The sequence below is a fragment of the Spartinivicinus poritis genome, assembly GCF_028858535.1.
Classification (GTDB): domain Bacteria; phylum Pseudomonadota; class Gammaproteobacteria; order Pseudomonadales; family Zooshikellaceae; genus Spartinivicinus; species Spartinivicinus poritis.
In genome coordinates, this window is the sequence record NZ_JAPMOU010000005.1 from 173,015 (window position 1) to 223,579 (window position 50,565).

General features: G+C 41.2%; 56 protein-coding genes and 1 tRNA gene (1 of these 57 running past the window's edge). 40 read left to right on the forward strand and 17 right to left on the reverse strand.

All coding sequences use genetic code 11. The features are described from left to right. From ORQ98_RS06330 to cysG, 6 genes are all read left to right on the forward strand, one after another. Nucleotides 1-286 carry the 3' end of a DNA translocase FtsK gene (locus ORQ98_RS06330; protein ID WP_425347670.1) on the forward strand. Its footprint begins 2,090 nt before the window's first position, so the window shows 286 of its 2,376 coding nt (coding positions 2,091-2,376); its start codon lies beyond the left edge, outside the window; it ends in the stop codon at nt 284-286. A 26-nt stretch (nt 287-312) separates the two neighbouring features. Continuing rightward, on the forward strand, nt 313-945 hold the full coding sequence (lolA, locus tag ORQ98_RS06335) for an outer membrane lipoprotein periplasmic chaperone LolA (RefSeq protein WP_274687943.1): 633 nt from the start codon (nt 313-315) through the stop codon (nt 943-945). A 3-nt stretch (nt 946-948) separates the two neighbouring features. Further along, the gene (locus ORQ98_RS06340) at nt 949-2,271 is read left to right on the forward strand and encodes a replication-associated recombination protein A (RefSeq protein ID WP_274687944.1); all 1,323 of its coding nucleotides are present in this window, start codon (nt 949-951) and stop codon (nt 2,269-2,271) included. Nucleotides 2,272-2,297: 26 nt separating this feature from the next. Further along, entirely contained in the window at nt 2,298-2,681 is a 384-nt protein-coding gene (gene crcB / locus ORQ98_RS06345) for a fluoride efflux transporter CrcB (RefSeq protein WP_180567446.1), read from the forward strand. 93 nt (nt 2,682-2,774) lie between these two features. Next, the gene (serS, locus tag ORQ98_RS06350; protein ID WP_274687945.1) at nt 2,775-4,061 is read left to right on the forward strand and encodes a serine--tRNA ligase; all 1,287 of its coding nucleotides are present in this window, start codon (nt 2,775-2,777) and stop codon (nt 4,059-4,061) included. A 109-nt stretch (nt 4,062-4,170) separates the two neighbouring features. After that, complete coding sequence (cysG, locus tag ORQ98_RS06355; RefSeq protein WP_274687946.1) at nt 4,171-5,565, forward strand: siroheme synthase CysG; 1,395 nt, start codon at nt 4,171-4,173, stop codon at nt 5,563-5,565. A gap of 164 nt (nt 5,566-5,729) precedes the next feature. Here cysG and ORQ98_RS06360 read toward each other — a convergent pair whose 3' ends face one another. The 5 genes from ORQ98_RS06360 to ORQ98_RS06380 form a co-directional block, all read right to left on the reverse strand. After that, a complete protein-coding gene (locus ORQ98_RS06360) occupies nt 5,730-6,065 on the reverse strand; it encodes a TusE/DsrC/DsvC family sulfur relay protein (protein ID WP_274687947.1) in 336 nt (111 codons plus the stop codon). A 1-nt stretch (nt 6,066) separates the two neighbouring features. Then, on the reverse strand, nt 6,067-6,360 hold the full coding sequence (tusB, locus tag ORQ98_RS06365; RefSeq protein WP_274687948.1) for a sulfurtransferase complex subunit TusB: 294 nt from the start codon (nt 6,358-6,360) through the stop codon (nt 6,067-6,069). 4 nt (nt 6,361-6,364) lie between these two features. Beyond that, entirely contained in the window at nt 6,365-6,721 is a 357-nt protein-coding gene (tusC, locus tag ORQ98_RS06370; RefSeq protein WP_274687949.1) for a sulfurtransferase complex subunit TusC, read from the reverse strand. A 19-nt stretch (nt 6,722-6,740) separates the two neighbouring features. Beyond that, a complete protein-coding gene (tusD, locus tag ORQ98_RS06375) occupies nt 6,741-7,133 on the reverse strand; it encodes a sulfurtransferase complex subunit TusD (RefSeq protein ID WP_274687950.1) in 393 nt (130 codons plus the stop codon). A gap of 86 nt (nt 7,134-7,219) precedes the next feature. Beyond that, a complete protein-coding gene (locus ORQ98_RS06380) occupies nt 7,220-7,891 on the reverse strand; it encodes a Bax inhibitor-1/YccA family protein (RefSeq protein ID WP_274687951.1) in 672 nt (223 codons plus the stop codon). A gap of 151 nt (nt 7,892-8,042) precedes the next feature. Here ORQ98_RS06380 and ORQ98_RS06385 point away from each other — a divergent pair. The 18 genes from ORQ98_RS06385 to ORQ98_RS06470 all read left to right on the forward strand — a co-directional run bounded on the left by ORQ98_RS06385 (nt 8,043) and on the right by ORQ98_RS06470 (nt 21,983). Continuing rightward, a tRNA-Ser gene (locus ORQ98_RS06385) sits at nt 8,043-8,133 on the forward strand. Between the two features lie 322 nt (nt 8,134-8,455). Then, nucleotides 8,456-9,844 (forward strand): L-serine ammonia-lyase, encoded by a 1,389-nt coding sequence (locus ORQ98_RS06390; RefSeq protein ID WP_274687952.1) that lies wholly within the window; start codon nt 8,456-8,458, stop codon nt 9,842-9,844. Nucleotides 9,845-9,955: 111 nt separating this feature from the next. Beyond that, the gene (locus tag ORQ98_RS06395) at nt 9,956-10,672 is read left to right on the forward strand and encodes a VWA domain-containing protein (protein WP_274687953.1); all 717 of its coding nucleotides are present in this window, start codon (nt 9,956-9,958) and stop codon (nt 10,670-10,672) included. A gap of 90 nt (nt 10,673-10,762) precedes the next feature. Then, nucleotides 10,763-11,539, forward strand: a complete 777-nt coding sequence (locus ORQ98_RS06400) for a DnaJ domain-containing protein (protein ID WP_274687954.1) — start codon at nt 10,763-10,765, stop codon at nt 11,537-11,539. 15 nt (nt 11,540-11,554) lie between these two features. Beyond that, nucleotides 11,555-11,908 (forward strand): hypothetical protein, encoded by a 354-nt coding sequence (locus ORQ98_RS06405; protein WP_274687955.1) that lies wholly within the window; start codon nt 11,555-11,557, stop codon nt 11,906-11,908. Nucleotides 11,909-11,932: 24 nt separating this feature from the next. Then, a complete protein-coding gene (locus ORQ98_RS06410; protein ID WP_274687956.1) occupies nt 11,933-12,427 on the forward strand; it encodes a CreA family protein in 495 nt (164 codons plus the stop codon). A gap of 353 nt (nt 12,428-12,780) precedes the next feature. After that, nucleotides 12,781-13,389, forward strand: a complete 609-nt coding sequence (locus ORQ98_RS06415) for a TerD family protein (RefSeq protein ID WP_274687957.1) — start codon at nt 12,781-12,783, stop codon at nt 13,387-13,389. A 48-nt stretch (nt 13,390-13,437) separates the two neighbouring features. Beyond that, on the forward strand, nt 13,438-14,520 hold the full coding sequence (locus tag ORQ98_RS06420; protein WP_274687958.1) for a TerD family protein: 1,083 nt from the start codon (nt 13,438-13,440) through the stop codon (nt 14,518-14,520). 15 nt (nt 14,521-14,535) lie between these two features. Next, nucleotides 14,536-14,994, forward strand: coding sequence for a tellurite resistance TerB family protein (locus ORQ98_RS06425; RefSeq protein ID WP_274687959.1), 459 nt, complete (start codon nt 14,536-14,538; stop codon nt 14,992-14,994). A gap of 25 nt (nt 14,995-15,019) precedes the next feature. Beyond that, entirely contained in the window at nt 15,020-16,051 is a 1,032-nt protein-coding gene (locus ORQ98_RS06430) for a TerC/Alx family metal homeostasis membrane protein (RefSeq protein WP_274687960.1), read from the forward strand. Between the two features lie 59 nt (nt 16,052-16,110). Then, nucleotides 16,111-16,683 carry a TerD family protein gene (locus tag ORQ98_RS06435; protein WP_274687961.1) on the forward strand — a complete coding sequence of 191 codons (573 nt, stop codon included), beginning with the start codon at nt 16,111-16,113 and terminating at the stop codon, nt 16,681-16,683. 49 nt (nt 16,684-16,732) lie between these two features. Then, nucleotides 16,733-17,311 (forward strand): TerD family protein, encoded by a 579-nt coding sequence (locus tag ORQ98_RS06440; protein ID WP_274687962.1) that lies wholly within the window; start codon nt 16,733-16,735, stop codon nt 17,309-17,311. A 94-nt stretch (nt 17,312-17,405) separates the two neighbouring features. Then, entirely contained in the window at nt 17,406-18,539 is a 1,134-nt protein-coding gene (locus ORQ98_RS06445) for a phosphoribosyltransferase domain-containing protein (protein WP_274687963.1), read from the forward strand. Between the two features lie 2 nt (nt 18,540-18,541). After that, entirely contained in the window at nt 18,542-19,288 is a 747-nt protein-coding gene (locus ORQ98_RS06450) for an HAD family hydrolase (RefSeq protein ID WP_274687964.1), read from the forward strand. 18 nt (nt 19,289-19,306) lie between these two features. After that, nucleotides 19,307-20,419, forward strand: a complete 1,113-nt coding sequence (locus ORQ98_RS06455; RefSeq protein WP_274687965.1) for a cysteine protease StiP family protein — start codon at nt 19,307-19,309, stop codon at nt 20,417-20,419. Continuing rightward, entirely contained in the window at nt 20,416-21,294 is an 879-nt protein-coding gene (locus ORQ98_RS06460) for an aldolase/citrate lyase family protein (RefSeq protein ID WP_274687966.1), read from the forward strand. Before ORQ98_RS06455 ends, ORQ98_RS06460 begins: the two co-directional genes overlap by 4 nt. A 6-nt stretch (nt 21,295-21,300) precedes the next feature. Further along, nucleotides 21,301-21,579, forward strand: a complete 279-nt coding sequence (locus ORQ98_RS06465; RefSeq protein WP_274687967.1) for a DUF6471 domain-containing protein — start codon at nt 21,301-21,303, stop codon at nt 21,577-21,579. A gap of 47 nt (nt 21,580-21,626) precedes the next feature. Beyond that, nucleotides 21,627-21,983 (forward strand): hypothetical protein, encoded by a 357-nt coding sequence (locus tag ORQ98_RS06470; RefSeq protein ID WP_274687968.1) that lies wholly within the window; start codon nt 21,627-21,629, stop codon nt 21,981-21,983. Nucleotides 21,984-22,002: 19 nt separating this feature from the next. Here ORQ98_RS06470 and ORQ98_RS06475 read toward each other — a convergent pair whose 3' ends face one another. Beyond that, on the reverse strand, nt 22,003-22,551 hold the full coding sequence (locus tag ORQ98_RS06475; protein WP_274687969.1) for a hypothetical protein: 549 nt from the start codon (nt 22,549-22,551) through the stop codon (nt 22,003-22,005). Between the two features lie 404 nt (nt 22,552-22,955). Between ORQ98_RS06475 and ORQ98_RS06480 the strand changes: the two genes are divergently transcribed. Continuing rightward, nucleotides 22,956-23,285 (forward strand): DMT family transporter, encoded by a 330-nt coding sequence (locus ORQ98_RS06480; RefSeq protein ID WP_274687970.1) that lies wholly within the window; start codon nt 22,956-22,958, stop codon nt 23,283-23,285. 108 nt (nt 23,286-23,393) lie between these two features. On the opposite strand, the gene ORQ98_RS06485 is transcribed toward ORQ98_RS06480, so the two are convergent. The 3 genes from ORQ98_RS06485 to phnX all read right to left on the reverse strand — a co-directional run bounded on the left by ORQ98_RS06485 (nt 23,394) and on the right by phnX (nt 29,139). Next, entirely contained in the window at nt 23,394-24,128 is a 735-nt protein-coding gene (locus tag ORQ98_RS06485) for an MIP/aquaporin family protein (protein WP_274687971.1), read from the reverse strand. 168 nt (nt 24,129-24,296) lie between these two features. Then, nucleotides 24,297-27,371, reverse strand: a complete 3,075-nt coding sequence (locus tag ORQ98_RS06490) for an ExeM/NucH family extracellular endonuclease (RefSeq protein ID WP_274687972.1) — start codon at nt 27,369-27,371, stop codon at nt 24,297-24,299. Between the two features lie 922 nt (nt 27,372-28,293). Beyond that, entirely contained in the window at nt 28,294-29,139 is an 846-nt protein-coding gene (phnX, locus tag ORQ98_RS06495) for a phosphonoacetaldehyde hydrolase (protein ID WP_274687973.1), read from the reverse strand. 447 nt (nt 29,140-29,586) lie between these two features. On the opposite strand from phnX, the gene ORQ98_RS06500 reads away from it, so the two are divergent. Both ORQ98_RS06500 and ORQ98_RS06505 read left to right on the forward strand, forming a co-directional pair. Beyond that, nucleotides 29,587-31,206: an alkaline phosphatase gene (locus ORQ98_RS06500; RefSeq protein ID WP_274687974.1), complete on the forward strand. Its 1,620-nt coding sequence runs from the start codon at nt 29,587-29,589 to the stop codon at nt 31,204-31,206. Between the two features lie 297 nt (nt 31,207-31,503). Next, entirely contained in the window at nt 31,504-32,193 is a 690-nt protein-coding gene (locus ORQ98_RS06505) for an MlaA family lipoprotein (protein WP_274687975.1), read from the forward strand. Between the two features lie 193 nt (nt 32,194-32,386). Here the strand turns inward: ORQ98_RS06505 and ORQ98_RS06510 are convergent, their stop codons facing one another. After that, nucleotides 32,387-32,707 carry a PilZ domain-containing protein gene (locus tag ORQ98_RS06510; RefSeq protein ID WP_274687976.1) on the reverse strand — a complete coding sequence of 107 codons (321 nt, stop codon included), beginning with the start codon at nt 32,705-32,707 and terminating at the stop codon, nt 32,387-32,389. A gap of 295 nt (nt 32,708-33,002) precedes the next feature. Here ORQ98_RS06510 and ORQ98_RS06515 point away from each other — a divergent pair, with 295 nt between their 5' ends. Continuing rightward, nucleotides 33,003-34,187 carry a SpoIIE family protein phosphatase gene (locus tag ORQ98_RS06515; RefSeq protein ID WP_274687977.1) on the forward strand — a complete coding sequence of 395 codons (1,185 nt, stop codon included), beginning with the start codon at nt 33,003-33,005 and terminating at the stop codon, nt 34,185-34,187. Further along, nucleotides 34,184-34,669 carry an STAS domain-containing protein gene (locus ORQ98_RS06520; RefSeq protein WP_274687978.1) on the forward strand — a complete coding sequence of 162 codons (486 nt, stop codon included), beginning with the start codon at nt 34,184-34,186 and terminating at the stop codon, nt 34,667-34,669. Before ORQ98_RS06515 ends, ORQ98_RS06520 begins: the two co-directional genes overlap by 4 nt. Before the next feature lie 54 nt (nt 34,670-34,723). On the opposite strand, the gene tal is transcribed toward ORQ98_RS06520, so the two are convergent. Both tal and dusA read right to left on the reverse strand, forming a co-directional pair. Next, complete coding sequence (gene tal / locus ORQ98_RS06525; protein ID WP_274687979.1) at nt 34,724-35,680, reverse strand: transaldolase; 957 nt, start codon at nt 35,678-35,680, stop codon at nt 34,724-34,726. Between the two features lie 81 nt (nt 35,681-35,761). Beyond that, nucleotides 35,762-36,760: a tRNA dihydrouridine(20/20a) synthase DusA gene (gene dusA, locus ORQ98_RS06530; protein WP_274687980.1), complete on the reverse strand. Its 999-nt coding sequence runs from the start codon at nt 36,758-36,760 to the stop codon at nt 35,762-35,764. A gap of 119 nt (nt 36,761-36,879) precedes the next feature. Here dusA and ORQ98_RS06535 point away from each other — a divergent pair, with 119 nt between their 5' ends. The 4 genes from ORQ98_RS06535 to ORQ98_RS06550 all read left to right on the forward strand — a co-directional run bounded on the left by ORQ98_RS06535 (nt 36,880) and on the right by ORQ98_RS06550 (nt 39,470). Continuing rightward, a complete protein-coding gene (locus ORQ98_RS06535) occupies nt 36,880-37,065 on the forward strand; it encodes a hypothetical protein (RefSeq protein WP_274687981.1) in 186 nt (61 codons plus the stop codon). A gap of 719 nt (nt 37,066-37,784) precedes the next feature. Beyond that, a complete protein-coding gene (locus ORQ98_RS06540; protein ID WP_274687982.1) occupies nt 37,785-38,111 on the forward strand; it encodes a PDDEXK family nuclease in 327 nt (108 codons plus the stop codon). 27 nt (nt 38,112-38,138) lie between these two features. Beyond that, nucleotides 38,139-38,537: a hypothetical protein gene (locus ORQ98_RS06545; RefSeq protein WP_274687983.1), complete on the forward strand. Its 399-nt coding sequence runs from the start codon at nt 38,139-38,141 to the stop codon at nt 38,535-38,537. 360 nt (nt 38,538-38,897) lie between these two features. After that, entirely contained in the window at nt 38,898-39,470 is a 573-nt protein-coding gene (locus ORQ98_RS06550; RefSeq protein ID WP_274687984.1) for a hypothetical protein, read from the forward strand. 30 nt (nt 39,471-39,500) lie between these two features. On the opposite strand, the gene ORQ98_RS06555 is transcribed toward ORQ98_RS06550, so the two are convergent. Further along, a complete protein-coding gene (locus ORQ98_RS06555; RefSeq protein ID WP_274687985.1) occupies nt 39,501-40,139 on the reverse strand; it encodes a thermonuclease family protein in 639 nt (212 codons plus the stop codon). 43 nt (nt 40,140-40,182) lie between these two features. Here ORQ98_RS06555 and ORQ98_RS06560 point away from each other — a divergent pair, with 43 nt between their 5' ends. Then, nucleotides 40,183-41,148 (forward strand): putative phage abortive infection protein, encoded by a 966-nt coding sequence (locus ORQ98_RS06560; protein WP_274687986.1) that lies wholly within the window; start codon nt 40,183-40,185, stop codon nt 41,146-41,148. A gap of 232 nt (nt 41,149-41,380) precedes the next feature. On the opposite strand, the gene ORQ98_RS06565 is transcribed toward ORQ98_RS06560, so the two are convergent. Further along, nucleotides 41,381-42,109 (reverse strand): transporter substrate-binding domain-containing protein, encoded by a 729-nt coding sequence (locus ORQ98_RS06565; RefSeq protein WP_274687987.1) that lies wholly within the window; start codon nt 42,107-42,109, stop codon nt 41,381-41,383. A gap of 160 nt (nt 42,110-42,269) precedes the next feature. On the opposite strand from ORQ98_RS06565, the gene ORQ98_RS06570 reads away from it, so the two are divergent. Genes ORQ98_RS06570 through ORQ98_RS06595 form a run of 6 tightly spaced genes read left to right on the forward strand, consistent with a single transcriptional unit; the run spans nt 42,270 to nt 47,663 of the window. After that, the gene (locus tag ORQ98_RS06570) at nt 42,270-42,692 is read left to right on the forward strand and encodes a M15 family metallopeptidase domain-containing protein (RefSeq protein WP_274687988.1); all 423 of its coding nucleotides are present in this window, start codon (nt 42,270-42,272) and stop codon (nt 42,690-42,692) included. Continuing rightward, nucleotides 42,682-42,867, forward strand: a complete 186-nt coding sequence (locus ORQ98_RS06575; RefSeq protein ID WP_274687989.1) for a hypothetical protein — start codon at nt 42,682-42,684, stop codon at nt 42,865-42,867. Before ORQ98_RS06570 ends, ORQ98_RS06575 begins: the two co-directional genes overlap by 11 nt. Before the next feature lie 2 nt (nt 42,868-42,869). Then, nucleotides 42,870-43,829 carry a 3TM-type holin gene (locus ORQ98_RS06580; RefSeq protein WP_274687990.1) on the forward strand — a complete coding sequence of 320 codons (960 nt, stop codon included), beginning with the start codon at nt 42,870-42,872 and terminating at the stop codon, nt 43,827-43,829. Then, the gene (terL, locus tag ORQ98_RS06585) at nt 43,826-45,340 is read left to right on the forward strand and encodes a phage terminase large subunit (protein WP_274687991.1); all 1,515 of its coding nucleotides are present in this window, start codon (nt 43,826-43,828) and stop codon (nt 45,338-45,340) included. The genes ORQ98_RS06580 and terL overlap by 4 nt, the downstream gene beginning before the upstream one ends. A gap of 2 nt (nt 45,341-45,342) precedes the next feature. Then, the gene (locus ORQ98_RS06590; RefSeq protein WP_274687992.1) at nt 45,343-46,881 is read left to right on the forward strand and encodes a DUF935 domain-containing protein; all 1,539 of its coding nucleotides are present in this window, start codon (nt 45,343-45,345) and stop codon (nt 46,879-46,881) included. Then, the gene (locus tag ORQ98_RS06595; RefSeq protein WP_274687993.1) at nt 46,881-47,663 is read left to right on the forward strand and encodes a phage head morphogenesis protein; all 783 of its coding nucleotides are present in this window, start codon (nt 46,881-46,883) and stop codon (nt 47,661-47,663) included. Before ORQ98_RS06590 ends, ORQ98_RS06595 begins: the two co-directional genes overlap by 1 nt. Here ORQ98_RS06595 and ORQ98_RS06600 read toward each other — a convergent pair. The 3 genes from ORQ98_RS06600 to ORQ98_RS06610 all read right to left on the reverse strand — a co-directional run bounded on the left by ORQ98_RS06600 (nt 47,656) and on the right by ORQ98_RS06610 (nt 50,405). After that, nucleotides 47,656-47,871, reverse strand: coding sequence for a hypothetical protein (locus ORQ98_RS06600; RefSeq protein WP_274687994.1), 216 nt, complete (start codon nt 47,869-47,871; stop codon nt 47,656-47,658). The two genes, ORQ98_RS06595 and ORQ98_RS06600, sit on opposite strands and share 8 nt — an antisense overlap. Nucleotides 47,872-48,006: 135 nt before the next feature. After that, nucleotides 48,007-48,621 (reverse strand): LuxR C-terminal-related transcriptional regulator, encoded by a 615-nt coding sequence (locus ORQ98_RS06605; protein ID WP_274687995.1) that lies wholly within the window; start codon nt 48,619-48,621, stop codon nt 48,007-48,009. 341 nt (nt 48,622-48,962) lie between these two features. Further along, the gene (locus ORQ98_RS06610) at nt 48,963-50,405 is read right to left on the reverse strand and encodes a tetratricopeptide repeat protein (protein WP_274687996.1); all 1,443 of its coding nucleotides are present in this window, start codon (nt 50,403-50,405) and stop codon (nt 48,963-48,965) included. Nucleotides 50,406-50,565: the final 160 nt, after the last annotated feature.

A 50,565-nucleotide genomic window follows, 5' to 3' on the forward strand; every position in this document is an offset into this window, starting at 1 on the left:
AGAACCTGATTATCTGGAGGAGGTCTTACAGGGGGGGGATGCTGATGTGCCAGGCATTGCTGCGGAAAATTCGGATGACAGTGAACAAGACCCACTTTATGATGAGGCTGTTGCATTTGTCACAGAATCAAGGCGTGCTTCCATTTCTTCTGTGCAACGACGCCTTAAAATCGGGTATAACCGAGCTGCCCGAATGATTGAGGCAATGGAGGCAGCGGGTGTTGTTAGCCCAATGGGTAGCAATGGTTCTCGTGAAGTCATTGCACCAGCTCCTGTTACCGATTAATAAATCAGCTGTTGAAAAGGTTTACTGTGTTGAAACAATTTATGTTAGCCGTCGTCGGCTGTTGTCTGGCTACAGCGACTGTTGCTGATCAGCAAGCCGTTGAGTCATTAAATAAACTCTTGGAAAAGTCCCATTCCATTACTGCGAAATTTCATCAAACCACATTGAATGCCGCTGGTAATCGAACTCAAAAATCCGAAGGCCAGGTGGCTGTGAGTCGGCCTAATCAGTTTCGCTGGGAAGTGACAGGGCCCTTTCCCCAGCTTGTTATTTCTGATGGTGTAAAAGTGTGGGTGTATGATCCCGACCTGGAGCAAGTCACTGTACAAAAGCTGGATAAGCAAGTGAGCAGTACTCCAGCATTATTACTGAGCGGTGATGTAAAAAAACTGGCGGATAATTTTGAAGTGGTGAAAATTGGAAAAAGCACTAAGCAAGACGCTAATTTCAAACTAACGCCTAAAGCAAAAGACAGTGTTTTCGAAGCCTTGCGGTTAAGTTTTAACGATGGGGTATTAGCCAATATGAAACTGACTGACTCACTAGGCGCCCATACCACCATTGATTTTACAGAGATCAGTACTAACCAGCCAATTAAACCGAGCCAATTTAAATTGCCAGCGGATGTGCTGAAAAGTGCTGATGTAATCGAAGAGTAATTTATGTCCGATCTGTTTGCAGACCAGTCGTTGCCCTGGCAGCCACTGGCTGCGCGAATGCGGCCGCGTATTTTAGATGAATATGTAGGCCAGGCTCACTTGTTAGGGCCTGGTGAGCCGCTTGGTGAAGCAATCCGTCAGGGCCAGCTACATTCCATGGTGTTGTGGGGGCCTCCAGGGGTGGGTAAAACCACATTAGCCAAATTGGTAGCAGAATATACTAAAGCCCACTTCCAAACCCTTTCAGCGGTATTGGCAGGCGTTAAAGATATTCGAGAGGCTGTCCAGCAGGCAAAAATGCGTCAGCAGCCGACTATCTTATTTGTTGATGAAGTCCATCGCTTTAATAAAGCCCAGCAAGATGCTTTTTTACCTTATGTGGAAGATGGCACTATTGTTTTTGTTGGCGCTACCACTGAAAACCCAGCCTTTGAATTAAATAATGCTTTGTTATCCCGAGCCAGGGTCTATACCTTAAAACCTCTGGAAGATGCGCAGTTAGAGCAGCTGTTAATGCAGGCACTGACTGATCGAGAGCGGGGTATCGGTAAAAAGCAGCTCAGTATTTGCCCAGAGGCTCAAGCCTTGTTACTGATGGCAGCCAATGGGGATGCTCGGCGGCTACTTAATGTGCTGGAAGTGGTCGCTGATTTAGCGGAAGACAACTCAACAATAACTGCTGAACAAATTAAGCCGGTTATTGCTGATTTACCTAAGCGCTTTGATAAAGGCGGCGATGTTTTTTACGATCAAATATCGGCCCTGCATAAAGCGGTCAGAGGTTCATCACCGGATGCCGCTTTGTATTGGTATGCCAGAATGTTAGATGGTGGGTGTGACCCGTTGTACATTGCTCGACGGGTAGTGCGAATGGCCAGTGAAGATATTGGTAATGCTGATCCAAGAGCCCTGTCTGTTTGTTTATCTGCTTGGGATGTGCAAGAACGCTTAGGCAGTCCTGAAGGCGAACTGGCCGTTGCGCAAGCGATTACCTATTGTGCTTGTGCACCAAAAAGTAATGCCGCTTATGTTGCCTATAAAAAAGCTTGTGCAGCAGTTAAAGAATTACCTGATTACGAAGTGCCAATCCACTTACGTAATGCACCCACGAAACTACAGAAGTCGTTAGGCCATGGTGCTGAGTATCGTTATGCCCATGATGAACCCAATGCCTATGCGGCAGGTGAGCAGTATTTTCCCCCAGAAATGGTCGGTACGCAGTTTTATCAACCCGTTGATCGTGGTCTAGAACAAAAGATTAAACAAAAGCTGATGCAGCTGGCTGAATGGGATCAGCTTAGTGAGCAGCAACGTTATTCTGATTAGCAACTCCAATTAATAGTTTAATTACCATGCTACAACAGATGATCTCAGTTGCCTGTGGTGGTGCCTTAGGGGCCATTGCACGGTTTTTGGTTTATTGGGGCTATCAACAGTTAGGGGGAAAGTTTTTTCCGCTTCCTACTCTGGTAGTAAACGTGCTGGGCTCTTTTTTTATTGGTATCGCTTATTTTATTTTGGTAGAACGTTTACAATTGCAGCCAGCTTGGCGCAATGGCTTAATTGTTGGCTTTTTAGGCGCTTTTACGACATTTTCTACCTTTTCACTGGATGCTTTTCGAGTGATCCAAAATGGTGAGCCTTGGATTGCATTAAGCTATATGGTAGGAAGTGTCGTATTGTGTTTATTAGCCACTTGGTTAGGGCTGGTTGCTGCACAAAGTTTGCTTGATTAGCTGCTGTAGATAACTTTGTTGTTTTAACAGCCGGGCAGATCATTACTGAATTATCAACAAAACCTGAATTTATAAATAAGGTAATTAACGCTCATGTTAGATCCAAAACTTGTTCGCACCCGTCCAGCAGAAGTGGCGGAGCAACTTAAACGCCGTGGCTTTCAACTCGACGTTAGTTTGGTTGAGTCGTTAGAGAGTCGCCGTAAAGAAATTCAAGTACGGACTCAACAATTACAAAATGAGCGTAAAGTTGGATCGAAAAAGTTTGGCCAACTAAAAGCGAAAGGTGAAGATATCTCAGAGTTAAAAGCTGAGATGGATCGCTTAGCTGAAGAAGTCAAAAAAGCAGAAGCAGAACTCCATGAAGTGCAAGCTCAATGGCAGGACTTGATGCTGGGTGTTCCCAACATTCCCCACGAGTCTGTGCCTGAAGGGGAAACCGAAGATGATAATGAAGAAATTCGTCGTTGGGGTGAGCCCAAGCAATTTAATTTTGAACCGAAGGATCACGAAGCTCTTGCAGAAAAACAGGGTTGGATGGACTTTAATTCCGCAGCAAAATTAACTGGCTCTCGCTTTATTGTTTTGCGTGGACCTATTGCCAAACTACACCGCGCGTTGACCCAGTTTATGATGAATACTCATGCTAATGAGCATGGCTATGAAGAAATATATGTGCCGTATATTGTTAATGATGACACGCTAAAAGGCACTGGGCAGTTACCAAAGTTTGGTGAAGATTTATTTAAAATTGAGCATGATCCTGACAGCGGTAAAGATTATTACTTAATTCCCACGGCAGAGGTGCCTGTCACTAACATGGTGCGGGACGAAATTGTGGATGCAGACCAGCTGCCGATGCGGTTTGTTTGTCATTCACCTTGTTTTCGTAGCGAGGCGGGTAGTGCCGGTCGTGACACCCGAGGCATGATTCGTCAGCATCAGTTTGATAAGGTTGAACTGCTCCATATTGTTAAGCCAGATGCGTCTTTTGCTGCCCTGGAAGAGTTGATTGGTAATGCGGAAAAAATTCTCCAATTATTGGAGCTACCTTACCGGGTTGTCAGCCTGTGTGGTGGCGACTTAGGTTTTGGTGCCACGAAAACTTATGATATTGAGGTATGGCTGCCAGGCCAACATAAATATCGGGAAATTTCTTCTTGCAGTAATACCCTGGATTTCCAAGCCCGCCGGATGCAAGCTCGTTGGCGAAACCCTGAAACGGGTAAGCCTGAACTGTTGCATACCTTAAATGGCTCTGGCCTGGCAGTAGGACGTACCTTAATTGCCGTATTGGAAAACTACCAGGACGAAACGGGCCGGGTCCATATACCAAAAGTGTTGCAACCTTATATGGGCGGACTTGAGGTGATTGAATAAAAAAATAAACGAATTAAAAGCAAGGTAATTAGCTTAGATCAAAAGCTCATTTGCTGAAGCAGTTAGGCTTCGACACAATAGAAGCCTAATTGAGTGAGTGGGTATTTCAATGGATCAACTGCCTTTATTTCATAATTTAACCGATCGTCCTTGCTTGCTAGTCGGTGGGGGAGATGTAGCCAGTCGTAAGGCGCATCTTCTGTTGCAAGCTGGGGCGGAGTTAATTGTGGTTGCCCCCCAAATTAATGATCATTTACAAAGTCAGGTTTTAAGGCAAGGCAGTCAATGTCATCTCAGGTGCTTTAACCCACAGGATATACAGCATCTGCCTTATGCATTAGTGGTGGCGGCCACCAATGACCAGCAAGTCAATCAGCAAGTTTCCCAGTTAGCCCAACAAGCCAATATCCCTGTTAATGTTGTTGACCAACCAGCCTTATCGACAGTCACTTTTCCAGCGATTATCGATCGAGCCCCTTTAACCATTGCCATCAGCAGTGGCGGAGCTGCGCCTGTCTTAGCCCGCTTATTGCGTGGCAAGATTGAAACGCTTATTCCTCATCGTTATGGCCAGTTGGCAGCATTAGCGGGTAAATTCCGAGAAAAAGTGAAGCAGCAATTCAGTACCATTAACGATCGGCGTTATTTTTGGGAAAAAGTGCTTACTGGCCCCATTGCTGAGCGAGTTTTTGCTGGTCAATTTGAGGAAGCAGAGCGGCAACTAGAAGAGACGCTTGCAGAAGCTAAACCCAATAAGCTTGGTGAGGTTTATCTAGTTGGCGGGGGACCGGGTGATCCTGACTTGCTGACATTTCGTGCTTTACGGCTAATGCAACAAGCAGATGTGGTGTTATATGACCGTCTTGTTTCTCCAGAAGTGCTGGAACTGGTACGACGTGATGCTGATCGGCTCTATGTTGGAAAAGCGCGTTCTAATCATGCACTCCCTCAAGAAGAAATTAATCAACGGCTGATTGATTTGGCACTACAGGGTAAACGAGTGTTACGGCTAAAAGGTGGCGACCCTTTTATCTTTGGTCGAGGAGGAGAGGAAATTGATCAGCTGGCTGAAGCAGGTATTCCTTTTCAGGTGGTACCAGGCATTACCGCTGCTTCTGGGTGTGCCAGTTATGCGGGAATTCCGTTGACCCATCGAGACTATGCACAGTCAGTACGATTTATTACCGGCCATATGAAAGAAGGTCAACTTGAACTTCCTTGGCAGCAGTTTAGTAACCCTGCTGAAACCTTGGTGTTTTATATGGGCTTGATGGGGCTGGGCACCATTTGTCAGCAATTACAAAATCATGGTCGCAGCTCAAATACGCCTATAGCTTTAGTTCAACAAGGCACTACCCAAAAACAGCGGGTTTATACGGGTACGTTAGCAACAATTGAAGCTGTTATTAAAGATCAGGAAGTTAAGCCGCCTACGTTGATAATAGTGGGAGAGGTTGTGTCCTTACGGAGTAAGCTAGCTTGGTTTTCTGCGGAGACAAAATAATAGCTAGCTAGAGGGCTAGATAAATGATTACTGAACCTTATGAGGCAGGGATGCTGATTAGAGCAGTGACCATCAGGGATGATGGGAATGCAGCTTATGCAGGAGCAATAAGCTGTCTGCGTGTTCAGTAATCGTTTATGTAGCCCTAACACTGAACCATTAAATTAAAAGCAATTAGTCGGCCTTGGTAGGCCAGCGATTTTAGCAGCTAGTTTGGCAGGGCTGCCTGGAAACAGTTGCATCAGGTAAATAGAGTTGCCTTTGTCTTTGCCCAGGCTATTAGCAATATGCTTAACAAAAGGCCGCATGGCAGGTGATTGCTCAAATTGCTGGTAAAAATCCCGCAAGGCATGAATGATTTCCCAATGGCGGTCACTCAACTCCAGCCCTTCTTGTTCAGCCAGAGCCTCTGCTACCGTCTGATCCCAGTCTGAAAGCTGTTTTAAATAACCTTCCTTATCTAATGGAATCGTTTTATCTAACACGGTTAGACACTGCATATTAATACCAGCTAATCACTTGCTTATGTTCGGTGCATAGTTTGACAAAGCCAGGGTAGTCAATCAAATCAAATCCAGGAAATAATAGGGGGCTGATCCCCCTGGCTTCGCAGTCGGGTATCAGTGCATACAAGTTGATGTCTGTGCGCATTGCCATTGGTGATGTAGAAAAGCTTTCCTCAATGCCTAGGTAAACAGCATTTTCAATCAATAACAGACTATCACCAGAGGCAATCGTATTTAAGCAGCTACGGACCAATAATTCAGAGTGTTGGTTAAGTGTGTGTAAAATCATGGGCTTATAAAGAAATTACCATATCCTGCTGACGAATTAATTCACTGATTTGTTCGCCTGGGAGCGCCTGTACATTGTCCATCAGCTGCTCTGGTTTAAGGCCTCGCTGGTTAAGGTCTTGTGTAGATACATAGAGTGTTTTGATATCGTACATTGGCAGTACAGCTAGCTGCTTACCCAGGTTCTTTTGTTGAATTTGCTCACCAGCTTGCGCTTCAATGGCTTGAAAAACGCCATCACCTAGTAATACCAAAGTGGTGGGAATATCAAACGTGGCGGCAACTAGCGCAGCATCCAGCGCTTCTTTGGCTCGTGGAGAAGTATAAGGCGACTGCTGAGAGATAATACAAAGACTTTTCATTGGGGTAATATCCTTACACTTAAGCACCAAAGGTAATCACCTGGTCAGAGTGCTGGGTGGCCTCAATCAGCTGCCCTAAGCCAGAAAGTGGCCAATTTTTATGTAGATTGGCAGCAGGTAACTCGTAACGGTTTTGCTCTTGCTCATCAATAACCCCTCGGCGTAACGCAGCCCCAATACAAACGACACAATCAAGCTTATTTTGTTGAATAAACTGGCTCCATTCTTTGGGTAAATTAAGCTCGTCTTGTGGAGGGGTGACCAGACTATTACCACAGTGAACCCCATCCTGATAGAAAAATAGTCGATAAATACTGTGGCCCCCTTTTAGTGCCGCTTTAGCAAAGTGAAGGGCTGTATAAGGTGCTTCGCTGTTATAAGGTGCGCCTGTGATAAGTAAAGTAAATTTCATTTGGAATTAACTCTATCACTCCATCTTAATTCATTAGGCCAAAAAAAACCCTGCAGTTGCAGGGTTTTAGCATATCTTCTTAAGGTTTAGTCGTCACCTGACAAAGCTGAGAAAATATGCAGCAAAGCAATAAACAAGTTATAGATAGAAGCGAACAGCGTAATGGTCGCTAAAATGTAGTTGGTTTCACCACCGTGGATGATTTCACCTGTTTGGTAGAGAATCAGAGCGCTGGCAAATACCATGAAGGCACAGGAAATGGCTAGCTGAAAGCCGCTGATGTCAAAGATCAATGACATCACTACCGCTGCTAGCAATACAATAGCACCGGCGAAGATAAAGCCGCGTAAGAATGAAAAGTCACGACGGCTAACCAGTGCATAACCTGATAGTGCCAGGAAGATCACAGCCGTACCACCTAACGCATTCATCACAATAGCCGTACCTTGGCCGCTACTCATAAACATATTGAGAATCGGGCCGAGTGCGAAGCCGACAAAGCCGGTGAAAGCAAAAACAGCGGCAATTCCCCACACGCTTCGACACAGTGCTTGGGCTAGGAAAGACAACCCAATGAAGCCACCCAAAAACAGCCAAGGGTTGATCATGGGCGCATTACGGAAAATAAAAGCACAGACCGCGGCAAAGCCCAGAGATAGGCTGAGTAAAATATAAGTGTTTTTCAACACCTTGTTGGTTTGAATAATCGATGCCTCTTTAGAGGCAGCTGCAGTTGCATATTGATTATTTTCTAACACGATAAACTCCTGTTTTGTTTATAAAACAAGCAAAAAATGCCTTTGTAGAAAATCATACCTCTGTCACAGGTAAAATCAAGCAATTAGCCGTTGACTCTGAAAAAAAATCCGGTATTATCTGCCACCAAGTTCGGGGGCACCCAAACAGTTTGGAGAGGTGGCTGAGCGGTTGAAAGCACCGGTCTTGAAAACCGGCGTGGGTTAATAGCCCACCCAGGGTTCGAATCCCTGCCTCTCCGCCAAACAATGCAAAAGGGTCTATTTCGATAGACCCTTTTTTTTTAGCTAAGTGCAATCGGCATATCACTTCATTACATTCTTTTCTTTTATTACTTCCTTTGTTTTTTACAACTGCTTTTTACAACAACTGAATTAAAACAACAGTGCGCTGCTTTTGCGACGCTTGATTATTTCATCGTAAATACACATTGCTTGTAATCAAGCATGGCGTGCACATGAGTATAGAAAGTCGCAGTGGGCTAGGCCGATTGTTGAAAAAAGTCCTAAGCTAAAGGTCTAAATTAAAATGATAAGTGCTTCATCTAAAGGGCATTGGTTAGCTGTATGAGTGAGAACAGTATATTAAGTATTTTTGATCTTTTTAAAATTGGTATTGGCCCATCCAGCTCCCATACAGTGGGACCGATGTGGGCAGTGTATCGATTTTTAGCAGATAGCAAAGATTGTCTGGATCAAGTCTCTAAGGTGAAAGTTGCCTTGTATGGCTCTTTGGCACTTACTGGCAAAGGCCATGGTACTGATACGGCAGTATTGCTTGGGTTGTTAGGGGAACGCCCTGATCAGGTTGACCCTCAACAGGTTGCAGCCAAGCTGGATGAAATCAGTGCTACTCATCGCTTGATGCTGGCAGGCAAGCACGAGATTACTTTCAACCCTGACCAGGCCATTGAGTTTCATAATGAGACTTTTTTGCCTGAGCATCCTAATGGTATTGCGCTAAGCCTTTACGATGCCAATGGGCTGGTCCTCCATCACGATCAATTTTTCTCCGTAGGTGGTGGTTTTGTTGTTAGCAAAGATGAACTCTCTGCCACAGCACCTGTTACAACAGACATAGAGGTTCCATTTCCTTTTCATACCGGAGAAGAGTTACTGAAGCTGTGCAAACAGCATAACTTATCTATTGCACAACTGGTGTTTGCCAATGAAGAAGTACTGCAAGGCTCTATGGCAGCTGTTGAGCAACAGCTGGAAACAACCTGGCAGGTCTTTCATGATTGTATAGAGCGTGGTTGTAGAACAGAAGGTGTGCTGCCTGGTGGCTTAAATGTACAGCGACGAGCACCTAAGTTACATAAAGAGCTCTGCAGTCGCCCTGAGGACTCATTGAAAGACCCATTAACGGTAATGGACTGGATTAGCTTATTTGCTTTAGCCGTCAATGAAGAAAATGCTGCCGGTGGCCGAGTAGTGACAGCACCCACCAACGGTGCCGCAGGAGTGATTCCAGCCGTATTAAGTTATTACATGCGATTTGTGCCTGGCTCCAATCAGCAAGGGCTTTATGACTTTTTGGCTACGGCAGCGGCTATTGGCATGTTGTATAAAAAGAATGCTTCTATTTCTGCCGCAGAAGTAGGTTGCCAAGGAGAGATTGGCGTGGCTTGCTCAATGGCTGCCGGCGCATTGGCTGCGGTATTAGGGGGAAGTGCTGAACAGGTGGAAAATGCTGCTGAAATTGGTATGGAACATAGTTTGGGCATGACCTGTGATCCTATTGGGGGGTTAGTGCAAATCCCTTGTATTGAACGGAATACTATGGGAGCCGTTAAAGCAGTGAATGCAGCCCGGTTAGCATTACGGGGGGATGGTACTCACCGGGTAGCCTTAGATAGCGTGATTGAAACCATGCGGCAAACGGGAATGGATATGCAATCGAAGTACAAAGAAACCGCATTAGGTGGATTAGCGGTTAACGTGGTGCTTTGTTAATTAGCTTTTCCAACAATAAAAAAATAAACATCTATTTCACTACCCTTGATTTTGTCTTTATTGGTGGCCATATCTTACTCTTATAGAGAGGTAACGCTGTAAGAGGCTTTCATGGCTGACCATAAAGATGATCATTTACCAGTAACCCCTTCAAGCAGTAAGGCAATAGCTGACTTTATTCAGCAAGCAGAACAGCTGCCAGCGACCCGAGCTACCGAGAAAGGTCGCTTGATTTTTGCCTTAGATGCTACTGCCAGCCGTGAAGCGACTTGGGATCGTGCTTGTCATCTGCAAGGCAAGATGTTTGCGGAAACCCAAGCGCTTGGCCAGTTAGCCGTACAGCTTTGCTACTACCGTGGTTTTAGCCAGTTCCATGCTAGCCCCTGGCTACACTCAACAGAAGCCTTGCTTGCAGAAATGAATCAGGTGTCGTGCATCGGTGGCTATACCCAAATTAGTCGACTGTTGCAGCATGGTTTAACAGAAGCTAAACAACAACCATTACAGGCAATTGTCTTTGTGGGAGATAGCCTGGAAGAGTCAATTGATGAGCTATGCAATTGGGCTGGGCGGCTTAAGTTACATGGTGTGCCGGTATTTTTATTCCAAGAAAGCTACGATCAGGCAGCCACCCAAGGCTATCAACAAATAGCGAAAGTATCTGGAGGAGCTCACTGTCAGTTTAATGAGGGCAGTGCCGCTGAATTACAGGCACTTTTGTCTGCCGTAGCAGTCTATTCAGTGGGAGGGTTGAAGGCGCTACAGCACTTTGCTAAAGGGCAGCCGGATGTGGTTTTGCAGCTTGAGCATCAATTATCGGGTGGTTAATAGCAATATCCGTCAATAGCATGTCGTCAGTAATTGGTAGGTATTGAGAGTTATAGGTATTGAAAGTTAAAGAATAAAGGATATTTAGCTTTGTCTCGACTGTTTATTCTTATTGCATTAATTGGCGGCTCGATAGCCTGGTATAAATATCGGAAGCTGCCGCCAGAAGACCGAAAAAAGTGGTTAAAGAAGTCGTTAATTATTACAGGCCTGTTATTTTTTGCCTATTTGGTAATTACCGGTCGTCTCTCTATCGTTTTTGCATTATTGGCAGCATTAATTCCATTTATTAGAAAAGGCCTTTCCCTCGCAAGTTACTGGCCGTTTATACAAAAACTATGGCAGCACAAAAGCATTTTAACACCTAGTGCCGGAGCGCAGCAGCAGGCAAAGGGTAAACAGTCAACAGTACGTACCCCGCTTTTAGTTATGACGTTGAATCATGACAGTGGTGAAATCGATGGCGAAGTCTTAGTGGGGCAATACCAAGGTAAACGACTAAGTGAGCTAACCATTGAGCAGCTGACTGAACTTTATTCGCACTGTCCTACTAATGAGCAAGACACCCATCAATTGCTGGATACTTATTTGAGTAAAATGCGTTCATCTGAGTGGCAAGCTTTTCAGGAGCAGCAACAGTCACAGCAGTTCCATTCACATTCACGTAGCGCTGGTGGGAATGAGCCTATGACTGTGACAGAAGCAGCAGAAGTGCTGGGGGTGAAAGAAACTGCAACCAAACAAGAAATTATTGATGCTCATCGCCGTTTAATGGCAAAACTTCATCCTGACAAAGGGGGGAGCAGTTATTTAGCAATTCAAGTCAATGCGGCAAAAGATGTCATGTTGGCTCAGCTAAAAATCTAAGATATATACTGTTTTATGGCTATTTGGCTAATTACTATCCTGTTGGCAAGTTTGGTCATTGGCTGCATTTTGTTGCTGCTGCTTAAAGTCAGAACACCCCGTTATCGAGTCGAACGGGCTAGAGTAAAAACCTTGCTTTACGATATCGTAAATGGCGAAGCCAGTGAGGAAGACTGGCAGGTTTTTATCAGTATTCCTATTTACAATAATGCACAACTGGAAACTATCCGGTTACGCTGCTTACAACTGGATGAAACGGAGTTTATTGGTGGCACAGAAAATAGCCCTTTTTTTTTAACGGTGACTGCTATCAACGAAATACGACAAATGCTGCAAACGCTGGAAGGTGATATAGTATTCAAAGGCTAATAAAGCAATAAGGTAACCAATAAAATGTTAGTAACGCAGATAGTAAAATCATTTGGGGTGGGGCTGCTTGGCTTGGCTTTTTACAGCCAGTGTTATGGTGAAATAGTAGGAGAAGTTTCTACAACATTTAAGTTACTTGGTGCTAATGACAAAATTGTGATTGAGGCCTTTGATGACCCTGATGTCAGTGGTGTCACCTGTTATTTAAGTCGAGCGAAAAAAGGAGGGGTGTCAGGTTCATTAGGCTTTGCTGAAGATACCTCTGATGCTTCTATTGCTTGTCGACAAGTAGGGCCTATTCAGTTGTCTGATGAGCTGAAAGCAGGAAAGCTAGATGGTGAGCAGGTATTTAAAAAGCGTACTTCCGTATTATTTAAAACCATGCAGGTGGTGAGGTTTTTTGACCCCAAGCGACAAGTGATTATTTATTTGACTTATAGCGATAAACTGGTTGAAGGATCACCAAAAAATAGTGTAACAGCTGTACCTGTATTACCCTGGCCGGCAGGTGCTCAGTAAACAACGAAATGTCAAAGCAAACAGTGAAACTTTACGTTAGTTTAACTGTCTTATGGTAAAACTTTTGTCATAAGCGAATGTGGTAGGCAGGTTTAACAGGGACAATTTTAATAAGAGCTTCACTGCTTGTCACAGAAAACTCGAATTTTTTCAGCACAAGTCGTTCTTAAGTCGGCTACTGTATTATATGTATTACCCATTGGTGGTATCAGTCTACCCTGAATTTAAGTAGGTAATTATTATCATTAAGTCAGTGAGTAACCATGGTTATTCTTATTGACTAGTTATAGGGGGTATGTCAAAGTGCTGCCTTCATATTATTGTATGAAACTTGATTAGGGCAAGGAGTCTATATGGCAATTTCATTAACCAAAGGTCAGCGAATTAGCCTTGAAAAAGAAGCAGGTAAAAACCTTCAACAAATTTGTGTGGGAGTTAACTGGGGGGCTATTGAGAAAAAAGGCTTTTTTGGCACGAAAAAAGTACCTGTTGATCTGGATGCCAGCGTAGGCTTATATAATGATAATAAACAACCAATCGATGTCGTTTATTTTGGCCAATTGAGAAGTAAGTGTGGCTCCATTCATCATAGTGGTGATGACCTAACAGGCGATATGGAAGGTGATGATGGCTTAGATAATGAAGTCATTACCATTAACTTACAGCAAGTGCCGCAGGGTGTGTCTGCTGTTGCTGTAGTGCTTAATTCATTTCGAAAACAAGATTTTGCAGCAATTCCCTTTGCTTCTATTCGTTTATATGAAGGAACGCCTTCACGAGTCAATAATATTTTAGCTACCTATGATATTGCCAATAACCCTTCATTTTCTGGTTCTATCTCAATGGTACTCGGCATTTTGTATAAAAAAGATGGAGACTGGAAATTTAAAGCGGTTGGTGAAGCAACGCGAGATCAAGGATTGGAGCAAACTATCGAAACGGTTTCTCGCTCTTATATCTAGTCAGTTGAAGGTTTAGAACGTCAACCATAGAAAGCTGAATTCGCTGACATGCAGTCATTGATACCTGGGCAAAATGCAAAAGTTGATAATCCTATTGTGACCCTTCGTGTTGAAGGTAATATGGGGGTCAAGTGGTTGAGTTTAGTACTCGATGAGCAGCAGCAGGTTATTCAGGAAAAATGCACAGGTATCAATCAGACGAATGAAATGACTTGGTTGATTCAGCCATTCGAGTTGCCCGATCAAGTTAATAAAATAAAGTTCGTCGCCTATGGTGATGTTAGTTTGGCGACGTTGGTAAGTCAGCTAACCGTCATCTATACCGATACACTTATTGACCAGTCACTGTTTGAGGTGAAGACTGACCTCGCTAACAATCGTGATGAGTCGTTATTAATTGTGTCAGAGCTTTATCGCCATCAGGGAAGTTGGAAAGTTCGATCTGTTTGCCAAGGCTTTAATGATGGGATTGTTCAGCTTGAAAAGCAGTATAACATTTCCCTAACTGAGCCTGCATCAACAGCAAACACTGGTGGAGTGATAGATAAAGCAAAATCACAGGTATCTGCACAACAAAATAAACAAGTGCTTCATCCCATCTCAGCAGAAGATTTACTGGTTACACTCACTTGGGACAACCAGCTCAACCCCCATGACCCCATGAATAATGTACTTGATTTTAATCCGGTTAATGATATGCGGATTGGTGCATTTTATGAGTTGAGTAATGGACAGCGAGGTTTAGTTCAGTCTTACGGTGAAGAGCGAGGATCCTATTATGGTGTGCCATATATTCAGGCGCTGAGCAATGAAGAGCAGCGCGCTCAACAGTTACAGCTGAATACTCAATACTGGCATAAATCTTATCGTATTTTAGTTTACTGCTTTATTTTAGAAGGGTTAAGCCAATGGAATAAATTGGGTGCCAGCATTGATTTTAACAAATTAGACCAAATAAATATTAATTCCTATCGTTGTGATCAACCATTATGTGCCGTGGCAATGATAGAACGAGTGGCTCAACAATATAAGCTCACCCCGCTCGTTGAGTTTTTTGATTCATTGGTTGCAATGGATCAAGCGTATGGGTGGGGGTTGCCCTGGCGTTCACAACAACAAAACCCAGACTGACTAGAGGATTACATTATGGCAGGTGGATTTAGTGGCTTTTTAAACTCACTAAAAGAAAAAGCGAATGAACTAAAAGATGATGTAATGAAGTTTAAGAATAAAAACTTCTTAAATGCAGCAACGGGTGGGGCTGCTCTCATTGCTTTAGCTGATGGCTCGATTGATGCTGAAGAAAAGCAAAAAATGGTCAAATTTATTGAGAGTAATGAAGCATTAAAAGTATTTAAAACGACAGAAGTTGTGTCTACTTTCTCTGACCATGTTCAGAATCTGGAGTTTGATAAAGATATTGGTGAGTCAAAAGCGTTTGAAGCGCTTAATAAGCTTAAAGGTAATGAAGTCGCTTGTCGTACCGTTATGCGTTTGATTATTGCTATTGCGGCTGCTGATGGTGATTTTGATAATGATGAGAAAGCAGTTGCCAAGAAGATTGCTGTAGAGTTGGGGTTAAATCCCGCAGATTTTGAGTTGTAATTAATCCCGAACCAGGAAGTAATCGATGGAATCATTTGGTTTCCCTTTGGAAGCAGTTGTTGTTTTGTTTGTAGTAGTGACTGCTTCTGTTTGGTGTGATTTATTTAGTCACCGAAATTCAACTGAAATAAAATTTAAAGATGCTTTAGGTTGGTCTGTTTTTTGGGTTGCACTGGCCATTGCTTTTTATGCTTATCTATACCTTCGTTATGACGCCAAATGGGCTGATTTGTTTTTGACTGGTTATGTGCTGGAAAAAACACTGTCAGTAGACAATATGATGGTATTTATTGCTATTTTTGCCTCTTTTGGTATCAAAGGTGCTTTGCAACACCGAGTGCTTTACTACGGTATTATCGGAGCTTTGGTATTTAGAGCAATTTTTATCGCAGTAGGAACTTCCTTATTTGGCTTAAGTGTCTGGGTTGAGTTTATTTTTGGTTTAATTGTTGCCTGGACAGCTGTCATGATGCTGAAAGGTGGTGGAGATGATGAAGAAACGGAAGACTACTCTAATCACTGGTCAGTGCGTTGGACGAAAAAGCTGATTCCTGTGTTGCCGCGCTTGAGTGGTAATCATTTTTTTGTTAAGCATAGTGAGGTAGAAAAGCTTAAAGCGAATGACCCTAGTGTAAATGTGATCGGTAAAGCGGCTTTTTATGCAACACCACTCTTTTTATGCTTAATTTGTATTGAGATTAGTGATATTGTTTTTTCATTTGACTCAGTTCCTGCGATTATTGCAGTGACAGAAGAGCCTTTCTTGATTTATGCAGCAGTTATCTTTGCTATTCTAGGCTTGCGTAATCTTTATTTCATGTTAGCTGTTGCGGCTAAATATTTATGTCATCTGGAAAAAGCAGTAGCATTTGTTCTATTCTTCATTGCATTTAAGCTGTGTGCACAGGCAGCTGAGCATATCTGGGGATTCAGCATTGAAATTTCTCATAGCCTGAGCTTGTTCATTGTCTTAGGCACAATAACATTAGGTGTTGTAGCATCTATTGTGTTTCCTGAAAAAGAAGAATCAAACTCAAAAGAAAGTGAAGTGGTGTAATACTCAATACCTGCTGATTCTTAAGCAAAAGATATAACCACAATTAAGGAGAACATTGCATGGCAATTAGTTTATTAAAAGGTGGACGTGTCAACCTTGAAAAAGAAGCCCCTGGCTTAACTAAAATGCATGTGGGCTTAGGTTGGGATGTGCGCGCTACAGATGGTGCTGCATTTGACCTTGATGCTTCACTGCTCATGGTAAACACTGAAGGAAAAGGTATTGGTGAAGGAGGCTTTGTCTTCTATAACAATACCAAGTCAGCGTGTGGATCAATACAACACATGGGGGATAACCTGACTGGTGAAGGGGAAGGTGATGATGAAGTTCTCAAGGTTACCTTACCCAGTATTCCTGCAGAAGTTGAAAAACTAGTGGTTGTGGTGACTATTCACAATGCTGAAGAACGTAAGCAAAATTTTGGTCTGGTAGAAAATGCATTTATTCGCATCCTGAATGATGATAACCAGCAGGAAGTAGTCCGTTATGATCTGACAGAAGACTATTCTACTGAAACCTCACTTATTTTTGGCGAGATCTATAAAAAAGATGGTGAATGGCGCTTTGTGGCTAAAGGTGATGGTTTTGCAGGTGGATTATCAGCTTTTTTACAGACCTATGGGCTAGCCTAACCCCGACTGTATGAATAAATTGTAACAATAAAAGGATAGGAGAAAGAAAATGGCAGTTTCATTATCGAAAGGCGGTAATGTTAGTTTAGAAAAAGCAGCCCCTGGCATGACTAACACTATAATTGGCCTAGGCTGGGATGCTCGTGCTACTGACGGTTCAGATTTTGACCTTGATGCTTCCATTTTTATGGTCACTGACTCAGGTAAAGTACGTAGCGATGCTGACTTTATTTTCTATAACCAGCTAAAAAGCCAGTGTGGCTCTGTTGAGCATATGGGGGATAACCGTACTGGTGAAGGAGAAGGAGACGACGAGTCAGTAAAAGTTGATTTGGTTAAAATTCCAGCTGAGATCCAAAAAATTGTCATAGGCGTCACTATTCACGATGCAGAATCCAGAAACCAAAATTTTGGTCAGGTTTCTAACGCGTTTATTCGGATTGTGAATGAAGCCAATAATGAAGAGGTTGTGCGTTATGACTTAAGTGAAGATTACTCTGTTGAAACAGCGATGCTATTTGGTGAGCTGTATCGCCATGGCGGTGAATGGAAATTCAAAGCTGTGGGTCAAGGATTCAGTGGTGGCTTAAAGTCAATGGCGACTCAGTATGGTGTTAATGTAGGCTAGGTCTGTTCATCATTAAGGACTAGTACTCATTAGGTAGGCGGCATTAGCCGCCTATTTCCTTTCTTTTTCCTTTCTTTAGAAGTTGTTCCTCTCCATGGAAGAAAAAGTCGAAATTCAGTCTGGCGCTCTAGCTTTTACGATCAATCATCAGCAAAATAGTCAGCACTATAGTCTGTTTGATTTGCTAACTTTTGGTGCTAGACAAAACCCTAAGCGTGGCTATTTATTTATTTCAAAAGTATTAGGTAAACATATCCCTTGTCGGCCCTCCTTAATGAAAAAAACCTACGGTCATCTGGCTGAAACAATTCAGTTGATAGGGGATGCCTGTTTAGTAGTCGGTTTAGCTGAAACTGCTACTGGCCTAGGTGCAGGCGTAGCGGAAGCATTGGTAAAACCAGGATATAACCTGTTGTATACTCATACCACACGATATCAATTAACCGATGTGCCCGTTATATTCAGTATCGATGAAAGCCACAGTCATGCGCCTGCACATATTGTTTATCAACCAGCTCAGCAAATGAAAGTTAAGCAGGTACAAACGGCAGTTTTAGTCGATGATGAAATTACCACTGGTAATACTCTGATCCAATTGTCAGAAAAGTTAATCGATTATGTAGAAGACTTGCAAAAAATTGTATGGGTTAGTCTGGTTAGCTGGTTATCTGAGCAGCGTAAAGCAGAGATACAGCAGTTATTAGCAGGTGTTGAAGTATCCTTTGTTTGTTTGGTGGCAGGAGACTTCCATTTTACCCCAAGCACGGAGTTTTCCTGTGATTTGCCTGCCAGGGCTCAACAACACATTTCTCAGCAAGCGGTATTGGCTGAAATACGTAGAGGTATTACTTTTAATGAAGAGGTCAATTGCTTTTATAAGTTAAGTGGAATGCCTTTTACATTGGATGATCTGGCTAAGGCCGACAAATATACTGTGCTAGGTTATGGCGAATTTTTATATCAACCCTATAAGCTGGCAGAACAGATGGAAAGTCAGGGGCTTGATGTCGTGTTTCAGTCAACAACACGCTCCCCGATTCTAGAAGGAGATGGAATTAAACGAAAGGAAGTATTTGCCGTTGAAGGTGGTTATGAAAACTACGTTTATAATCGTCCTGAAGAACGTACGACAATAATTGCTTATGAAACCTATGCTCAATATCAGAGCTGTGGTCTAGCTAATCAAATAGACTGTATCCCTGTTATTCAACAGCTGGTCGAGGTGTAAAGATGTCACTTGTTGTATTTACCGATATTGATGACACGCTAATACAAACGGAGCGGAAGTGTTCAGTCAGTGACAAGCTGCACCCAGGGGCCGTTGATCGAGATGGGCAAGTTATTTCGTTTTATACAGAAAAGCAGCATAGATTAATAAACTTATTGGGTGATGGTAAATTGATTCCAGTAACAGGAAGAAATTATGCTGCGCTCTGTCGTACCCGGTTTTCATTTAATCATGAAATAGTGATTAATCATGGGGCATTAGTGCTTAATCAAGATCGAACCATTGATAATGGCTGGTTGCAAGTTATTGAGTTAACGCTGGCTCCATGGCAGGAGCTATTAGCAGAGTGGACAAGGCAGGTTCAGGTAATAATTGATCAACAACAGTTACCATTACGAACCAAAGTGATTACTGATTTTGATATAAACTGCTATGTGAGTATAAAGGTAGACAATCACGTTAATAAGATAGAGGACTTCTATTCATTATTAGAACCTATGATTAATGAGGTAAATGGCCTGGAAGGAGCGCGGGTTCATATTAACGGTCGAAATATGGCTCTATTGCCACCTTATGCTTCGAAAGCTAAAGCGGTTAATTATTTAAAGCAAAAATATCAAATGCTAGATGAACATACATTATTTGTTGGGGCAGGGGATAGTTTAAGTGATATAGAGTTTATGAAGGCCTGTGATTATCTGGTAGTGCCACAAAACAGTCAAATCACCGAACAAGCTTTTAACAAGTAAGAACAAGTGGGAAGTGGTATGGGGCAACAACAATTGTTAACAGGCAGCTATCACCCAGAAGATTGTCAGTTTCTTTTGCAAGAAGCCGAAGGTGTAGAGTTACTGACAGTAGAGGAAAAAGAACAGCGTTTACAATCGGGTATCCATTACTCGCAGATGGTATCTATCGAGCAGGCTCCTACTCAAGCTTATCTTGAGATCTTTTATAAATTAACAGCTAAATATAAAAACAGACTGGCAACAGAAATTATACAACTGGCTAAATTACTTCAGCAAACAGTTGGTCGTTCAATTACGTTGGTTTCTTTGGCGAGAGCTGGCACTCCAATTGGTATTTTACTCAAGCGTGCTTTATTAGCATTAGGCAGTGTTTCTTCAGTACAGCACTATTCTATTTCTATTATTCGTGGCAAGGGAATTGATGAAGCGGCTTTGGCGTATTTACAAGCCAGTGGTGTGAAGGCTGAGTCTATTGTATTTGTTGATGGTTGGACGGCAAAAGGCGCGATTACGCGAGAATTAAAGCAGGCAATAGCAGACTGGAATATAAACAATAAAGACTACCAACTCAGTGATAAGCTATGTGTGGTATCAGATATTGGTTTCACAGCTCATTATGTGGCTACTTATGATGATTATGTGATCCCTTCTGGTATTTTAAATAGCACTGTATCGGGCTTGGTTTCAAGAACTATTCGTAACCCAGATGTGATGGGCTTTCATCAATGTGTCACCTATCATGATTTACAAAACCATGATTTAAGTAATTGGTTTATTGAAGAAGTTGCCAGTGAAATTACCCAGTTGAATACAGCTGTATTAAAAACACCAGAAATACTCGATCCACAATTACAACAAAGACAGCATCAGGTTGTATTAGCGTATTTAACTCAAGTTATGAAATCGCATGATATTACCGATATTAATAAAGTGAAACCAGGTATTGCAGAAGCTACTCGGGTCATGTTGCGCCGGATTCCTGATTTATTGATTTTAAAAAATAGGCATCAAGAAGATGTTGAACATTTGTTAATGTTGGCAGAAGAAAAGCAAATTAGCGTTGCATTTGATCCCACCATGCCATTTAATGCATTGGCCTTGATTAAAGATTTAACAAGGAATCAGCTATGAAAAAACATGCTGAGCAACTGTATTATCGATTAGGGGCAACACTATATATGCCCGCGATCAGACCTGATCTTGCGCAGAAATTAACAACAACTCAGGCCGGATCAGTGGTGCTCTGTACAGAAGATGCTATTTCGGAGTCTCAAATTGAAGAGGCATTAAAAAATATTAATAAGCTGTTGATGAGTTTTCCTCAAATCAATACTAATGTATTTATTCGAGCTCGCTCACCACAGGTTTTAGCTAATTTGCTGGCACTGGATACGATTGATCAAATTAAGGGGTTTGTTATCCCGAAAATTGATCACAGCAATGTACATGAATATAAAGAAGCTGTTGAGGATTCTGGTAAAAATGCCTTTTATTTAATGCCAACCATTGAAACTGAAATAGCCTTTGATAATCAAGAGTTAATCCAATTACGAAAGTTTATTGATACATTTCCTGTCGGCATTCCTTGTTTTAGAATAGGGGGCAACGACTTATTAAGCCTGCTTGGTATAAAAAGACCCGACTATGTAACGATTTATGAAACGCCTGTGCGAATTGCCATTGACAACTGCATTACTGCTTTTAGGCCCTTTGGTTATCAATTATCAGCACCAGTATTTGAATATATTGATGATAAAAACTTACCTTTATTAAAAAAAGAACTGATGCTTGATCGTGCTTACGGTTTTCTTAATAAAACGGCTATTCATCCTGTTCAAGTTGACTTGATTCAGGAAATTCTTTCTGTCAAAAACGAAGAGCTTGACTTAGCTAAAAAAATTATTCTGCATCAAGATAAAGCTGTATTTAAAGCCGATGGGCAAATGTGCGAGCCGTCCACTCATATCAATTGGGCAAAGAAAGTGCTTGCCATTGATAGGAGATAGCTATAAATGGAAGATTCTCGAATCAATAAGTCATCCTGGAATAAAGTTTGTGCCACACTTGTTCAGCAGGCTAGGCAGAAAAATAATCTCACATTTCGAGATTTGGCTGAATTAATTAAACAAAAAACGAGTATTGATATAGAACCAAATAACTTAGCCAATCGAGTTAATCGGGGTAACTTTTCAGCATCACTATTACTGGCCGCCTTTTTTGCGATGGAAGAACCATTGCCAAGAAGTAATGAGTTAGAAAATATAGTCGTTAAGGTATTTGAACAACCATAACCTTGATTAGACGAGAGTACGCTATAAACTAGTTTTATTTAAAGCTTATGTCAATCTCACTTTCCATAGTTGTATTTATATTGCCGTTAATTGCTTGTTTGTTGATTTGTTGGCTGGTAGGCGAGTTGCTTAGAGAGTTTTTAGCAAGTAGTAAGCAGTTGATAGTGGCTACTATTTTAGCTGCTTTAACCATTTTTCATTTGGTTATAGCAGGCCCATTTGAGTATCGAGCACAATGGGGGCTTTATGCTTTACTACCAGGTATTGGGCTCGTGTTGTTAGTATTGCCTGAAGTAGGCAATATAGTAAACATAAGAGCAAAAAAACTACTGCCTGAAGAAGTGTGGAGCACTGCTGGTATCTTACTCCTTGTCGTGCCTTTAGTGAGGTGGGTGGTTAGATAGAAGGCAACGATATACTTATTTACTTGTTGAACTTGAGAGCTTTAATTAAGTTATTTATTTCCTGGCATGAGGGATGATCTTTATCACAAGTAGTATAGATTTCTATAATATAGGAATCTTTAAATGTCGCATAGCTTTGTTCTAGGGTTATAACTGTTGGATCATATTTAATAGTGGTACTAATTTTGTCAAATTCTATACCACTGATTGCCTGGGTGGCCGTATTATAAGGCGTGTCAGGGTCAGGTAATTTATTTTTAAGCAGGTAGTTTTTTGCAGAGGTTATGCCTTCAATGGCATCTATAGGAATAAGGCTAATAGCGATAACGCTATTTGTGTTTTTCTTATTTGCTTCAAACATGACCTCTTGATCTAGCTTCAAGTGATAAGCAACCTGACTTCCCATGGCTTGTTGATTTTGGATATTAGCATCAAGAATCTCCCAAGACTTATCCAGGGTCACTGATAGAGAAATCGACCCTGTTGCTAAGGCCAAGCTAGTTGGGATAACAGCTAGTAAGCTAATAAGAAAAAAACGGCTAGCTAATAACATAGCATTTTGACTCACTTTATACTATTCGCAAATTGCACGGTCAGTAGTAAAGTATAGCTAGCGATAGCGTTATTTTATAACTTTTCTATGAATTAATATAAACTAGTGAGCTACTACAGTGATTTTAATCCAATGGTCTTTTCTGCCGCAAAGTATTAAATAATCCTTTAATGATAAATTCCTGTTAACATAAGTAGTGGCAATATTGCTATAGTTGGTGTCAATATATCGTTAAATAACTGTCATAACTGAGGTATCATGGAAAGTGACACGTACCAGGATGGTAATAAAAATATATTATCCGTTGTTGTATGGCGATAGGAAGACTGCTTTTAAAATTTTAGTTGTTGATGAAGAGTAAATTCCAGATTTTTTAGAGGTTAGGTTAATAGCTTTATTCTTTTAATGAGGAGTTATAGATGGTATACGTTTATCTAGCTATTGCCATTGTGGCCGAAGTGGCTGCTACCAGTGCATTAAAAGCATCAGAAGAGTTTACTAAGCTGATTCCCAGTTTAATTGTTGTAATTGGTTATGGATTGGCATTTTATTTGTTAACCTTGGTGTTAAGAACCATGCCTGTTGGGATTGCATATGCAATATGGTCTGGGCTTGGCATTGTACTGGTTGCTATTGTAGGGGTGGTTGTTTATCGACAAGTACTTGATTTACCTGCAATAGTTGGGATGTTATTGATTGTTGTAGGCGTTATTATAATTAATGTATTCTCGAGAACAGTGGGTCATTGACCCTTTTGCTTGGGTTGTTTTTATTTAGGCTGTCGTATTAAAACAAAATTGTTGCTGAGGCTGGAGCAATCCAGCCAGTCAGTTTTATCCATATTATCTACAAACTTTTTAAGATAAGGCTAAGTACAGGCTGCTGGCGAGGCAAGCACCTGCTATGGGACCTAACACGGGCACCCAAGCATAATCCCATTGGCTGGTGCCTTTGTTACTAATGGGAAGCATTGCATGCATAATACGTGGGGCTAAGTCTCTGGCAGGATTAATCGCATAACCTGTGGTGCCACCTAGCGACATACCAATGACTACCACTAAAATAGCGACAGGTAATGCACCTAGCGAACCTAAACCAATGGTTGTATTAGCATCATTTAACTGCAGGGTAGGAGCAGAAAAATATAAGATGACAAATACTAACGCGAAGGTACCTACTAACTCTGAAAAGAAGTTACGTGGTAGATTGCGAATAGCTGGGCTAGTAGAAAATACGCCGAGTTTTGTATTTTTATCTTCTGTTGCATCAAAATGGTCTTTGTACACCAACCAGACAATTAAAGCACCTAAGGAGGCTCCGATCATTTGTGCTAAACAATAACTGGCAAGATTTTCCCAAGGAAATAAGCCAGCAAAAGCTAAACCTACTGATACTGCCGGGTTTAAATGAGCTCCACTCACTGGCCCTGCTACCACCACACCCGTAAAAACAGCAAAACCCCAGGCAAAAGTAATGACAATCCAGCCGCTATTATGGCCAATGGTTTTATTTAAGCTAACATTTGCTACTACTCCACTGCCTAATAGGATTAAAAAAAATGTCCCTAGCAGCTCTGCTATAAAGGGAGTCATATCCATACCTCCAAACCACATTGATTTTAAAAAAGATATGGTAATTAAAAAAGTGGCAATATATAGCAAGCTATTTTTGACTAAATAGTCGTTGTAAAATTGAAAAGCAATGTAAGGGTATTATTAAATCGAAGAGTTAAGGGGGCGTTTTGCCCCCCCCATGGTAGGTTAGTGGAAAATAAACCAATTGCTATTGCTTGTAATGGTTAATGACCATGGTTGTCGCCAGTGGAGCTGGCGCTGGCGTTCGAACCAAAATAAGACCTTGGTCAGGCTATAAGCAGTGCGATTAACCTGTTGTTGACTGCTGTTGTTGCTCTGGTAGATGGCTTTTGCCTGATTGATGTGGTTAGCCAGCTTTTGTTGTGCGCTGACTGGAAAATACCACAATGGATGTGTTTTATTGGATAAGTTAAGCTGGTAGCTTGCCATTTCAATAGTGGCTGCTAAGCCTGATTTGTAAACGACAGGACGAAATTGAGTAACTTTATCCAGCACTTGTTGTAAGTAATCAATTGCTGTATCGACCTGTTGTTGAGAGGCTTTTTTATCAGTTTGGACTTCCATTGCCTGAAGTAAATATTGGGTAAGAGACCATTTCAATGAGTAAGGGTAAAAGTTCCAGACATCATTAATCACGACTCTTTGATAAACAATCCAGGCTTGCTCTATCAGTTGGTTGAGCTCTGTCTTAATGACTTGTTTAGGCTCAAATTGAAGTTCGATAATGATGGGGTCATGATCAGAGGCGCTAAACAAATTATCAGATTTTGGCAGTTGACCAGAATACTTACGGCTATATTCAAACAGGCTGTTCTCAACAGAGTTGATATGCCAGTCGACAATATCAACGACTTTATTAGCTAATGCTGGCGAAGCCAGCGCATGATCTAAGTTACCTAACTCGCCTTCATAGCTGTAACTGAAAGTCTTATTACCATGGAGTGTTGTGTTTAAATTGATTAAACCGTAACCTGTGGTAACAGTTTGAGGTGCCTGCCAAGGTTTTCCTGCTAACACCGTTTGAACTGCTGTGTTGATTGGGCGTGCTGCTTGATTTGCTGGGAAATTGGTGAGAGTAAGCAGGGGATCCTCTTGGCCGTATGCATTTAAGTCACCCAAAACAAGAATATTATCACCAAGTGATTTCTTATGTTGTGTTAGGTATTCACCTAACCGATAAGCAGCTGATACCCTTAACTCATTACAACTGCCTTGTAAATCATCAATATAGTTAGAAGCAGTTGGTTTGCCTGTGACCCGTCCTCTGCTATCAAGCGGTATTTTTCCATCGACAGCATATTCTAGGTAATCTTCAAGGCACATAGAACCTTTGGATTTAAAGTGATTAACAACAACGGATAATGTTTCTCCTGATTGGGTTTTAAAGGTTTGAATTAAGCTGTCACGTTGTCCTTTATTAAAATTACGTTGCTTGTCTTCAGTGGAAGTGACTGTGAATTGTTGATGGGGCATAGTGACGATATGGGGGGTATCTGCTAAAGCAACTTGGCTAGGGCGGTATAAAATGCCTACCGCAATTGCATCATTACCAATATAAGTTGAAGAGCTGGGTTTAATAAATTGATAATGATCGTCAGGGTTGCTCATGGCTTGGTTAAGTGCAGTGACTAACGAATAGATAGCGCTGTTTGCAGTAAAACCATTATTTTCAATTTCCATTAGGCCAATAATGTCAGCATCCATTGCTATCAAGGCATTGACAATTTTCGTTTGTTGCAGCGTAAAGTCAGCTAAGCTAGTGGCTCCCCGATTTTGGTTATTGGCAGGGTTGGGAGCAGCTTCAGGTACAACTCGATTAAAGTAGTTCAGAACATTGAAGCTGGTAACGCGTAAGTTGCCGTGTTGTTTGATCGGTGGGGTTGCTTGTCGAGGATAATGAGTGTGATCAAAGGCATTATCAGCAATCAGTTGTGTAGGAATAACACTATATTGACCATAAGCATACTTAATGACTCCAGTTAGCTGGTCAATAGTGTCACCAATACGAATATAAAACTGGTTAGGTTCAAATGGAGGATAAAAGCTAATTACTCCATTTTGTTGTTTATGGTCAGTTTCGATAGTGATTTGATTTTGCTGGTTTGCTTTTGCCAGCTGCTTAGCTTCTTCGCTCAGTGCAGGGAATAACTGCGTTGGTTTATATAAGGGGGAACCTTGAGTAAGGACCATATCATTACGTCGGCTGTTAAAGTTGAATCCATAGTTTTTGGTGACGGTTAATGCCGCATCACCTTGCCAGCGGACTTGCATACCTTCATAAGGTTCTAGTGCTTGTAATGACGTATCTGCGGCTAACTCTACAATACGCGTACTGTCTTGGTGTTGATTGGCCTGGGCACAAACCTGGGCTTGTTTCAACACCAGTTGTGTTTCGTTATAGTGCTCTTTAACTAAACCTTGCACTCGCACTTTGTCGCCAACATTTACTGCAACTGTGGGGTTGCCAAAAATGAAGATGCCTTCTGAGGTGTTTGGGTCTGCATCTTCATCATAGATTTCTTCCTGAATAAAAAAGCCTTGATAACGGTTGGAAGTTAACTGAGTGACAATGCCTTCTACCAATACGTTATTATCACTTTGTCGCTTACCGGCTGGAATGAATGGGCTGCGCTTGCCAGGTCCTTGGATCTGGCTTATCAGGGAAACATCGCCTGTTGTGCAGCTGATAGTGTTTTGGCTGGGTGTGCCAAAGGCAACACTGCCTAGTGTTTCAGCCATTACCTCAGAGCTGCTTGCAGGAGAAAATTGCCACTGAATGGACTGATATTGCTGACTGGCTTTTCCAATAGTGCGTTGAATGACTTGGTCTTTACCAAAATTATTGCGTTTACCTGGGGTGCCAATAATGTCCAGCAGCTGTTGGTTATTGAATAATGCAATGGGGTCATCTCCATTGAAATTAATTACTGAGTCATTTGTGACCAGTTGAGCTTTGCTCTGAATAGCACTATCTGCTTTTGCATGACTGATAACGTAGGTGGTTTTAGCGGCGAGGGTACCATTGAGAGAAAGCGTAGCGGTTTTATTTGGGTCACCATTGGTGTATTTCGTCAGCTGGTAATCAGTTAGATTAATTGGCTGTGAAGTGGGGTTGTATAACTCAATTGCCTTATTATAGCTTTTGCCTTCACTGTATTCACTGATGATTAATTCAGCACTGAGTGGCAGGCTTAGGCAAGCACCAAGACCTGCAATTAATGGTTTGTAGAGTTTAGGCATAGGGTCTTCTCTTATATTACGTTATTGTTGGTTATAGTGGCGTTCTTTAGCGCTGTGAATGCTTTTTATTTCGCTTCACTTCTACAGCCAGGATTGGTTTGCTATTAGGTGATTAGCAGGGGCTGTAACGAAATGTTTTACACCATTAAGTTGATTGTTTTTGCGATAGAAAATGAACAAACGACTATTTGCTATTGGTAAATAATAGATAGTAAGTAAAGGGTTGTGTGTTGTGTTAACACTACAAGTATCTAGTGTATGCTGTATATATTTAATAAAGATTAACGGATATCATAGGCATCACGGCACTTCGTATAACATTGCAAAAAAAGTCGCATGATTTGCGTACCAATTTGATGGGCAACCTTAGCATTGTCTTTTATTTTTTGGCAACTTTTTTATTGCTTTACATTAGGGTGTAGATAAAAAACGTTAATTATATAAGAAACTATAAATATACTTTTGTGTTTACTAATTAATCTGCAAAAAAAACTGTTCAATCGGTCAGGTTTTGTTGGGGGTTATTTAGCATTCTTTTGGTTTAATTATTTTAATGCTTAATAACTGATGACTAATATTGGGCCGCTTAAATTTATATTGGTTGATTATCTGTCTATTTTATCTATGAATTAAATTATTCTTATTTTTTATAGTAAACTATTTTTTGCTGTTGTCTGTTTAGACTTAAGTCGAAGTAAATTGCGCGTACTAATTAGAGTGATTGAGTTGGAGCATTATTATTTTTAAAAATAGTAGTGTGTATTAAAAATAAAAAATCGTAATAGCTGTGACGTATGGTAAGCTTAGTTGAGTGTTTTAGCTTGAAGGTAGGCAATGTCAGGTATTGTAATCTACCAAGTATTAGCCAGTGGGTAATACTTGGTAGATTAGAGAAGGTAATCAGTGAACTCAAAGAATGGTTTTAAGGTTTCTCTCCTCGTTTCAGCCGTTGCTCTATATCTGTTAGGCAAGCGGGAAGATCTTTAATAGTGTCAATAACATAGTGCGCACCAGTGCGATACAGTTGAATAGTTACTGCGCTTCTTAACGTATCTTGCTGAGTATTATCGAGGGCTTGCCAATCTTCGAGGCTTTTACCTATTTTATTGCCGCTGACTGCCACTGCAACTGTCCACATGCCAGCATTTAAGCCTTCTTCGATGCCAGATTCTGTATCATCAACTTTAACGCAAGCATGGATATGTTCAACGTCTAGTTCAATAGCGCTTTTCAAACTCATATGAGGATAAGGGCGGCCACGGGATACTTCATTAGCACACACAGCACTGGTTGTAGTTACCCCTTTGTTGTGTAATTCTGGCAGTAAGTCTGCTACTAGACTGCGACTGTAGTCTGTATTGATACCTAGTTTAATGCCTTGTTTAAGTAATTGCTTCGCTAATTCAATGGCACCCGGTACTAAGTCGGCATGATTTAAAATAGACTGGATCTGATGAGGAATAAACTGCTGCTGTAAATTTTCTAAATCTTCATGACTGGGTAGTCGACCATATTGGTTTGACCAGGCTTCACTCACCATTCCTTCATCTAGCAACTGTTTTAACTGTTGCTGGTAATCAGAAGTATTGAGTTGACGGAGAAGTGGTTCAGGCAAGTCAATATTATGATCAGCAAATGTTGCTTGCAATGCTTCTACTGGTGCCATTGCGCCAAAGTCGATGAGAGTACCAGCGAGATCAAAGATGACGCCTTGGACTTTGCCAATGTATTTGCGCTGATTGCTGTAACTCTTTGGTTGCTCCTGCATTATTATGTTCCTTATTAGTTAGCGACTGCTACAGCGTCCGGCAGACGACAAATAACCTATTTTAGTGTTGGGCTTATCCTACCAATCAGTTTAGTCACAGTACAAGTAATACTCCTAGTAAAAAGTCATGAAGGCTTTAAGATAGTGTAGCCGGATAGTTAAAAAAACCCTAGTTTCTAACACTACAGAAGATAGTCAAAAAATATTGTCTAACAATGATGCTTGGCATTTTAAGTACACTTTCCTCAGCCTACTATAAAAAAATAACATGACAGTTATATGAAATAAACTCGGTTTATTTTTATGAATATTCTATGAAATTTACATGATGACCTCTTTACCATCAGCTCAGCAGTCAGTAAATTAAAAACAGATAATAAATTTAGTTAATTAACTGAATGCAGCATGGGTTGCATTAGAACGCTTAGCTTAAAGGGGAGTAGTGGTGTGAATAGCAACAAACGCCTGAAAAAAGTATTTAAGTGGCTGGCAAGGGGGGGTTTGGCCTCTGCTTGTGTGGTAAGTGCTTCAACAGCATTTGCTGCTGAAAGCAAAGTAAAGAATATTATCTTTTTAATTGGGGATGGAATGGGGCCACAACAGGTTGGTTTGCTGGAAGCTTATGCAAGGCAAGCGCCTCACTCAATTTATCCGCAAGGTAAAACAGCAATGGCTCAATTGGCTGATAGGGGAGTGGTTGGGCTGTCAATGCATAACCCCGCAGGCGCCATTGTAGTTGACTCAGCCAGCTCGGCTACTCAGTTAGCAACGGGGTTACCTGCAGGCTCTGAAATGATTGGTTTAGATGATCGAGGAAATGCGGTTGAAACAGTATTAGAACAGGCTAAAAAAGCAGGCAAAGCTACCGGCTTGGTTTCTGATACGCGTTTAACTCATGCAACACCTGCTTCCTTTGCTGCTCATCAGCCTCATCGATCGTTGGAAAATAAAATTGCAGAAGATATGTTGGCAACAGCACCTGATGTCATGTTATCTGGCGGATTGCGCCACTGGATTCCCAAAGATGCAGCAAAGGCGGGCAAGTTACATGATCAGGTAACCGCCATGGTGGGCGACAAGATTAGCTTAAAATCAAAACGAAAAGATAATCTAAACCTGCTGGCTGAAGCTAAGCAAGCTGGTTACCAGTTGGCTTTTAATCGTGATCAACTAACAGCAGCTTCTAATAATGGCAAAGTGTTAGGATTATTCAGTAGTTCTGGCATGCTGGATGGAATTGCTTATAACAAGGTAAAGAATGATCCTGATCGGCGTGAACCGAGCCTGAGGGAAATGACCGAAAAAGCACTGGCAGTATTATCAAATGATCCAGATGGCTTCTTTTTGATGGTAGAAGGGGGTCAAATCGATTGGGCTGGCCATAATAATGATGCTGGTACTATGTTGCATGAGATGCTTAAATTTGATGAGGCCATTGCGGCTGTACTGGAATGGGCGAAAGGCCGCAATGATACCCTGGTGGTATTAACAGCAGATCATGAAACAGGGTCATTTGGCTTTAGTTATTCTGCTGCAAATTTACCAAAAGCATCTACCTTATCTGGCAATGCATTTAAAAACGTCAAGTTTAAGCCTAATTTTAACTTTGGCAGCCCAACTATTTTAGACAAGCTGTACAGTCAACAAAAAAGTTTTAGTGCTATGTTTGCAGAATTTTGGGCGCTGCCTAAAAATCAGCAAGACGAAAAAGCATTAGTGAAGATTGTTAATGCAAACAGTGAGTTTAAAATTACCGATGCGCAGGCTGAGCGAATTTTAGCGACAGCTAAAAATCCCTATTATCAGCCTGATCACAAATACCTTAGCTTGAAGCAGTTCCCTAAAGTCACTGACTTTACTGCATTTTATGTATATGGTGATGAGGTAAAGCTTAACTTATTAGGCCGTGAGTTAGCAGAACAACAAAACGTAGTCTGGGGAACGGGCACTCATACCCATACGCCAGTTGCTGTGTTGGCCTATGGGCCTGAGTCACTGATCAAAAGTTTTGCAACCATTCAACATCATACAGATATTGGGCAAAAACTGAAGTCTGCTTTAAGGTAAGTAGTAGCTAATAATGCTGTTGCCTTTCCTTAGCCTTGGTAAAGTAGGAAAGGCATAGCTTTTTTTGAACTATAATGAAACTCCAAAAAGCAAACTTGTTTGTAGCATGTGTTTTGATGCGATGAGTGTTGTCTGTTTTTTGATCTAAAATATGGGGCTACGTTTGTGATCAGCCCAATAATTTGTTGCAAAATGTTTTTCTGACTGCTTTTAAACTGTTATATTCTCCTTTTATATAAGGTAGCCTGATTTTGTTCAGTAATGAACTAGGTTAGTATTGAATGAGGTTAAAGCTTGATGCAACTTGCAAAAAAATGGCTTGCGCTCACTTGTTGTAGTTTATTTTGTGCAGCACCTGTGCAGGCTGATGCAAATCACGATCAAGATCCTTGGGAAGGGTTTAATCGTGCTATCTTTGCATTTAATGAGACAGTTGACACCTATGCACTTAAACCTATCACGCAAGGTTATCAGTATGTTACACCTGATCCTGTGGAAGGGTTAGTCAGTAACTTTTTTGATAACCTGGGAGAAGTGCGTAATGTCGTTAATGACTTACTGCAACTTGAAGGTAAGCAAGCACTAAATGATAGTGGCCGATTTGTAGTTAACTCAACAGTGGGTATGTTAGGTTTGCTTGATGTAGCCAGTGAGTTTGGGTTAGAAAAAAATTATGAAGACTTTGGGTTAACATTGGGGCATTGGCATGTACCACAAGGTAATTATTTAGTATTGCCATTCTTTGGTCCCCAGACTGTGCGCTCTACAGTTGGTTTAATCCCTGATTCACAACTTAACCCTGTCAACCATATTGAAGATGTGCCTACTCGCAATGGTTTGATGCTAATGAACGTGATTGATACTCGCTCAGGCCTGTTAAAAGCAGAGGATTTAATTGTGGGGGATAAGTACACGTTTATTCGTAATACTTATTTACAAAATAGAGCATTCCTACTCACAGGCGAGCAACCTGAAGATGACTTTTAGTTATAGTAATATTGAGTAAAAGCTATATATTATAAAGCTATAACTGTCTATGAACTTCCAGTGTGTAGTATACCGTGAGAAGAATGAGAAGGTCGGCGTAACTGACCTTCTGCATGCTTTATTTATAGTGTAGTTTGCGAATATTAGAAGTTGCTTGCTAGAGTCTTGTCGCTGCTAACTGTGGATAGTAACGCTAAATAATCTTGTGAATTTTTAAGGCAATTTGATAAAGCGTTTCATCCTCCTCGTCTTTTGTCTCATCCGTTACATCTGCTCTTATCACTTCTGCTTCTGCTTTGAAATCAGGAAACTCTGGACGCTCTGACGGAATTGTGATTTCAACCCGATCTCCCACTGGTAGTGGCGAATGATACTCGATCATGATCCCTGAACTACTTAAGTTACGACAATGAACGGAAAATGTTTGACGAGGCTCGCCGTGAGAGAGTGAGGCTGGTGTGTCCATCACCATTCGGATAAAACCTCTTTTTTCACTGAAGAGTCTATTGCTCAAAGCCATATTGTCCCTCACTTTTATAGTAGTTGTACAATCCTTATACTCGGCATTTTTCTTTCTGTCAAAGCCTCTATTATGACGAACAGTGGATAACTAGTTTATTCTAAGGAATAACACAGTTTTAAAGCGCTTGCTGTTCGATTAAGAAAAGAGTAAGGTGTTGCCGGTTCATGTTAGGCGCTGTTGATTAGCTGGTGCTTTACCCTATTTTTGAAAGCTTGATTGCAAAAGTGATGATAAAAAGCCATTCATCAAAAAGCAGTAAACAAGTAAAGAATATAAAGGACGCCTTATGGCGGTGGAAAGCAACACACTGCTAGTAATAGATGACGAAACCACGGTGCGTGAAAGTGTTGTGGCTTATCTAGAAGATAGCGGCTTTTCTATTTTAGAAGCTGAAAATGGTGCACATGGGTTGGAAGTCTTTGATCAGCATCAGCCTGATCTGGTGATTTGTGATCTTAGAATGCCTAAGCTTGATGGGTTAGGTGTACTAAAAAAAATTAGAGAAACATCACCTGAAACACCTGTTATTGTGGTTTCTGGAGCGGGGGTGATGACTGATGTGGTCGAGGCACTTAGGCTTGGTGCCAGCGACTATCTGATAAAGCCTATTGTTGACTTAGAAGTGCTGGAGCATTCGGTAAACCGTGCTCTTGAAAATGCGCAGTTGGTTAAAGATAACCAACGCTACCGAGAAAACTTAGAAGAGGCTATCCAAACATTACGTGAAAGTTTGGAAGAGCTTCAAGCGGATCAAAAAGCTGGGCGACAAGTGCAAATGAAAATGTTGCCGGCAACTCCCTATGGTTATCTAGACTATCAATTATCTCACCATATCAGCCCCTCCCTGTATTTAAGTGGGGATTTTGTTGACTACTTTCGGCTATCAGAGCATCAGTTTGCTTTTTATTTAGCAGATGTCTCAGGCCATGGGGCATCTTCTGCATTTGTCACAGTGTTACTTAAGCATATGTCGACTCGCTTAAAGCGGGAATATGGTACGCGAAAAAGTAATAACGCAATTAAGCCTTCTGAAGTATTTAGCTATATTAACCGAGGTTTACTTAACACTGACTTAGGCAAGCACGTTACCATGTTTGGTGGTATTGTTGATACTAAGGCAAATACGTTGACATACGCATTTGGTGGACACTTTCCCTTTCCAATATTGGCAACAGATAAAGAGGTTGCCTATCTTGAAGGGTATGGACTACCAGTGGGATTGTTTGATGATGCTACCTATAATGACTTTACTATGGAACTACCGGAAAAGTTTGCGTTAATAACTTTTTCAGATGGCATCATTGAAGTGCTCCCACATGCTAAATTAAAAGACAAAGAAGAATATTTGTTGTCAGTGATTAGAGGTGGCGCCATTACCGTTGAAGCCTTGATTGAGGCGTTAGAGCTACAGCAGTTAAAAGATGCGCCTGATGATATTGCGGTACTGGTATTGGCCAGGAATATGTCATGACTGTAGGTAAAATTCAGTTTGCTGAGAGTGAAGGCACGTACATCTTAAAGTTTGTTGGTGATGTGCGGCTGACCCTTTGCTCAACGTTAGATACTTTCCTCGACAAAATGTTTGCACAGCCGGACTTTCGGTCCGTTATTGTTGACTTAACCGAGACTGAAGGCATTGATAGCACTTCATTGGGGCTGCTGGCGAAACTGTCCATTCAAGCTAAAAGACGCTTTGGGCTGATTCCGACCATCGTGTCGACCAATGAAGATATTAATCGAGTCTTATTAAGTATGGGGTTTGATCAGGTGTTTATTTTGGTGAGGGATCAGCTGCAAGAGAATCAGCAAATGAGTGAGCTACCTTGTCAGGAGTGCTCGGAGCAAGTGGCTAAAGAAAAAGTGCTTGATGCACATAAAGTGCTAATGAGCATGAATGAGAAAAATCGCAACACTTTCAAAGACTTAGTAAAAAGCTTAGAGTGCGATAGTTAATGGCTACTGCTTTCCTACCCCGATTGGTCAGGGGTAGGTTGAAAGCATCACTTACTAACCCAGCTGAGCGAGTTGCTCTTCCAGTTTGGCCTGGTCTGCTGCAAAGTTACGAATACCTTCAGCTAGCTTTTCGGTCGCCATAGCATCTTCATTCATATCCCAGCGGAATTTTTGTTCGCTAACCAGGTATTTCTCGCAGTCTACTTCAGATGCTTCTGGGCTCAGCTTTCTTTCTAGTGGGGCTTCAGTCGCCTCTAACTCAGCCAGTAACTGTGGGCTAATCGTTAACCGGTCGCAACCGGCCAACTGTTGAATTTCACCAATATTACGGAAGCTGGCTCCCATCACTACGGTATTGTACCCATACTGCTTGTAGTAGTTGTAAATTCTGGTAACGGATAAAACACCAGGATCTTCATGGGCAGGGTAGTGATCTTTTCCTGTATCTCTTTTATACCAATCTAGAATACGACCCACAAAAGGTGAAATTAAGAAAGCCCCCGCATCCGCGCAGGCTGCTGCTTGGGCAAAGCTGAACATAAGCGTTAAGTTACACTCAATACCTTCTTTTTCAAGCACCCGCGCGGCTTCAATGCCTTCCCAGGTGGAAGCAATTTTGATCAAAATACGCTCTTTGCTAATCCCCGCTGTTTGATACAGATCAATCAGATGCTTAGCTTTATTAATGGTAGCCTGGGTATCAAATGAAAGTCGTGCATCAACTTCGGTAGAAATCCGGCCAGGAATGACTTTTAAAATCTCACAGCCAATGGCAACCGCAAGTTTATCAACTGTATTTGCCAGCACTTCTTGGTTGTTACCCCCTTGTTGCTTAGCCCACTGGATTGCTTCTTGTAGCAGTGGTTGGTATTGGGGCAACGCAGCTGCTTTTAGTAATAGAGAAGGGTTAGTCGTGGCATCAACTGGCTGGTAACGTTTAATTGCTTCTATGTCACCTGTATCCGCGACAACAGTGGTCATTGCTTTTAGTTGAGCTAATTGGTTACTCATAAAATACCTAATATGATTTTAGTGACCTACGTTCATTAACTGACTTTGTTCATCATAACATGGACTAAGCACCTTGTGATGTTATGCAAGTGAAAAGTCTGGGCACTTGGTCAAGGCGGTTTTTAATATATCAATTGATGCACCAGGTTTATGGGTATTTTCACTCAAGTAGCGCCTGAACAGGCGAGCACCAGGCAACCCTTGAAATAAGCCTAGAATATGGCGGGTAAGATGGTGTAGTTGAGCCCCTTTGGCCATTTGCTGTTCTATGTAAGGTATCAGCTTATCAATCACCTGGTGTCGGGTGAGGGCAGGCGAACTGTCCTGGTATAATAGTCGATCTACACCTGCCAACAAGTAAGGAGTCTGGTAGGCTGCTCTACCTACCATGACACCATCCACATGGGTAAGGTGCTCTTGCACCTGTTCTAAGTTCGTAATTCCACCATTAATAATAATATTCAGCTGGGGGAAAAGTGACTTTAACTGGTATACCCAGTCATACTTCAGTGGCGGTATCTCTCGGTTCTCTTTTGGAGATAACCCTTCCAAAATAGCGATACGAGCATGAACAATAAAGGTATCGCAGCCTATGTCTGCAATGGTTGAAACAAATTCCGCTAGCTCCTCAAACGATTCACGGCCATTAATGCCAATGCGATGTTTGACTGTGATAGGGATGCTGCAGGCATCCTGCATAGCTTTAATACAGTCTGCTACTGTGCCAGGCTCAGCCATCAAGCAAGCACCAATCCGTCCATTTTGCACACGGTCGCTAGGGCAGCCGACATTTAAGTTAACCTCATCATATCCCCACTCCTCAGCAATCTTAGCGCATTCAGCAAGCTCAGCAGGATTGCTGCCACCTAACTGAATAGCGAGAGGATGTTCTTCAGCATTAAACGCCAAAAACCGATGACGATGGCCATGAATAATGGCACCAGTGGTTACCATTTCTGTATACAGCAGGCAATGCCTGGAAATTAAACGAAGAAAATAGCGTGCATGACGATCGGTCCAATCCATCATGGGTGCCACGGCAAAAGTTCGGTTCAAGGTTTTACTGCTTTTTGTTTGCATTTCAATAAGTTAACTATCTTAAATTATTCAAACAGTTGACTAAAAAGTCTCAGAAAATCGCTGTTTTTCGCCCTTCGGTGTAACATCTGACAAATGTTACACCGTAAGAGGGCGATCAAATGTTGACCATTGTAAAACGTCCACGAGCAAATGGAAGTGTCGCTTATCTGGCGTTGGTGAGGGTAAAGCGGAAAGGCAAGATTGTCTATTCTGAAACGCGCACTTTTGACCGTGAGAAGCTGGCGAAGTTGATGTCACATGGCTTTTTTATGTTGCTGCTTAAAAATTGGGTAACTATTCGCTGACTGAAAACGCAGCACATCCTTGTTAAATAAACTACCTCATCGATGACTTGCTACCTATTATTTATTAATAATTTCCCCTATTTTTGTATCAACAAATTCCATTTTGTTTTCTAGGTTTTCGTTATATCCACCTTCAAACAGATAAATTTCATAAAATAACAATTCATGGTCTTTGCTTTCATCACTATGGGGTACTTAGCTAGTCAATTTAAATTTTTGTGAAGTACAGGGTATTTTCTCTGCATGGAAACAAGTCTATGGTGTTAATCCAAATTAAGCGTAATTATACGCATACTACCGTATAGTTCGCAGTAAAAGGAAGTTGATAAGTTGGGGCATCTGCTAGCCATGAGTAAAATCTATCGGATGTTGGGGAGAAAATAAAAAAAGCATTGCTTCGTCAACGCTGGTTTCGGGCTTGGGGGTAGTACAACGAAGCAATGCACAACACGCAGGGAGGTAAACGTAATAGCTATGACCTCCACTTTGACAAGAAGTTCACTGCTAATGATGTATAACAATCATTATTATGATGACAAGGGAAATAAAAAAAGCATTGCCTCAAAAATACGGACGAAAAAGAAAGGAAAAGCAGCTGAGGCAATGCGTAACTAGTGAGTTTTAACAGTCTTTGTGACCAGTTAAACAATACAACAAACGTAGTTTATTTTGCTAGCAATGAACGACCATGTAAGTGATAAAAAAGACAGGGGTTTGATATGAGTCAATTGGAAGCAACGTTGGAAGTACACTTTCGACTTTATAAAGTGCCACAGCCAATACGGGAGTACCGTTTTCATCCTGTTAGACGGTGGCGTTTTGACTTTGCCTGGGTTGATCAAAAAATAGCAGTGGAGGTTGAAGGTGGTGGCTGGGTTAATGGTCGTCATAATCGAGGCAAGGGCTTTGCTGCCGATATGGAAAAATATCATGAAGCCATGTTGCTGGGCTGGAATGTTTATCGTTGTAACGATGAGCTAATCACTAGTGGACGTGCAATCAAGGCTATTAAGTTGTTACTTGCCAGAACTCAACAAGCCGCCTAATGCCGTGTTTCGATCGAGGGGGAAGCTATGAACCTGTTACATGAACTCGCTGAAATCATAGGCCCTGAGGCCGCATTGAAGCTGGGTCAAAACCTGGGAGGGGCACGGTTGTATATTCCACATCGAATGACGGATGAACATATTCTAGTGGCTCTCATCGGTCGAGAAGCGGCGGAGCAGTTGAGTGATTATTATCAGGGTGATCATATCGAGCTACCCACTAAGCAGCAGTTTAAGCAAGTACGTAATGACTTAATACGCAAGGAGTATGTCACGATAAAGTCGGGTGGTGGTTGCTCTCGGGTTGATTGGTTGGCAGCTAAGTATGGGATATGTCGACGGCAAGCGTTGAATATTTTGCGGGAGGAGGGAGTGGAGGAAGAGGTTGGGGTGGAGCCGGTGCAGTGTTGTATTGAGTTTAGCTGAAAAGTATAGTTTTTGTTTTGAAAACTTTAGCTTTTGGGAGTAATTAAGATATGCCGCTTGTATGGTTTATTTGTATTGGAGTATTTTTATCTGGATTGTTAGGGGTGCTTAGTAGAAATAATGATTCTATTCAAGAGTTTAAGAAATTTGCTTTCAAGAATAAAACTAATTTGTTTTTCTCTGGCGTTTTTGTGTGCTCGTTTGTATTTTGTTTTGTGATTTTTTTCAAAATTTGCTTGGCGGATATTTGTTTTATGGGTTGTATTTTTTGTTGTTGTTTTTGACGGTGGTTTTGTATGTATTGCACTATGATTTTTTGGAGAAAAAGAAACCCTTTGTAAAAAAGTTATTAAAAAAGTTGTGCTGCCAGTTGTTTCACTGTTTATAGGTGGTGTGTTTATATTTAGTTCAAGTATGGTTGACTCATATCTTGGGGTGATACTAAAAGTTCCTGTTAATGATGTTCAAGCAGAGCTTTTTTGGGTAAAATTAAACTATGTACTCTTGATAGGATTGTTAGCTTATTTGTATGTAAGTATAGTAATATTTGCTGCTCAGTTTTTAGTTATGATTCATTATATGAAAAAAAGAAAACTAAATAAATATAGTGTTAGTAATGACTCAGTGTCTCATGAAGTGATAATTTTTTTTAGTGTTACAGTATTATCACTTGGATTATTTATGAAACCTGGGTTGTTACATGGAGTGTATGATAATATTTGGGATAATGTAGATGATATGTTAGTAGGTACTTTGTATCATAGAGAAGAAAAGGTTTGTCAAGATGTATTAGCTAAAGACAAATATAACGACCCAAAAATTATGTTCTTACCCAGAGATCGAATTTCTATAGCTGTGAAAGTTGATGGTAATTATAAGTTTGATATTCAGAAATGTGAAATATACAATTTTATGAAAAAAGCTAACTCTTAGGCTAAAGCCAGCAGATAGCTGGCTTTTCAATTATCGGCACAAGCTTTCACAAGGCACACCATCTTTGTCCCTATCTAGCCGTGTTAAATTGCACTGATTAAGATAGAACTTTGCTTCTTCGCAAGATGTCATCTGCTTACAGTATTTTTTATTTCCACAAGCAAATGCATGTTTATAGTCATCCTTGGCTTTAGATTGAGCCATGGCTCTTTTGTTGCGGCGCCACTCCCAGGGTGGTACTTGTTCAGCTGCAGGCAAGGTCCATATACCCCGTTTAGCAGATTTAGCTTCTGACTCATACTGCTTTAGCTCTTTACTATCACTGTAGTGGTCGTATACCCAGGCAGCCCCTTGTTTTACGAGTTCAGCATTGACCCAAGTTTTACCCAGGTAGATATGAGCAATACTTCTGCCGTATCTGTCTTTTGTTTGAACTTCAGCTTTGACATTTTTTTGAAACACCATATTTGATAAGGCTTGTTTAGCTTTCTGACCGTATGGCTGAGCTTTCTCAGGGGTATCAATCTCCGCAAGCCGTATTTTGACCTGTTGTTTGCTACCTGTAAGTAATGTCAGCGTGTCACCGTCAGAGACGCTTACTACTTTACCTTCTAGTGCTAAGGTTAGTGAGGGCAGAAGAGTCAGGAGAAGTATTGTCAGTTGTCGCATACGGGATTCCTTAGTTTATGGATAGCAGAGGGATGATAGTTCAATGTTAGAGAAAATCAAAAATAAACTACTCTTATTGTGTAATAAATGTGAGAGATGTAAAAAAATTATAAATTGCTTTTTTGATGGAATTGATGGTTTTAAAAATCTTGAGACAATGGATTTGAGGTCATTGTTTTCATTAGCAGTGATTATTTTTATAGCTTGGCTTGGCTATTGGGGGCTTGTTGAGTTGTTTACTGAAAGTAATGATACAGCAGGTCAGTATGGAGATCAATTTGGCGCGATTAATGCCTTGTTTTCAGGCTTAGCATTTTCGGGTGTTATTTTTACTATCCTACTTCAAAGAACTGAGCTTAAACTTCAAAGAACTGAGCTTAAACTTCAAAGAAAGGAGTTGGAAACTACTAGGGAGGAGTTAGCTGGGCAAAAAGAACAAATGGAAAAGCAGAATAGGCTTGCTGAGATTCAAGTATTTGAAAGTAAACTGTTTGGACTTTTAAAGTTTTATAATGATGCAGTGTCAACGTTAGTTTATTATGCTGGTTCAGAAAATAATATTGTTATCACAGGACGAACCTGTTTCTATAAATTATATAAAGATTTTTTTGATAACTGGGACGTTGAATGGGAGCGTACAAAGAAGGAAGTAACTTTAAGGTATAGGGGTTTTCCTCCGATTTTAGTTATTGAACATTGTATTTCAATATTATTTGATATGATGAAATTTGTTCACAATAATCAATTCCTTGCAAATATGAAAAAATATGAATATATCGACCTTATAAGAAGCCAGCTTTCTAATTGTGAGATGTTTTTTATTTTTTATGGCGTGGTTTGTTCTGATAAAGATGAGATAAAGGAAATTATAGAGCGATACGGTTTTTTTTCTAGACTACCCAATATATGGTGTGCAGAAAATAAGAAAGAAATACTTATGTTATTAGATCCAAGTCATCAAAAATTTTATAATGAAGGTGCTTATAAAAGGCAAAAGGCCGTTAAATGATAAAGCCAGATACAGTTATTACTAAAGTTGAAATGTTTTCCCTAAACAATCAGGATATCAATCCTAAAAACTCCTCATCATCCCTAACCAGATTCTGAGGAGTTTATACCTAAATTCAGCGCTACATCATTAGACCGCTTAGCCACCTGCCACGAAGAGGATGTGGAATCGTATCTAATTAATTGGGGGAATATAGCCAGTTTTATATTCTTAATGAAGCTGTTTGCTTTACTTAAGGAGATAAACTTTTTATAGTTTGGTTGATTTTATCAATAATACTATTATCAACCATTTTGCTACACATAAAATAACGCTTACTCCCTGGAGGAAGATCTGAAAGTTTATGGATTACAAAAGAACCTTTATTTGCTAAAACTAGTTCTTCTGCTTCTTCTTCTGCGACTATGAAGTAGTTAAATCTATTAGCTTTTAGCATTTCCATCATTCCAAGGTTGTCCTGAGACATACGTAGTTTTTTTGGATTATGCTGGCTAATTTTTTTATCTATAAACCCTCCATAGGAATATCCTATTTTAATGCCGATATATAAACTTTGATCGGATAGCAAGTTGTCGATGTTTTTTTTATTGAGTACATTTAACTGGTTTTTGGTTGTAACTAATACTGCGGGCTTATCTTGGTAGATAGGCATGGTGTACTTTGCAAATAATTCCCTTTCTTTATTTTTAAACCAGCCCACTGCACATATATGTTTCTTATTGAGTTTGACTTCTTCTATTTGGCGTGCAGCAGGTATGTTTAACAAGCGATATGGAACTTTGCTTTTTTCTAGTATTTGTTGAGCTTTGCTGCCAACAATGCCTGTTAACCTATTATCTTCTATTTTGTAGTAAGGTGTTCGCTCATGATAGTAAATACGAATATAATGCTCGTCTGCATTTGATAAGCAGGTCAAATTATAGGCTATAATTAAGATAAATAAGATTAATTTTGTTTGCATTTTGAACTAGTTCAGTTAGATATAACTTGGTTTGATTATAGCTCAGTTGAAATAATATGAGATCTTCACTTCTATATGAAAGTAAAGAAAATTTCCCCTAACTAACCCCACTTAAATTCCTAAAACTCCTCACCATCCCTAACCAGATTTTGAGGAGTTTATGCCAAAATTCAGTCCCACATCATTAGACCGTTTAGCCACTTGCCACGAAGACCTACAAGTTTTATTCAGCGAGATCATTAAAGATTGTGATTGCAGTATATTAATTGGCCATCGCAGTCAGCTAGACCAAGACGCAGCTTATGCAGCAGGTAAATCAACATTGCCATTTCCCCATAGTAAACATAATCGACTCCCAGCATTTGCCGTAGATGTAGCACCTTATCCGATTAATTGGGAAGAATATAACCAGTTTTATTACTTGGGTGGGTTAGTGATGGGTAAGGCTAATGAGTTATTTAAAGAAGGGCGAATGAAGCATCGCTTGCGCTGGGGTGGGAATTGGAATCGTAACCATCAAGTGAGTGACCAGAGTTTTAATGATCTGGTTCATTTTGAGTTAGTCGAGGGAGATGATGGATAAATCAGGTGTTGTCAGTTATGTGGTGGGCTCTGCCACCGTCATAGGTGCCGCGACCGTTGAGCAGTGGAGCACTATGGATTGGTTGAGTGCGCTGGGGATTATTGTTGGTGTCATTGGCGTGTTGGTGCGGATTTATACGGATATTGCCATCCACCTGAATCGACGTAAGGAGTAAGCATGAGTTGGTGGAGTAAATTAATAGGTGGTGGTTTAGCTGAACCAATTGAAGCCATTGGTAATGTGCTGGATAAAGTCACAACCAGTGATGCTGAACGTGCCCAGGCTGAGATTTTATTATCTCGTATACGACAGCAGCCGCGATTACTACAAATTGAATTGAACAAGGTGGAGGCCCAGCATCGTAGTTTATTTGTGGCTGGCTGGCGTCCGTTTATTGGTTGGGTGTGTGGCCTGGGATTAACCTTTACCTTTCTGATTAATCCCATTTTGCAATGGGCCTCTGGCGAGCCAGGACCACAACTGCCGTTTGATGTAATGACTGAACTAGTGATGGCATTGTTGGGATTAGGTGCACTGAGAACGGCTGAGAAGCTGGGAGGGCGGTCCGGTAAGCTAACCCCGAAGCAAGCCATGTTTGTTAAAGAATATCTGGTAGATTTAAATGCTACCCAGGCAGCGATACGTGCGGGGTATAGTGCTAAGACGGCGAGTGAGCAAGGAGCCAGGTTGTTAGGAAATGTTAGGATTCAAGCGGCGTTAGGGGAATTACAACAGAAGCGGGGTAGCCGTCTTGATGTGACAGCCGATCGCATCGAAAAAGAGCTAGCCAAAATTGCTTTTAGTCATATTACTGATGTGATTGACTGGCGTGAAATCACCTTGGAATCCAATGAGGATGAGCCAAGTAATTCTGCGCTCATGACTTGCCAATTAATTCGGTTAAAAGATTCTGATACCTTACCTCCAGAAGTAACGGCCACTATTCAGGAAATATCCCAAACTGCCCACGGCATTAAAGTCAAACTCTACGACAAATTAAAAGCCCTGGAATTATTGGGCCGTCGTCATGGAATTTTTATTGATAAGGTTGAACACAGCGGCACCATTAAAAACCAAAACCTATCGGAAGCTGAACTGGATAAGCGCATAGCTGAATTAACGAAAAAACTGTCATGATGGTGGCAGATAAATTAAAACTCTTAGCCCTGCTGGAAAAGAAGTTGGCGTTGCGAGCAGCAAACTCATTAGACGCCTACTGTCGTTATATTGAAATCCCCGGCGTGCCTCTCATCGATGATGACGACTGTGAATGTTTTTATCCTGATACCGTTGAACCCGCCGAACATCACCAATTAATTAATAAAACTCTGGAGCAAGTCGAGCAGGGCAGTATTAAACGGGTGATGTTATTTATGCCGCCGGGCTCGGCTAAATCCACTTATGCCAGTGTCGTATTTCCCACCTGGTTTATGGGTCGTAATCCGAGAAAAAATATTATTTCCACCTCCTATGGTAGTGACCTGGCAAAAAAGTTCGGACGTAAATGCCGAGCAATAACCCGCAGCGAGCAGTTTAAAACGATTTTTAATGCCGAATTAAATCAAGATAACCAAGCGGTGGATAACTGGTCGTTAACTAATAGCGCGACTTACATGGCGGGTGGGATTTTATCGGGGATTACCGGTAACCGGGCCGATGGATTAATTATTGATGACCCCGTGAAAGGCTTTGAACAAGCTGAGAGTGTCACCATCCGAGATAAAACCTGGGATGCCTATTTAACGGATTTACGTACCCGACTGAAGCCGTCTGGCTGGATTATTATTATTCAAACCCGTTGGCATGAGGATGACTTATCCGGTCGTATATTACCCCCTGGCTATGAAGGCCAATCGGGCTGGGTGAATGCCCAGGATGGTGAGGAATGGTACGTCATCTGTCTTCAGGCGTTGTGTGAACGAGAGGATGATCCCCTGGGGCGTAACATCGGCGAGTATTTATGGACGGACTGGTTTAGCCCTGAGCACTGGCAGCAAGAACGAGTTAGCCAAGGTAGCCGTAACTGGGATGCACTTTATCAACAACGGCCAGCACCGGCAGAAGGTGGGCTCATTAAACGGGCTTGGATTAAACGCTATAAAGCTTTACCTGCTAACCCCATTCGAATTATTCACAGTTGGGATACGGCCTATAAACCGGATCAAATTAATGATCCATCAGTGGCGACCGTGTGGATGGAAACCAAATTCGGTTATTACCTGGTGGATGTCTGGCGGGAGCGTGTTGAATTTCCCCATTTAAAAACGGCTGTTAGGGCATTAGCCGACAAGTGGGGGGCACAGGTAATACTGATCGAAGATAAAGCCAGCGGCCAATCCTTAATTCAGGAATTACGGCTTACCACCAGCTTACCGATTATTGCCATTGAACCCGAGGGCGACAAACTCACCCGCATGAGCAGCCAGAGTGCCACCATTGAAGCGGGTAAAGTGTTTTTACCAGAATCTGGCAATTGGCTGGTGGATTATGAACGGGAAATCTTTGTATTTCCCCTATCCGAACATGACGACCAGGTGGATAGTACCAGCCAGTTCCTGAAATGGGTGAACGACCATAAACAACAGTTTGAGTATAAGCCGGTGAAAGGGTGTGGTACTGAATTTAAACGCAAGAAAGGAGCCTGGTAAACATGGCTGAGAATAAGACAAAGGCAGTGAATAAAAAAAGCCTCACTCGTGAGGTAGCAGGCCCTTCTGCAGTGCGAAACCCATTTGAAATGGAAGCGGTGGCCAGTGGCTTAACCCCGAGTAAATTAGCATCAGTTTTACAGGAAGCTGCCGAAGGGGATATGCAAGCGTATTTAACCCTGGCGGAAGAAATGGAAGAACGGGAGCCTCATTATGCCAGTGTCTTACGTACCCGAAAATTTGCGGTGTGTAGTCTGGATATTAGCGTGGAACACAGTACTGAAAATAAATTCACAGAAGAAATACAACAGTTAATTGATACCCCTGAATTTGCTGACATGATGAGTGATGCCCTGGATGCAATTGGTAAAGGGTTTAGCGTCAATGAAATTATCTGGGATCAGACCGGCAGTGTATGGAAACCGGTGGCGTATAAATGGCGTGATCCGCGTTATTTTATGTTCCTGAAAGACAACCCAGAAGAGTTACGAATTATTGATGAATCCAACTCAGAGGAAGGGCTGGAAATTCCACCGTATAAATTTATTGTCCATCGGCCACGGTTAAAATCAGGTTTAACCTTGAGAGGCGGGTTAGCCCGACTAGTGGCCTTTTCTTACCTGTGCAAAATGTATGGCCTCAAGGATTGGATGGCCTTTTTAGAAATTTATGGTGTACCACTTCGGGTGGGCCGCTATGAGGGGGAGTTAACCGAAGAACAGGAAACGGCTTTACGACGAGCTGTGTATGAAATTGGCACGGATGCCGCCGCAATATTACCTAAATCGATGGAAATTGATTTTGTTCAGGTGACTTATGCCGCGAGTGGTTCGGATGCCTTTGCTCGACTGGCGGAGTGGATCGACCGGCAGATATCCAAAGCGGTACTTGGCCAGACCATGACCGCCGATGATGGGAGCAGTCACGCACAAGCTCAAGTCCATGATGAGGTGCGCCAGGATATTATTGACGCGGATGCCAAACAATTAGCTACCACCATTAACCGAGATTTAATTAAGCCCTATATTGATTTGAATTACGGGGTACAGGAAGAATACCCACGTATCAAAATTAGCCTACCAGAGTCGTATGATACGGAAAACCTGGCGGATAATTTAGCCAAGCTGGTACCACTCGGATTAAAAATTTCACAGCAGGAAGTGCGGACAAAGTTAGGTTTATCAGAGCCTCAAGAAGGGGAGGAATTATTAACAGCCCCAAGTACACAACCCGCTGAGTCCAATAAAGAAGATAAGGCGAATAACCGGCAACAGGCGTGTACTCACTGCCAGGCATTAAACAGCCAGCAGCCTGACGAGATTGATCAGCTGGAAACCCTGATGTTGGACGGTTGGCAACAGCAGCTAGCACCGGTAATTGATCCTCTGATAGCTGCTATTCAACAAGCGCAAAGCTATGAAGAGATACAACTGTTGCTACCTGATCTATTAAATAAAATGGATCGTACTCAACTGACGGAGAGTTTAGCCAAGGCTGGATTTATTGCCTATGGTCATGGTGTAGCAGAGGGCGGCAACTGATGCATTTTGCGTTTAATCGTGAGCAGAAAGGTGATGAACCAGCTGGCACTAACAAAGCCCCAAAAGAAGCGCTGGATTATTTTCGGGATAAGGGGATTAGAATTACATGGGATTATCGCGAGGTATGGAAAACACAGCATACGGAAGCTTTCACTGTGGCTAAGGCCATGTGTCAGGATGTGCTACTGGAAATTCGATCTGCCTTGGATAAAGCCTTAGCTGAGGGGTTACCGTTTGAAACCTTTAAAAAAGAATTAATGCCCTTTTTAGAAGAGCGAGGCTGGACAGGCATTAAAATTCACCCAGACGGATCACGAGTAGAATTAGGTACCCCTAGACGCTTAAAATTAATTTACGATACCAATATGCGAGTCGCCAGAGCCGCTGGCCAATGGCAACGTATTCAACGGGCTAAGCGGGCTATGCCTTACTTGTTGTATAGCTTAGGGCCATCCAAAGAGCACCGTCCCCTCCACGAAAAATGGGCAGGTGTAGTACTACCGATAGACGATATATTTTGGAATACCCATTTCCCCCCTAATGGCTGGGGCTGCCGGTGTCGTATAAGACAAATCACTAAGCGAGAAGCCACTCGTCGGGGAATTTCACCAATGCCTGATTTTAATCCTGTCCGTTGGACAAACAAATACACTGGACGCAAGGAAATGGTACCTGAAGGCATAGACCCCGGTTGGAATTATAATCCCGGTCAATCCCGTTCACAGTGGTTAGAAAAGTACGCCCAAGAAAAAGATAAGGAATTTAACAAAGCGTTTAGTTAAATAGCTTTATTCCAATGAATATCACTCGACCAATGGCGTTTGCCTCATTATTAGTACATTTTTTTATTATCTCCTTATTATCCTCTGTTAAGTAAACTCCTAATTCCCCTTTTTTAGGCTGCTGGTGTGTATCAATTAGTACCGTTTCGCCTGCTTTAATATTTGAATAAGCATTTGAAATGGTTAAATAGTAATATCTATGAGCCATATTCATCCCTATAGCGTTGGTACACGCACATTCAATGCGAGGGATTGTGTCCCTCTTACTCACTAGAATGAGGGAATGACTATAACTGATTTATTTTTAAAAAGAACTAGGGTTCAACCCTAGTTTTGTCACTTTCTACCAATCAATTTTACAGTTAACTAAAGAAGATAGATTATGTTTTAAACATAATGTGGGTAAGTCTTTTTTATTTTCACACTTCAATTTTTGTTTAATTATTTTAGTCCGATGTTCGATTCCTTTTACTGATAAACCAAGCTTTTTAGCAATTTCTACTGCCTCTAGCCCATTGAGAATTAACGATAAAGTATCCACTTCCTTGCGGTTAAGTTGGGTATTTTGAAAAGGTGGACCTAAAGTAATTACTTGTTTTTCTTTATCTATAGTAAAGCTAGAGGATTGGGGGTCACTGATTTCATGCGCGACGCCAATAATCCATTGTTTACTTTCACAGATTGCTTTACTGGTGGTGACCTTCACTATTCGGTTGCTTAGAGGAATAGTTTCTATTTGGTTTGTGATGGGATGACCGGACCATACCAATTTATCGTCGGCTAGTAATTCTGGTGCCTGTTGCCGCCAAGGCATATCGTAGTCTGTCAGGCCAACTATTTGTTGCGGGGAATCTATGTTGGCTGCTTCTGCATAAGCTTCCGATGCGAATGTATACTTTCCATGGCGATTTTTAGCAAAAGCGAATACCCCTGGTAGATTAAGTATCTCCCTGTACATCGCTTGCTCCTAATGTATAACCATTTGCGAACCATGATCATGAAATATTTTTGCAATAAATGGAAGGGGGAAATGAAAAAAAATACAACTTTAGTACTAGAAGAGCGTTTTTATAAGTATGGAATGAATAAAAGGAATAAACTAAATGAATTATAGTAAGAATGGATAGGCTGATAATTAGTTTGATATGACTTATTGGTCGGATTAATTATTGAGAAAGTTAGATACTCATAAAGCTAAGAAACTGCTTGGAGTTTTGGCTTAGCTTGTACCCTATAAATATGAGATAATCACTCGACTACAGCAGCCCCACCTGGGACTGATTGTTTAAAGAGAGCTACTTATCTTGGCTCTATACCTGAATAAACAAACTGTTCTTCTTTAAAACCAGAACTACTCAATGCTTTTTTTCTAGCTGCTATGGCCTTGTCGCTTTCTCCCATTAGTTCAAATATTTTTGACTTTACTGCCCACCCATAGCCATCAGATGGGGAGTCTTTTAAAAAGTCATTGATGGTTTCTAGTGCTAACTCAAGTTTTTGTGTATGCATCAGGCATATGCTTTTTTGTAAGGATGGAGAGTAACTACCTTGAAGACCTCTCACTTCCCAGTCATTAATTAGATCTAATGCTTCATCACATTTTCTTGGTGTAAGAGCTAATAGTATATTGAAAAAAATATCTGCATTTGAATTGTCATATGAGTAGGCAATTCTACAGTGCTTTTCAGCTGCACTAAATGCTTGTACTCTTGCGTAAATATTACATATTTTTATCTGAGCTAAAGCATGGTGTGGATTAAGAGCTACAGCTTTCTCAAGTGCTTCAACCTCTTCCTTGTATGGCATTTTTAAGGAAGCTTTATATAACTCTGCTGCTTTAGTATTTCTTATGTTTTTTTGTATTGTTAGTGCGTATTCTTTTGCTTCAAGCATTGATCGTCTGTATCCTGTGTCAATTTTTATTAACGCAGAATAAGCAAAGGAGTACTTTTTAATTGTGCTTTTATTTAGGTTGTTAAAGTTTACTATTTGATTGGGAGATAACTTTTTCCGTTGAACAGAGATAAGTTCACAGCTTGCATTTTTTTTTGAGTTAGCGCCTCCTGTGGAAAAGTTCTTCTTGCATAGCTTTAGATTAACTTTGAGCTTATCAAACCACTCAGGGTAGTATTTTTCTTCCAGTGCTTTTTTTCTAGCATATTCAGCATCAACGGTTTCTCCAAATATCTCATGCAGTAATGATTTTATAGCCCAGTCTATATTTACTGGATATATGGTTATTGAGTTACTAATAGACTGCATTGCTAAAGTGTAGAGGCCTAAAGTAGTTTGGCATTTGCTTTGATTACGCCACGCAGGTGAGCTAAGAGGATTTACCCTTAATATTTGATTTATTATATCCATAGCATCGTTGCATCGGCCTAAATTACTAAGAGCTTGTACTTTTCCTAGTTTAGCTTCGTAGTCGTGTTTATCTATATTTAGAATTTGATTACTTAAATCTAAAGCTTTTTGGGAGGTGCCGAAACTATTATATGAATTCATCAGAAGCTCTAAGGCTTCAAGGTTTTTAGGGTTAAATGCAACAGCTTTTTCTAGATAAGGGATTGACTCTGTACTATAAAGGTGCTCCTTAGCTTTTTGTAAATACTCATTAGATTTTTCTTTTTCGACTTTTTTATGTTGAATTTTATTTTCTTTTATAGCAATACATGACCAACCATTATTATTTCTTTTTTCCTCGGTAGTACCATATAATGTCTTTAGTTGGCTTGCTGACACAAACTCCTTTGAACCTTTAGAAACTAACTTACCAGATCGGGAGCATTTTTCTGTTTCGCAGACACATTTGAACATTTTAGATGCATAAGCATTCCTAATTATCATCATGCCTAAGCTATATTTAGTAGCTTACCTGGTAGCGGAGGTGTTCTCAGCGCTA

Excerpts from the sequence above, each read along its gene's own strand:
- ORQ98_RS06465 (WP_274687967.1), top strand. The coding sequence starts at position 21,301 with ATGGAAGATTCTCGAATCAATAAGTCATCCTGGAATAAAGTTTGTGCC.
- ORQ98_RS06415 (WP_274687957.1), top strand. The coding sequence starts at position 12,781 with ATGGCAATTTCATTAACCAAAGGTCAGCGAATTAGCCTTGAAAAAGAA.
- tusD (WP_274687950.1), bottom strand. The coding sequence starts at position 7,133 with ATGAAATTTACTTTACTTATCACAGGCGCACCTTATAACAGCGAAGCA.
- tusC (WP_274687949.1), bottom strand. The coding sequence starts at position 6,721 with ATGAAAAGTCTTTGTATTATCTCTCAGCAGTCGCCTTATACTTCTCCA.
- ORQ98_RS06605 (WP_274687995.1), bottom strand. The coding sequence starts at position 48,621 with ATGTACAGGGAGATACTTAATCTACCAGGGGTATTCGCTTTTGCTAAA.
- ORQ98_RS06590 (WP_274687992.1), top strand. The coding sequence starts at position 45,343 with ATGGCTGAGAATAAGACAAAGGCAGTGAATAAAAAAAGCCTCACTCGT.
- ORQ98_RS06600 (WP_274687994.1), bottom strand. The coding sequence starts at position 47,871 with ATGGCTCATAGATATTACTATTTAACCATTTCAAATGCTTATTCAAAT.
- ORQ98_RS06360 (WP_274687947.1), bottom strand. The coding sequence starts at position 6,065 with ATGCAGTGTCTAACCGTGTTAGATAAAACGATTCCATTAGATAAGGAA.
- ORQ98_RS06485 (WP_274687971.1), bottom strand. The coding sequence starts at position 24,128 with ATGACTCCCTTTATAGCAGAGCTGCTAGGGACATTTTTTTTAATCCTA.
- phnX (WP_274687973.1), bottom strand. The coding sequence starts at position 29,139 with ATGCAGGAGCAACCAAAGAGTTACAGCAATCAGCGCAAATACATTGGC.
- ORQ98_RS06470 (WP_274687968.1), top strand. The coding sequence starts at position 21,627 with ATGTCAATCTCACTTTCCATAGTTGTATTTATATTGCCGTTAATTGCT.
- ORQ98_RS06425 (WP_274687959.1), top strand. The coding sequence starts at position 14,536 with ATGGCAGGTGGATTTAGTGGCTTTTTAAACTCACTAAAAGAAAAAGCG.
- ORQ98_RS06595 (WP_274687993.1), top strand. The coding sequence starts at position 46,881 with ATGCATTTTGCGTTTAATCGTGAGCAGAAAGGTGATGAACCAGCTGGC.
- ORQ98_RS06460 (WP_274687966.1), top strand. The coding sequence starts at position 20,416 with ATGAAAAAACATGCTGAGCAACTGTATTATCGATTAGGGGCAACACTA.
- ORQ98_RS06515 (WP_274687977.1), top strand. The coding sequence starts at position 33,003 with ATGGCGGTGGAAAGCAACACACTGCTAGTAATAGATGACGAAACCACG.
- ORQ98_RS06535 (WP_274687981.1), top strand. The coding sequence starts at position 36,880 with ATGTTGACCATTGTAAAACGTCCACGAGCAAATGGAAGTGTCGCTTAT.
- ORQ98_RS06560 (WP_274687986.1), top strand. The coding sequence starts at position 40,183 with ATGTTAGAGAAAATCAAAAATAAACTACTCTTATTGTGTAATAAATGT.
- ORQ98_RS06395 (WP_274687953.1), top strand. The coding sequence starts at position 9,956 with ATGGCTGACCATAAAGATGATCATTTACCAGTAACCCCTTCAAGCAGT.
- cysG (WP_274687946.1), top strand. The coding sequence starts at position 4,171 with ATGGATCAACTGCCTTTATTTCATAATTTAACCGATCGTCCTTGCTTG.
- ORQ98_RS06570 (WP_274687988.1), top strand. The coding sequence starts at position 42,270 with ATGCCAAAATTCAGTCCCACATCATTAGACCGTTTAGCCACTTGCCAC.
- ORQ98_RS06540 (WP_274687982.1), top strand. The coding sequence starts at position 37,785 with ATGAGTCAATTGGAAGCAACGTTGGAAGTACACTTTCGACTTTATAAA.
- crcB (WP_180567446.1), top strand. The coding sequence starts at position 2,298 with ATGCTACAACAGATGATCTCAGTTGCCTGTGGTGGTGCCTTAGGGGCC.
- ORQ98_RS06435 (WP_274687961.1), top strand. The coding sequence starts at position 16,111 with ATGGCAATTAGTTTATTAAAAGGTGGACGTGTCAACCTTGAAAAAGAA.
- ORQ98_RS06505 (WP_274687975.1), top strand. The coding sequence starts at position 31,504 with ATGCAACTTGCAAAAAAATGGCTTGCGCTCACTTGTTGTAGTTTATTT.
- ORQ98_RS06440 (WP_274687962.1), top strand. The coding sequence starts at position 16,733 with ATGGCAGTTTCATTATCGAAAGGCGGTAATGTTAGTTTAGAAAAAGCA.
- ORQ98_RS06420 (WP_274687958.1), top strand. The coding sequence starts at position 13,438 with ATGCAGTCATTGATACCTGGGCAAAATGCAAAAGTTGATAATCCTATT.
- serS (WP_274687945.1), top strand. The coding sequence starts at position 2,775 with ATGTTAGATCCAAAACTTGTTCGCACCCGTCCAGCAGAAGTGGCGGAG.
- ORQ98_RS06565 (WP_274687987.1), bottom strand. The coding sequence starts at position 42,109 with ATGCAAACAAAATTAATCTTATTTATCTTAATTATAGCCTATAATTTG.
- tusB (WP_274687948.1), bottom strand. The coding sequence starts at position 6,360 with ATGATTTTACACACACTTAACCAACACTCTGAATTATTGGTCCGTAGC.
- ORQ98_RS06430 (WP_274687960.1), top strand. The coding sequence starts at position 15,020 with ATGGAATCATTTGGTTTCCCTTTGGAAGCAGTTGTTGTTTTGTTTGTA.
- ORQ98_RS06390 (WP_274687952.1), top strand. The coding sequence starts at position 8,456 with ATGAGTGAGAACAGTATATTAAGTATTTTTGATCTTTTTAAAATTGGT.
- ORQ98_RS06455 (WP_274687965.1), top strand. The coding sequence starts at position 19,307 with ATGGGGCAACAACAATTGTTAACAGGCAGCTATCACCCAGAAGATTGT.
- ORQ98_RS06575 (WP_274687989.1), top strand. The coding sequence starts at position 42,682 with ATGATGGATAAATCAGGTGTTGTCAGTTATGTGGTGGGCTCTGCCACC.
- ORQ98_RS06340 (WP_274687944.1), top strand. The coding sequence starts at position 949 with ATGTCCGATCTGTTTGCAGACCAGTCGTTGCCCTGGCAGCCACTGGCT.
- ORQ98_RS06490 (WP_274687972.1), bottom strand. The coding sequence starts at position 27,371 with ATGCCTAAACTCTACAAACCATTAATTGCAGGTCTTGGTGCTTGCCTA.
- ORQ98_RS06405 (WP_274687955.1), top strand. The coding sequence starts at position 11,555 with ATGGCTATTTGGCTAATTACTATCCTGTTGGCAAGTTTGGTCATTGGC.
- terL (WP_274687991.1), top strand. The coding sequence starts at position 43,826 with ATGATGGTGGCAGATAAATTAAAACTCTTAGCCCTGCTGGAAAAGAAG.
- ORQ98_RS06450 (WP_274687964.1), top strand. The coding sequence starts at position 18,542 with ATGTCACTTGTTGTATTTACCGATATTGATGACACGCTAATACAAACG.
- ORQ98_RS06580 (WP_274687990.1), top strand. The coding sequence starts at position 42,870 with ATGAGTTGGTGGAGTAAATTAATAGGTGGTGGTTTAGCTGAACCAATT.
- ORQ98_RS06410 (WP_274687956.1), top strand. The coding sequence starts at position 11,933 with ATGTTAGTAACGCAGATAGTAAAATCATTTGGGGTGGGGCTGCTTGGC.
- ORQ98_RS06520 (WP_274687978.1), top strand. The coding sequence starts at position 34,184 with ATGACTGTAGGTAAAATTCAGTTTGCTGAGAGTGAAGGCACGTACATC.
- ORQ98_RS06555 (WP_274687985.1), bottom strand. The coding sequence starts at position 40,139 with ATGCGACAACTGACAATACTTCTCCTGACTCTTCTGCCCTCACTAACC.
- ORQ98_RS06445 (WP_274687963.1), top strand. The coding sequence starts at position 17,406 with ATGGAAGAAAAAGTCGAAATTCAGTCTGGCGCTCTAGCTTTTACGATC.
- dusA (WP_274687980.1), bottom strand. The coding sequence starts at position 36,760 with ATGCAAACAAAAAGCAGTAAAACCTTGAACCGAACTTTTGCCGTGGCA.
- ORQ98_RS06480 (WP_274687970.1), top strand. The coding sequence starts at position 22,956 with ATGGTATACGTTTATCTAGCTATTGCCATTGTGGCCGAAGTGGCTGCT.
- tal (WP_274687979.1), bottom strand. The coding sequence starts at position 35,680 with ATGAGTAACCAATTAGCTCAACTAAAAGCAATGACCACTGTTGTCGCG.
- ORQ98_RS06545 (WP_274687983.1), top strand. The coding sequence starts at position 38,139 with ATGAACCTGTTACATGAACTCGCTGAAATCATAGGCCCTGAGGCCGCA.